Annotated in this window: 62 protein-coding genes (2 of these 62 running past the window's edge); 19 read left to right on the top strand and 43 right to left on the bottom strand. The window is 71.1% G+C overall.

Annotated elements, in window-relative coordinates:
* Window positions 1-1057: the 3' portion of a tRNA dihydrouridine synthase DusB gene (dusB, locus tag NR111_RS05125; protein ID WP_256820128.1), read on the top strand. Its footprint begins 122 nt before the window's first position; the window shows 1057 of its 1179 coding nt (coding positions 123-1179); the start codon falls outside the window, past its left edge; the stop codon is at window positions 1055-1057.
* Window positions 1058-1134: 77 nt separating this feature from the next.
* The gene (gene phoU, locus NR111_RS05120) at window positions 1135-1917 is read left to right on the top strand and encodes a phosphate signaling complex protein PhoU (RefSeq protein WP_256820127.1); all 783 of its coding nucleotides are present in this window, start codon (window positions 1135-1137) and stop codon (window positions 1915-1917) included.
* Between the two features lie 89 nt (window positions 1918-2006).
* Here the strand turns inward: phoU and pstB are convergent, their stop codons facing one another.
* From pstB to NR111_RS05090, 6 genes are all read right to left on the bottom strand, one after another.
* On the bottom strand, window positions 2007-2783 hold the full coding sequence (pstB, locus tag NR111_RS05115; protein WP_067712029.1) for a phosphate ABC transporter ATP-binding protein PstB: 777 nt from the start codon (window positions 2781-2783) through the stop codon (window positions 2007-2009).
* A gap of 16 nt (window positions 2784-2799) precedes the next feature.
* The gene (gene pstA, locus NR111_RS05110; protein WP_253003249.1) at window positions 2800-3714 is read right to left on the bottom strand and encodes a phosphate ABC transporter permease PstA; all 915 of its coding nucleotides are present in this window, start codon (window positions 3712-3714) and stop codon (window positions 2800-2802) included.
* Window positions 3714-4766, bottom strand: a complete 1053-nt coding sequence (gene pstC, locus NR111_RS05105) for a phosphate ABC transporter permease subunit PstC (protein ID WP_082923668.1) — start codon at window positions 4764-4766, stop codon at window positions 3714-3716. Before pstC ends, pstA begins: the two co-directional genes overlap by 1 nt.
* Before the next feature lie 77 nt (window positions 4767-4843).
* A complete protein-coding gene (pstS, locus tag NR111_RS05100; protein ID WP_096905966.1) occupies window positions 4844-5950 on the bottom strand; it encodes a phosphate ABC transporter substrate-binding protein PstS in 1107 nt (368 codons plus the stop codon).
* Window positions 5951-6204: 254 nt separating this feature from the next.
* The gene (mshD, locus tag NR111_RS05095) at window positions 6205-7191 is read right to left on the bottom strand and encodes a mycothiol synthase (RefSeq protein WP_256820126.1); all 987 of its coding nucleotides are present in this window, start codon (window positions 7189-7191) and stop codon (window positions 6205-6207) included.
* Complete coding sequence (locus NR111_RS05090; RefSeq protein WP_256820125.1) at window positions 7188-7877, bottom strand: response regulator transcription factor; 690 nt, start codon at window positions 7875-7877, stop codon at window positions 7188-7190. The genes mshD and NR111_RS05090 overlap by 4 nt, the downstream gene beginning before the upstream one ends.
* An 82-nt stretch (window positions 7878-7959) precedes the next feature.
* Here NR111_RS05090 and NR111_RS05085 point away from each other — a divergent pair, with 82 nt between their 5' ends.
* The 4 genes from NR111_RS05085 (at window position 7960) to NR111_RS05070 (ending at window position 10899) form a co-directional block, all read left to right on the top strand.
* Complete coding sequence (locus NR111_RS05085; RefSeq protein WP_256820124.1) at window positions 7960-8700, top strand: DUF2993 domain-containing protein; 741 nt, start codon at window positions 7960-7962, stop codon at window positions 8698-8700.
* A gap of 10 nt (window positions 8701-8710) precedes the next feature.
* Window positions 8711-9541 carry a sulfurtransferase gene (locus NR111_RS05080; protein ID WP_120284463.1) on the top strand — a complete coding sequence of 277 codons (831 nt, stop codon included), beginning with the start codon at window positions 8711-8713 and terminating at the stop codon, window positions 9539-9541.
* A 48-nt stretch (window positions 9542-9589) separates the two neighbouring features.
* Window positions 9590-10090, top strand: coding sequence for a hypothetical protein (locus tag NR111_RS05075; RefSeq protein WP_256820123.1), 501 nt, complete (start codon window positions 9590-9592; stop codon window positions 10088-10090).
* Window positions 10091-10209: 119 nt separating this feature from the next.
* Window positions 10210-10899 (top strand): FABP family protein, encoded by a 690-nt coding sequence (locus NR111_RS05070; RefSeq protein WP_374210689.1) that lies wholly within the window; start codon window positions 10210-10212, stop codon window positions 10897-10899.
* Window positions 10900-10927: 28 nt separating this feature from the next.
* On the opposite strand, the gene NR111_RS05065 is transcribed toward NR111_RS05070, so the two are convergent.
* Window positions 10928-11836, bottom strand: coding sequence for an aminodeoxychorismate lyase (locus NR111_RS05065; RefSeq protein ID WP_256820121.1), 909 nt, complete (start codon window positions 11834-11836; stop codon window positions 10928-10930).
* A gap of 39 nt (window positions 11837-11875) precedes the next feature.
* Here NR111_RS05065 and NR111_RS05060 point away from each other — a divergent pair, with 39 nt between their 5' ends.
* Window positions 11876-13039 carry a folate-binding protein gene (locus tag NR111_RS05060; RefSeq protein WP_256820120.1) on the top strand — a complete coding sequence of 388 codons (1164 nt, stop codon included), beginning with the start codon at window positions 11876-11878 and terminating at the stop codon, window positions 13037-13039.
* Between the two features lie 170 nt (window positions 13040-13209).
* A complete protein-coding gene (locus NR111_RS05055) occupies window positions 13210-13395 on the top strand; it encodes a DUF3073 domain-containing protein (protein ID WP_067712007.1) in 186 nt (61 codons plus the stop codon).
* A 146-nt stretch (window positions 13396-13541) separates the two neighbouring features.
* Here NR111_RS05055 and purM read toward each other — a convergent pair whose 3' ends face one another.
* From purM to NR111_RS05035, 4 genes are all read right to left on the bottom strand, one after another.
* Entirely contained in the window at window positions 13542-14624 is a 1083-nt protein-coding gene (gene purM, locus NR111_RS05050; RefSeq protein WP_067712004.1) for a phosphoribosylformylglycinamidine cyclo-ligase, read from the bottom strand.
* Between the two features lie 39 nt (window positions 14625-14663).
* Window positions 14664-16295 carry an amidophosphoribosyltransferase gene (purF, locus tag NR111_RS05045; RefSeq protein ID WP_067712001.1) on the bottom strand — a complete coding sequence of 544 codons (1632 nt, stop codon included), beginning with the start codon at window positions 16293-16295 and terminating at the stop codon, window positions 14664-14666.
* A gap of 201 nt (window positions 16296-16496) precedes the next feature.
* On the bottom strand, window positions 16497-16886 hold the full coding sequence (locus NR111_RS05040; RefSeq protein WP_067711998.1) for a sterol carrier family protein: 390 nt from the start codon (window positions 16884-16886) through the stop codon (window positions 16497-16499).
* On the bottom strand, window positions 16883-18475 hold the full coding sequence (locus tag NR111_RS05035; RefSeq protein WP_082923665.1) for an LssY C-terminal domain-containing protein: 1593 nt from the start codon (window positions 18473-18475) through the stop codon (window positions 16883-16885). Before NR111_RS05035 ends, NR111_RS05040 begins: the two co-directional genes overlap by 4 nt.
* A 54-nt stretch (window positions 18476-18529) precedes the next feature.
* Between NR111_RS05035 and NR111_RS05030 the strand changes: the two genes are divergently transcribed.
* Entirely contained in the window at window positions 18530-19675 is a 1146-nt protein-coding gene (locus NR111_RS05030; protein ID WP_253701713.1) for a hypothetical protein, read from the top strand.
* A 21-nt stretch (window positions 19676-19696) separates the two neighbouring features.
* On the opposite strand, the gene NR111_RS05025 is transcribed toward NR111_RS05030, so the two are convergent.
* The 3 genes from NR111_RS05025 to NR111_RS05015 form a co-directional block, all read right to left on the bottom strand.
* A complete protein-coding gene (locus tag NR111_RS05025) occupies window positions 19697-20365 on the bottom strand; it encodes a YoaK family protein (RefSeq protein ID WP_067711992.1) in 669 nt (222 codons plus the stop codon).
* Between the two features lie 40 nt (window positions 20366-20405).
* The gene (gene purL / locus NR111_RS05020; RefSeq protein ID WP_067711989.1) at window positions 20406-22706 is read right to left on the bottom strand and encodes a phosphoribosylformylglycinamidine synthase subunit PurL; all 2301 of its coding nucleotides are present in this window, start codon (window positions 22704-22706) and stop codon (window positions 20406-20408) included.
* Between the two features lie 82 nt (window positions 22707-22788).
* The gene (locus NR111_RS05015) at window positions 22789-24000 is read right to left on the bottom strand and encodes a trans-acting enoyl reductase family protein (protein ID WP_067711986.1); all 1212 of its coding nucleotides are present in this window, start codon (window positions 23998-24000) and stop codon (window positions 22789-22791) included.
* A 434-nt stretch (window positions 24001-24434) separates the two neighbouring features.
* Here NR111_RS05015 and NR111_RS05010 point away from each other — a divergent pair, with 434 nt between their 5' ends.
* The 3 genes from NR111_RS05010 to NR111_RS05000 all read left to right on the top strand — a co-directional run bounded on the left by NR111_RS05010 (window position 24435) and on the right by NR111_RS05000 (window position 25305).
* The gene (locus NR111_RS05010; protein ID WP_067711984.1) at window positions 24435-24623 is read left to right on the top strand and encodes a hypothetical protein; all 189 of its coding nucleotides are present in this window, start codon (window positions 24435-24437) and stop codon (window positions 24621-24623) included.
* Window positions 24624-24658: 35 nt separating this feature from the next.
* Window positions 24659-24850: a hypothetical protein gene (locus NR111_RS05005; RefSeq protein ID WP_067711981.1), complete on the top strand. Its 192-nt coding sequence runs from the start codon at window positions 24659-24661 to the stop codon at window positions 24848-24850.
* Between the two features lie 239 nt (window positions 24851-25089).
* Window positions 25090-25305, top strand: coding sequence for a hypothetical protein (locus NR111_RS05000; RefSeq protein ID WP_067711977.1), 216 nt, complete (start codon window positions 25090-25092; stop codon window positions 25303-25305).
* Between the two features lie 86 nt (window positions 25306-25391).
* Here the strand turns inward: NR111_RS05000 and purQ are convergent, their stop codons facing one another.
* The 4 genes from purQ to NR111_RS04980 form a co-directional block, all read right to left on the bottom strand.
* On the bottom strand, window positions 25392-26069 hold the full coding sequence (gene purQ, locus NR111_RS04995; RefSeq protein ID WP_067711974.1) for a phosphoribosylformylglycinamidine synthase subunit PurQ: 678 nt from the start codon (window positions 26067-26069) through the stop codon (window positions 25392-25394).
* Window positions 26066-26320, bottom strand: coding sequence for a phosphoribosylformylglycinamidine synthase subunit PurS (purS, locus tag NR111_RS04990; protein WP_067711971.1), 255 nt, complete (start codon window positions 26318-26320; stop codon window positions 26066-26068). Before purS ends, purQ begins: the two co-directional genes overlap by 4 nt.
* A 98-nt stretch (window positions 26321-26418) precedes the next feature.
* Window positions 26419-27123 carry a DUF2334 domain-containing protein gene (locus NR111_RS04985; protein WP_067711968.1) on the bottom strand — a complete coding sequence of 235 codons (705 nt, stop codon included), beginning with the start codon at window positions 27121-27123 and terminating at the stop codon, window positions 26419-26421.
* A gap of 119 nt (window positions 27124-27242) precedes the next feature.
* Entirely contained in the window at window positions 27243-27740 is a 498-nt protein-coding gene (locus NR111_RS04980) for a glutathione peroxidase (protein WP_067711967.1), read from the bottom strand.
* A gap of 63 nt (window positions 27741-27803) precedes the next feature.
* On the opposite strand from NR111_RS04980, the gene NR111_RS04975 reads away from it, so the two are divergent.
* Window positions 27804-28082 (top strand): helix-turn-helix transcriptional regulator, encoded by a 279-nt coding sequence (locus NR111_RS04975; RefSeq protein WP_067711965.1) that lies wholly within the window; start codon window positions 27804-27806, stop codon window positions 28080-28082.
* The gene (locus tag NR111_RS04970; RefSeq protein WP_067711963.1) at window positions 28079-28633 is read left to right on the top strand and encodes a hypothetical protein; all 555 of its coding nucleotides are present in this window, start codon (window positions 28079-28081) and stop codon (window positions 28631-28633) included. The genes NR111_RS04975 and NR111_RS04970 overlap by 4 nt, the downstream gene beginning before the upstream one ends.
* A 107-nt stretch (window positions 28634-28740) precedes the next feature.
* On the opposite strand, the gene NR111_RS04965 is transcribed toward NR111_RS04970, so the two are convergent.
* From NR111_RS04965 to NR111_RS04920, 10 genes are all read right to left on the bottom strand, one after another.
* Window positions 28741-31017: a S9 family peptidase gene (locus NR111_RS04965; protein WP_067711960.1), complete on the bottom strand. Its 2277-nt coding sequence runs from the start codon at window positions 31015-31017 to the stop codon at window positions 28741-28743.
* The gene (locus NR111_RS04960; RefSeq protein ID WP_067711957.1) at window positions 31014-31907 is read right to left on the bottom strand and encodes a phosphoribosylaminoimidazolesuccinocarboxamide synthase; all 894 of its coding nucleotides are present in this window, start codon (window positions 31905-31907) and stop codon (window positions 31014-31016) included. The genes NR111_RS04965 and NR111_RS04960 overlap by 4 nt, the downstream gene beginning before the upstream one ends.
* A gap of 70 nt (window positions 31908-31977) precedes the next feature.
* Window positions 31978-32841, bottom strand: coding sequence for an alpha/beta hydrolase (locus NR111_RS04955; RefSeq protein ID WP_067712153.1), 864 nt, complete (start codon window positions 32839-32841; stop codon window positions 31978-31980).
* Between the two features lie 54 nt (window positions 32842-32895).
* The gene (locus NR111_RS04950) at window positions 32896-33114 is read right to left on the bottom strand and encodes a hypothetical protein (protein ID WP_256820119.1); all 219 of its coding nucleotides are present in this window, start codon (window positions 33112-33114) and stop codon (window positions 32896-32898) included.
* 78 nt (window positions 33115-33192) lie between these two features.
* On the bottom strand, window positions 33193-34632 hold the full coding sequence (gene purB / locus NR111_RS04945) for an adenylosuccinate lyase (RefSeq protein WP_256820118.1): 1440 nt from the start codon (window positions 34630-34632) through the stop codon (window positions 33193-33195).
* Between the two features lie 22 nt (window positions 34633-34654).
* Window positions 34655-34798 carry a hypothetical protein gene (locus tag NR111_RS04940; RefSeq protein WP_156523484.1) on the bottom strand — a complete coding sequence of 48 codons (144 nt, stop codon included), beginning with the start codon at window positions 34796-34798 and terminating at the stop codon, window positions 34655-34657.
* 68 nt (window positions 34799-34866) lie between these two features.
* A complete protein-coding gene (locus NR111_RS04935; RefSeq protein WP_067711948.1) occupies window positions 34867-36042 on the bottom strand; it encodes an aminotransferase class I/II-fold pyridoxal phosphate-dependent enzyme in 1176 nt (391 codons plus the stop codon).
* 30 nt (window positions 36043-36072) lie between these two features.
* A complete protein-coding gene (locus NR111_RS04930; RefSeq protein WP_253701710.1) occupies window positions 36073-37779 on the bottom strand; it encodes a DASS family sodium-coupled anion symporter in 1707 nt (568 codons plus the stop codon).
* A gap of 89 nt (window positions 37780-37868) precedes the next feature.
* Entirely contained in the window at window positions 37869-39347 is a 1479-nt protein-coding gene (locus NR111_RS04925) for a family 43 glycosylhydrolase (protein ID WP_067711945.1), read from the bottom strand.
* A 120-nt stretch (window positions 39348-39467) separates the two neighbouring features.
* Entirely contained in the window at window positions 39468-41099 is a 1632-nt protein-coding gene (locus NR111_RS04920; RefSeq protein WP_067711942.1) for an AMP-binding protein, read from the bottom strand.
* Between the two features lie 163 nt (window positions 41100-41262).
* Here NR111_RS04920 and NR111_RS04915 point away from each other — a divergent pair, with 163 nt between their 5' ends.
* Both NR111_RS04915 and idi read left to right on the top strand, forming a co-directional pair.
* Window positions 41263-42414 carry an acyl-CoA dehydrogenase family protein gene (locus tag NR111_RS04915; RefSeq protein ID WP_256820117.1) on the top strand — a complete coding sequence of 384 codons (1152 nt, stop codon included), beginning with the start codon at window positions 41263-41265 and terminating at the stop codon, window positions 42412-42414.
* A gap of 83 nt (window positions 42415-42497) precedes the next feature.
* Window positions 42498-43082 (top strand): isopentenyl-diphosphate Delta-isomerase, encoded by a 585-nt coding sequence (gene idi / locus NR111_RS04910; RefSeq protein WP_067711936.1) that lies wholly within the window; start codon window positions 42498-42500, stop codon window positions 43080-43082.
* Between the two features lie 14 nt (window positions 43083-43096).
* Here idi and purD read toward each other — a convergent pair whose 3' ends face one another.
* Window positions 43097-44353 (bottom strand): phosphoribosylamine--glycine ligase, encoded by a 1257-nt coding sequence (gene purD, locus NR111_RS04905; RefSeq protein WP_067711933.1) that lies wholly within the window; start codon window positions 44351-44353, stop codon window positions 43097-43099.
* 58 nt (window positions 44354-44411) lie between these two features.
* Window positions 44412-45116 carry a TetR/AcrR family transcriptional regulator gene (locus tag NR111_RS04900; protein ID WP_067711930.1) on the bottom strand — a complete coding sequence of 235 codons (705 nt, stop codon included), beginning with the start codon at window positions 45114-45116 and terminating at the stop codon, window positions 44412-44414.
* A 126-nt stretch (window positions 45117-45242) separates the two neighbouring features.
* Here NR111_RS04900 and NR111_RS04895 point away from each other — a divergent pair, with 126 nt between their 5' ends.
* Entirely contained in the window at window positions 45243-45671 is a 429-nt protein-coding gene (locus NR111_RS04895) for an HIT family protein (RefSeq protein WP_067711927.1), read from the top strand.
* A gap of 34 nt (window positions 45672-45705) precedes the next feature.
* On the opposite strand, the gene NR111_RS04890 is transcribed toward NR111_RS04895, so the two are convergent.
* From NR111_RS04890 to NR111_RS04830, 13 genes are all read right to left on the bottom strand, one after another.
* Window positions 45706-46131: a nuclear transport factor 2 family protein gene (locus NR111_RS04890; protein ID WP_253701707.1), complete on the bottom strand. Its 426-nt coding sequence runs from the start codon at window positions 46129-46131 to the stop codon at window positions 45706-45708.
* Window positions 46115-46489 carry a nuclear transport factor 2 family protein gene (locus tag NR111_RS04885; protein ID WP_067711923.1) on the bottom strand — a complete coding sequence of 125 codons (375 nt, stop codon included), beginning with the start codon at window positions 46487-46489 and terminating at the stop codon, window positions 46115-46117. Before NR111_RS04885 ends, NR111_RS04890 begins: the two co-directional genes overlap by 17 nt.
* A gap of 1372 nt (window positions 46490-47861) precedes the next feature.
* Entirely contained in the window at window positions 47862-48251 is a 390-nt protein-coding gene (locus NR111_RS04880; protein ID WP_256820116.1) for an HNH endonuclease, read from the bottom strand.
* A gap of 488 nt (window positions 48252-48739) precedes the next feature.
* On the bottom strand, window positions 48740-48913 hold the full coding sequence (locus NR111_RS04875; RefSeq protein WP_256820115.1) for a hypothetical protein: 174 nt from the start codon (window positions 48911-48913) through the stop codon (window positions 48740-48742).
* Window positions 48910-49743: a phage major capsid protein gene (locus NR111_RS04870; RefSeq protein ID WP_256820114.1), complete on the bottom strand. Its 834-nt coding sequence runs from the start codon at window positions 49741-49743 to the stop codon at window positions 48910-48912. The genes NR111_RS04875 and NR111_RS04870 overlap by 4 nt, the downstream gene beginning before the upstream one ends.
* A 157-nt stretch (window positions 49744-49900) precedes the next feature.
* Window positions 49901-50506, bottom strand: a complete 606-nt coding sequence (locus tag NR111_RS04865; protein WP_256820113.1) for a hypothetical protein — start codon at window positions 50504-50506, stop codon at window positions 49901-49903.
* Window positions 50503-50979: a hypothetical protein gene (locus NR111_RS04860; RefSeq protein ID WP_256820112.1), complete on the bottom strand. Its 477-nt coding sequence runs from the start codon at window positions 50977-50979 to the stop codon at window positions 50503-50505. Before NR111_RS04860 ends, NR111_RS04865 begins: the two co-directional genes overlap by 4 nt.
* The gene (locus tag NR111_RS04855; RefSeq protein ID WP_256820111.1) at window positions 50976-51317 is read right to left on the bottom strand and encodes a hypothetical protein; all 342 of its coding nucleotides are present in this window, start codon (window positions 51315-51317) and stop codon (window positions 50976-50978) included. Before NR111_RS04855 ends, NR111_RS04860 begins: the two co-directional genes overlap by 4 nt.
* A complete protein-coding gene (locus NR111_RS04850) occupies window positions 51314-51595 on the bottom strand; it encodes a hypothetical protein (RefSeq protein WP_256820110.1) in 282 nt (93 codons plus the stop codon). Before NR111_RS04850 ends, NR111_RS04855 begins: the two co-directional genes overlap by 4 nt.
* A complete protein-coding gene (locus tag NR111_RS04845) occupies window positions 51592-51942 on the bottom strand; it encodes a WhiB family transcriptional regulator (protein ID WP_256820109.1) in 351 nt (116 codons plus the stop codon). The genes NR111_RS04850 and NR111_RS04845 overlap by 4 nt, the downstream gene beginning before the upstream one ends.
* Window positions 51939-52103, bottom strand: coding sequence for a hypothetical protein (locus tag NR111_RS04840; RefSeq protein WP_256820108.1), 165 nt, complete (start codon window positions 52101-52103; stop codon window positions 51939-51941). The genes NR111_RS04845 and NR111_RS04840 overlap by 4 nt, the downstream gene beginning before the upstream one ends.
* A 17-nt stretch (window positions 52104-52120) precedes the next feature.
* Window positions 52121-53704 carry an AAA family ATPase gene (locus NR111_RS04835; protein WP_256820107.1) on the bottom strand — a complete coding sequence of 528 codons (1584 nt, stop codon included), beginning with the start codon at window positions 53702-53704 and terminating at the stop codon, window positions 52121-52123.
* Between the two features lie 56 nt (window positions 53705-53760).
* Window positions 53761-53961, bottom strand: coding sequence for a helix-turn-helix domain-containing protein (locus NR111_RS04830; protein WP_256820106.1), 201 nt, complete (start codon window positions 53959-53961; stop codon window positions 53761-53763).
* A 108-nt stretch (window positions 53962-54069) separates the two neighbouring features.
* On the opposite strand from NR111_RS04830, the gene NR111_RS04825 reads away from it, so the two are divergent.
* Both NR111_RS04825 and xerC read left to right on the top strand, forming a co-directional pair.
* The gene (locus tag NR111_RS04825) at window positions 54070-54672 is read left to right on the top strand and encodes a helix-turn-helix domain-containing protein (protein WP_256820105.1); all 603 of its coding nucleotides are present in this window, start codon (window positions 54070-54072) and stop codon (window positions 54670-54672) included.
* Window positions 54665-54847 carry the 5' portion of a site-specific integrase gene (xerC, locus tag NR111_RS18680; RefSeq protein ID WP_256820104.1) on the top strand. Its footprint extends 1008 nt past the window's final position, so only the first 183 of its 1191 coding nucleotides appear in the window; it begins with the start codon at window positions 54665-54667; the stop codon falls past the right edge of the window. The genes NR111_RS04825 and xerC overlap by 8 nt, the downstream gene beginning before the upstream one ends.

Here is a 54847-nt window from a genome sequence, read left to right as displayed (position 1 = left end):
CGAGATCGAGCGTGAACAGCAGGGGTCGGTGTCCGGCCTGTACGTCTGCGAGATGGTCACCGCCCGCGCCCTGGTGGAACGCCAGCCCGGGACGCTGCACATGGCCACCTTCGCCCCGGACGAGTCGCCACGCAGCCTGCAGCTGTACACGGTCGACGCCGAATACACCTACGCGGCCGCCAAGATGATCGTCGACGAGGACCTGGCCGATCACATCGACATCAACTTCGGCTGCCCCGTCCCCAAGGTCACCCGGCGCGGCGGCGGGTCCGCCATCCCCTACAAGCGCCGGCTGTTCCGCTCGATCGTCGCCGCGGCGGTCCGCGCCACCGAGGGCACCGACATCCCGGTGACAGTGAAGATGCGCGTCGGCATCGACGACGCCCACCACACCCATCTCGACGCCGGCCGCATCGCCGTCGAGGAGGGCGCGCAGGCGGTCGCGCTCCACGCGCGGACGGCCGCCCAGCGGTACTCCGGCGAGGCCGACTGGTCGCAGATCTCCCGGCTCGTCGACCATGTCGGAGCGGTCTCGGATGTGCCGGTGCTGGGCAACGGCGACATCTTCTCCGCCGAGGACGCCGTGCGGATGCGCGATCAGACCGGCTGCGCGGGCGTGGTGATCGGCCGCGGTTGCCTGGGCCGTCCGTGGCTCTTCTCCGAACTGGCCGCACGGTTGGACGGACGCGAGGCGCCGACCCCGCCCGCGCTGGGCGAGGTCGCGCGCATCATGTACCGCCACGGCGAACTCCTCGCGCAGCACCACGGCGAGGACAAGGGGATGCGCGACATCCGCAAGCACGTCGCGTGGTACCTCCGGGGCTTCCCGGCCGGATCGGAGAAGCGGGTCGGTCTGTCCGCCGTCCGCACCCTGGACGACCTGGCCGAGCTGCTCGCGGATCTCCCCGCCGACGAGCCCTTCCCGGCCGACGGGTACGGCCCGCGGGGGCGTCAGGGCTCCCCCTCCAGGGTGCTGCTGCCCGAGGGTTGGCTCGATGACCCGGAGGACGACGCCACCGCGCTCGAGGGCGCGGACGCCGAGAACTCGGGCGGCTGAGCCCGTCGCGGCCGAATGTTCACCGGTCGTTCACCGCACCGGCGGTAACCGCCCTGACATGCGCGTATCCTGGCGATATGCGTCTTGTCTACTCCGAAGAACTCGCGGGCCTGGCCACGTCCATGGCCCGGATGTGCTCCCTCGCGACCGATGACATGGAGCTGGCGACCCACGCCCTGCTCCAGGTCGACCTCGTCGCCGCAGAGAAGGTCCTGGAGTCCGCGACGGAGATGTCCCGGCTGGCGACCGAGAACGAGGAGCGGGGCTTCGCACTGCTCGCCCTCCAGGCGCCCGTCGCGCGTGATCTGCGACAGGTGGTCACGTCGATCCAGCTCGTGCAGGACCTCGTCCGGATGGGCACGCTCGCCGGCCACGTCGCCAAGATCGTCCGCCGTCGCCACCCCGAGCCGGTTCTGCCCGAGCCCGTCAACGGCTACCTCGCCGAGATGGGCCGGGTGGCAGTCTCACTGGGGCGCTCCGCCACCGAGGTCCTCCTCAACCGGGATGCCGAGCAGGCGGCCACGCTGGCACGGCAGGATGACGCCGTCGACGACCTGCGGCGTCATCTGTTCACCCTGCTCACCGTCCGGGAGTGGAAGTGGGGTGTGGCCTGCGCGGTCGACGTCACCCTCCTGGGCCGGTACTACGAGCGCTTCGCCGACCACGCCGTGGAGGTCGCCCAGCGCGTGATCTTCCTGGCGACCGGCGAGTACGCCACCGTCCCCGAGGACGACCCCGAGCGCCCGTCCCCCTCCAGCGAGGAACTGGTGCGCCAGTTCAACGAGACGGACCGGACCTTCAAGGAGCGCATCGCCCGCCACGAGGCGGCCGGCGGGGAGGGCCCCTCCGGGGGCGCCTGACACCGGGGGCCGGACGCGAATCGACGACTGCCCCGGTACCGGCCTCGAGGCCGGTATCGGGGCAGTCGTCGATATGCCGCAGGGACGGGTCAGCCGAAACGGCCGGAGACGTAGTCCTCGGTCTGCTTGTTGTCCGGGTTGGAGAAGATCTTCTCCGTGGAGTTGACCTCGACCAGTTGACCCGGCATGCCGGTGGCCTCGAGGGAGAAGAACGCGGTCTGATCGGATACGCGTGCGGCCTGCTGCATGTTGTGGGTGACGATCACGATCGTGAACTCGTTCTTGAGCTCCGCGATGAGGTCCTCCACGGCCAGCGTCGAGATCGGGTCGAGCGCGGAACACGGCTCGTCCATCAACAGCACCTGCGGCTCGATGGCGATCGCGCGGGCGATGCACAGACGCTGCTGCTGGCCGCCGGAGAGTCCACCGCCGGGCTTGTCGAGGCGGTCCTTCACCTCGTTCCAGAGGTTCGCGCCGCGCAGTGACTTCTCCGCGACCTCGTCGAGGGTCTTCTTGTTCTTGACCCCCTGGAGTCTGAGTCCCGCGACCACGTTCTCCTTGATGGACATCGTGGGGAACGGATTGGGGCGCTGGAAGACCATCCCGATGGTCCGCCGGACGGCGACGGGGTCGATCTTCTTGTCGTAGATGTCCACCCCGTCGAGCTTGATGGAGCCCTTGACGTAGGCGCCCGCGATCTCCTCGTGCATACGGTTGAGGGAGCGCAACACGGTGGACTTGCCACAACCGGAAGGGCCGATGAAGGCGGTCACGGACCGCGGCGGGACGTGGAGGTCGACGTCCTTCACCGCGTGGAAGTCACCGTAGAAGATATCGACGTTCTCGAGGTCGAGTCGCTTTGCCATCTGAACCGATGTGTCCTTACTTGGTCTTCGGCGCGAGCGCCTTGGAAGCGAACGCCGCGAGAACGTTCGCGAGCGCGATGATGAGGATGAGCGTGAGAGCCGCGCCCCAGATGCGGTACTGACCGGCGTCGTTGGGGTTGGACAGCTGGTTGTAGATCAGCAGTGGCAGCGAGGCCATGTTGCCCTGGAAGAGGTCGTAGTTGTAGCTCGCGGTGTACCCCACCAGGATGAGCACGGGCGCGGTCTCCCCCATCACCCGGGCGAGAGCCAGGAAGATGCCCGAGATCATCCCAGACAGTGCGGTGGGGATGACCACGCTGGTGATGGTCTTCCACTTGGGCACCCCCAACGCGTACGAGGCTTCGCGCAACTCATCCGGGACGAGCTTGAGCATCTCCTCGGTGGAGCGGACGATCAGCGGGATCATGAGCAGGACCAACGCGAGTCCCACAGCGAAGGCGCTCAACTCGAACTGCAGCATCGTGATCCAGATGCCGAAGATGAAGATCGCCGCGACCACCGAGGGGACGCCGGCGAGGACGTCGACCATGAGGGTGGTGGGTCGCGCCAGCTTGGAGTCGGGATACTCCACGAGCATGATGCCGGCGGCGATACCCAGTGGGATCGAGATGACGGCCGCGATGAGCGCCTGGACGAGGCTGCCGTAGATGGCGTGACCGACGCCGCCGGCGAGCGACGACGGCGACACGAGGAAGAGCGAGTTCGTCCACCAGGTCGGGTTGATGATCGCCTCGGCCCCCGCGGAGACCACCTTGTAGAGCAGCGCGATCAACGGGATCACCGCGACGATGAACGACAGGGTGAACACCGCCGTCGCCACGGAGTTCTTCGCCTTCCGCCCACCGGAGACGGGGAGGAAGGTCTCGGACGGCTTGGCCGGTCGTGCGAGGTCGGGGGTTACCTGGGACATCAGCCGTTGACCTTTCCACCGGACACCGAGCGCGCGATGAGATTGACGATGAACGTGAGGAGGAAGAGCACGAGGCCGGCGGCGATGTAGGCCCCGGTCGACATCGGGTTGTTGAACTCCGCGGACCCGGAAGCGATCTTCGACGCGAACGTGAAGCCCCCGTCGAACAGGGAGAGGCCGCTGGCCGAGCTCGAGGCACGGAGGATGATGAGCACCGCCACCGTCTCGCCGAGCGCTCTGCCGAGGGCGAGCATCGACCCGGCGATCATGCCCGATTTGGCGTAGGGGAAGCACGTCATCCGGATCTTCTCCCACTTCGTCGCGCCGAGTGCCAGAGCGGCCTCCTGGTGCAACGACGGGGTCTGACGGATCGTCTCGCGGGACATCGAGGTGATGATCGGGAGGATCATGATCGCGAGCACGATGCCCGCGGTGAAGATGGTCCCGCCTCCGGCGATCGAGACGTTCCCGTCGGCGAAGAGGAAGAACCACCCCAGGTTCTCGTTGAGCCAGGTGGCGAAGGGGGTGATCCACGGGCCGAGGACGATGAGTCCCCACATCCCGTACACGATCGACGGGACGGCCGCCAGCAGGTCGATCATCGCCGACAGCGCCCGGGAGATCCGGGGTGGCGCGTACTGGACGAGGAACGTCGCGATCCCGATCGCGACGGGCACCGCGAGCAGCAGTGCGAAGACCGAGCTCAGGACCGTGACCTTCAACAGGTCGAGGATGCCGAACCTCAGGTTGTCGGGATCGGTCGTGTTCCACTCGGAACTGGTGAAGAAGTTGACCTGGTCCTGGAGGATGGAGGGCACCGCCTGGAGGACCAGCACGATGCCGATCAGCGCGATGAGCCCGACGATGATCGCGCCCGCCGCGACCGTGACCGACCGGAAGACGGAGTCGATATTCCGGGACGACCCGTTGGTGAGCAGGCCCCGTGGGCCGTCTCCCCGGCCCCCGGCCCCCGGGTGGTCGTCCTCCGACCATTCACCGCGGCGGCCGGCGGTCTTGTCGACGTCTCGTTCGACGGAGTCGTGCACAGTCATGGGACCTTCAGTCTTCCGGGGGTCTGTATGAGGTCGGTCGCCGTCCCCGTCCGCGGACGGGGACGGCGACCGGGCTTTCACTTGATCGCGTCGATCGCGTCAGTCAGCTTGCCACGGAAGGCGTCGGGAACCGGAATGTAACCCTCGCCCTCGAGCTCACCCTGCACGGACTCGGAGACGGCGACGTTCAGGAAGGCCTTGACCGCAGCAGCGGTCTCGGCGTCGGGGTACTCGGAGCAGACGATCTCGTAGGTCGGCATGAGGATCGGGTAGGCCCCCGCGGCCTCCGGGACGTAGAAGGACGAGGTGTCGATCACCAGGTCGTTGGTCCCCTCGTTCTGCAGCTTGGCGGAGTCGATGGTCGTGCCCGCGGTCTCGGCGTTGAGCTCCACGCCCTCGGCGTCCGCCGGCGTGATGACCTTGGCCATCGACAGGCCCTGGTTCTTGGCGTAGGACCACTCGGTGTAGGTGATGGTCCCCGGGGTCTGGCCGATCGCGGCCGAGACGCCCTCGTTGCCCTTGGCGCCCTCGCCGACGCCGCCGTTGAACGTCTTGCCGGCCTCCTGGGTCCACGCGCCGTCGGACGCGGCCACGAGGTACTTCTGGAAGTTGTCGGTCGTACCCGACTCGTCGGAGCGGAAGATCACGGTGATGTCCTGCTCGGGGAGCTCCACTCCCTCGTTCTCCGCGGCGATGGCCGGGTCGTTCCAGGTGGTGATCTCGCCGTTGAAGATCTGGGCGATGGTGGAGCCCGACAGGCTGAGCTCGACCCCGTCGAGGTTGTAGGCCACCGCGATCGGACCGAAGACCGCCGGAAGGTTCCACGCGGGGCTCTCACAGCGCTGCTCGGCCTGGGGGTACTCGTCCTCCTTCAGCGCCGAGTCGGAACCGCCGAAGTCGGTCTGTCCACCGATGAACTCCTTCACGCCGGCGCCGGAGCCGTTGGAGTTGTAGTCGATGGTCTGTCCCTCACAACTCGTGGCGTAGGAGTTGGCGAAGATCGTCATGGCGTTGTTCTGCGCCGAGGATCCCGAGGCATTGAGGTTGGGCTTCCCCTCGCACTCGACGCCCGCGACGTTCTGGGCGGTGTCGTTGGTCCCCGCGTTGTCGTCGGAGCAGGCGGCCAGTCCGGCCGTCGTCAGGGCGGCCAGCCCGAGCAGGGCACCGGTGCGCTTGAGGTCCACAGAATCTCCTTGGTTCATCCGGTGGAGACCTCCACCGGGTCACGTTGTCGGCGACTGGGTCGCAGGGCCGGACCGGGACGCGCCGATCCGACGTGGAGAGAACCTAGGGTGCGGACGTGAACAACGCCGAGGACGTAGGTGAACCCGAGATGAACTCCCTGGTCATGGGCTGTTCACCCGGACAGCCGTCCCTCCCCCCCGCGGTACCCCACCTGGGGTGATCCTGAGATCTCGTCTCCGGACCGCCGCGGAATTCAGCGTGAGGCGTACGTCACGTCTCGGTGCTCGACGGCGAAACCGAGCCTCTCGTAGGTGCGGATGGCCGGGAGGTTGTCGCCCTCCACGTAGAGGACGACCGATTCCGCCCCGGCCCGGCCCTCGAGGTGCTCGACCCCGACGGCGGTGAGCAGACCGCCCAGGCCCCTGCCCTGGCCAGACGGGTCCACGGCGACCACGTAGACCTCGCCCTCGACCGGCTGCCCGGGCTCGGCGACGGTCTTCGTCCAGTGGAACCCGGCCAGCCGCGGCGTCTCGCCCGCGACATCCACGGCGAGGAAGACCGCGCCGGGATCCACCCAGTCGACGCCGAGCCGGTCGTCGAGCTGCTCTCGCGTCCAGCCCCCCTGTTCCGGATGCCACGAGAACGCGGCGTTGTTCACGCGGAGGAACTCCTCCCGGGTGTCCATCCCCGGCCACCGCGACCCGCCCTCCGACGCGGCCTCGGCGAGGGTTCCGGTCTCGATCCCCCCGGGCGGGTGCGGATCCGGAAGCGCGGGCCCGCCGGCGGCGCGCCGGCGCATCTTCAGCAGTTCGCGTGTCCGCGCCAGCCCGAGGCCCTCTGCCAGGGCCCGCGCGGCCGGCAGGTCACCGTGCGCCCACATCGCGGCGCCGGGCTCGGCATCGAGGACCGCGCGGACGAGGGCGCTCCCGTGCCCCCGGCGCCGGTGCGAGGGGTCCACGACCAGTTCCGCCGAGGCCTCGTCCCCGGCGCCGACGAGCTGGGCGTAGCCGACGATCGCGGGGTCAGCGGAACCCCCGCCCGTGGCGGCACCGGCCGAGTCGGCGTCGGGCGAGTCTGCGGCGGTCGCGAGGAAGTGACGAACCCCGTCGGCCGACCCGCGGAGGGACCGGAGGGGCTGCTCACCGAGGGGTGCGACCCCGTCGACCGATCCCGCCTGCCGTGCCATCGCCTCGATGCGGTCGGCGGCACCGGCGTCCGGTGCGCGTTCGGTGACTGTCATGCGTCGCCTCCGTCCTCCCTGCGATCCGACGGCCGGACCGCTTTGTACCCGACGTTACGGACGGTGCCGATCAGCGACTCGTGATCGGGACCGAGCTTGGCGCGCAGTCGCCGGACGTGGACGTCGACGGTCCGGGTTCCACCGAAGAAGTCGTAACCCCACACCTCCTGGAGCAGCTGCGCGCGGGAGAAGACCCGGCCGGGATGCTGGCACAGGTGCTTGAGGAGCTCGAACTCCTTGTAGGTCAGATCCAGGGGGCGCCCCTTGACGCGGGCGACGTAGGTCTCCTCGTCGATGACCAGCTCGCCGACCGTGAGGAGGCCACCGTCCGCCTCGCCCTGGGACGAGTGCCGCGCGGTGGCGAGGCGGAACCGGGCGTCCACCTCCGCCGGCCCGGTGGTCGGCAGGAGGATGTCGTCGAGGCCCCAGTCCCCGCTGACGGCGATCAGTCCCCCCTCGGAGACGACGGCGATGACGGCGAGGTCCCCGCCACCGGACAGCAGCCTGCACAGTGCCCGCGACGCCGCGAGATCACTCCGCGCGTCGACCAGGGCGAGTGCCGCACCGGAGAGATCCCCCAGCGAGGACGCCAGCGGCGGGAGTACACGCACCGAGTGCGGGAGGAGAGGCAGCGCGGGGATGACCGCCTCCGGGTCTGCTTCAGCGGCGAGGAGCACTACGTCCATGTCGCTTCCTCTCCGTCCGGGGGCCGAGACGATACTAGCGACCCGCACCCCCGCAACGGGGATTGGAGTACACCTGAATGCCATGAGACTCCCCCGCCCCGTCGTCATCGCGGCTGTCGCCGTGGCCGTCGTGGCCGGCAGCGCCTTCACCGTGGAGACGGTGTCCGCCTCACGGATCGAGGCCGACCTGTCCGGTCGGATCGACCCGGGGAACACTGGTGCCGGGCCCCCCTCGGTGACGATCGGCGGCGCGCCGGGGTCGCGGTGGTCCGGCCCGGACACCCTCGTCTCGGCGACGATCCGGGTCGAAGGGGTCGACCGGCCCGGGCTCGGGCCGGTCGCGGTGGAGGCCGTGGCCACCGACGTCTCCGTGCCGGAGGACCCGACCGGTCCGCTGACCGCCGGGGAGGTGACGGTCTCGGTACAGATCACCGGGGCCTCGCTCGGCCCGGCCCTGGGGATGCGGGACGTGCTGGTCGGCGCGGCCGACGACCCGAGCCTCGCCGGGGGTACCGAGACCCGGGCCCGGGTCACCGGGACACTCGAGGGATCCGACGTCCGCGTCTCGGCGTTCGTCGACCTCGTCGTCGACGACCTCGGCGCACGGCTCGTCCCCGTGGCACCCGCGACCGGGCCGGCGGGGTTCCCCGCCGGCGACGGCGAGCTGGCCCTGCGCCGCACGGCACTGACGTTGGAACCGGACGTCCTCCCGCTGGGCGTGGCGGTCGAGACCCTCAGCATCACGGGCGGCACCATCACCGCCGCCGGTGAGGGCGGGCCCGGCACCGCGCCGCTCGACGGCCTCGCACGGACGGACCTCTAGACTCGGGCCCATGAGTCGCGACGACGTTCTGGTCAGCACCCGCTGGGCCTCCTCGCGCCTGGCCGACGACTCGGTGGTCTTCCTCGAGGTCGACGAGGACGTGACGGCCTACCACTCCGACGGACACATCCCCGGTGCTGTCGCGCTGAACTGGCGAACCGAACTCCAGCAGGAGTACACGCGCGATCTCGTCGACCGTGAGCGGTTCGGCGAACTCCTGTCCGGTCGGGGCATCACCCGCGAGCACACCGTGGTGGTCTACGGCGGTAACCACAACTGGTTCGCCGCCTATGCCTATTGGTACCTCCGGCTGTACGGGCACCCCGACGTCCGTCTCCTCGACGGGGGCCGTATGCGCTGGGAACGGGACGGCCTGCCACTGGAGACCGAGCTGCCGCAGCGCCCGGCGACCGAGTACGTCGCCGAGCCCCAGGACCTGTCGATCCGGGCGTTCCGCGAGGACGTGCTCTCGGGCCTCGGCAGTGACGCGCTCGTCGACGTGCGATCGGTCGACGAGTTCACCGGCCGACTCGCCGCACCGGCCGGCCTGCCCCAGGAGGGCGGCCGACAGCGCGGGCACATCCCCGGCGCGGTGAGCATTCCGTGGAACCGAGCCGTCACCCGCGACGGTACGTTCCGGCCCGACGCCGAGCTCCGTGAGATCTACGCCGATCTTCTCGGCACCCCCGGGCAGCGCGTCGTCACGTACTGCCGGATCGGCGAGCGGTCCAGCCACACCTGGTTCGTCCTCCACGAGCTCCTCGATCAACCGAACGTCGTCAACTACGACGGCAGCTGGGTGGAGTACGGCTCCCTGATCGGGGTCCCCGTCGAGCGGTGAGCCGCGTGTTCACCCCGGCGGCCGGCGGGACTGGCTAATCTCGATCCCATGTCTCTCCTGTCGCGTGCGCTCGGTATGGCCGGGCGAGCCTCCGTCGTCGCCGTCGGCGCCGCGGTCGCCTCCACCGTCCTCGTGGGAATCGATCAACGCCGTGGGGCGACCCCGGCCGTGCCCGATCACCCCGGCCCCTACTCCCCCGAGGAGCGGGAGGCAGCCGTTCGGATGTACCTCACCGCGCTCACGGTCCCGGCCGCGGCGTTCCGTGTGCCGTTCGCGAAGGACTGTGTCCGTCGCGAGAACGGCCTGAAGACCGGGTTCGGGGCGGACCAGCTCCGGTGGGACCTCCACCTGCACCTGCAGTACTCGGTGATCCGCGAGGTCCGCGACATCGTCATCACCGTCGACCCCCCGGGGCGCGAGGGCGTCGTGCACGCGGACTTCACCCTGGCGACCGTCGTGGGCGCCACCGCGCGGGTCAGCGAGGACTTCGTCTTGCCCTCCGAGGACTGCCTCATCCACTCGATCGAGGCCCGCGTCTCACTCGGCTGAGAGGCTCGGGGTTAGGATTGGGCCATGGTGCTCTTCTTCGAGATCCTCCTGGTCCTCTGCACGCTGGCCATCCTGTGGGCCACCTGCTACATCGTGTACCGCACGGTCACCGACGAGTCGTGACGGAACGCGACCAGCCGAACACCGGTGACCCCGCGCCGCCCACCCCCTCAGGGGGAGGCGGCCGGTCGGTCGTGCCCGGATCCGGAAACGCGGCCGTCGACGCCGCGGCGGAGCGGTCGGAGGAGACCGCGCGCCGCAACATCGCCCCGTTCTCCGAACTCCCGGTCCCCGAGGACACCGCCAACCTGCGCTTCGGCCCCGATCTGCACCCGGGTCTGCTGGCCCTGCTGCCCCTCGTGGGCGTCTGGGAGGGTGAGGGCGAGGCCGACACCGAGGACCGCGGCCAGCACCGGTTCGGCCAACAACTCATCGTCGCCCACGACGGCGAGAACTATCTGACCTGGACCTCCCGCGCCTGGACCTTCGACGCCGGTGGCGCCGTGGACGATGCGGCCTACCGGGAGACGGGATTCTGGCGGATCTCCGCGGATGACCAGCTCGAGTTCCTCGTGGCCCACGCGTCCGGCGTGATCGAGATGTACTACGGCGCACCGATCAGCCAGTCGGCCTGGGAGATGACCACCGACGTGGTCCTCGCGTCCCCCACCGGGCCCAAGCGTGGCGGCGCCAAGCGCATCTACGGGATCGTCGAGGGCGGCGACCTGGGCTGGGTCGAGGAGCGCGTCCACCCGGAGCGGGGCCTGGTGCCCCACATGTCCGCGCGACTGCGTCGGATAGCCGGCTAGCGGTTCCCCGCCCGGGTGGCGGGGCCCGTCACCCGCGGCCGACCGCGCGGTCGACCATGCCGACGACATCGATCCCGGGGTCCCCGGTCGACAGCGTCACATCGTCGACCCTGCGGACCCGCGCACACAGGGTCACCGAGGACAACAGCCACACCGCGTCCGCGGCCAACAGGTCGGTCAGCAGCAGCCGCTCCCGCCGCACGCGCACACCCTCGGCCCCGGCGATCTCCGCCATGGCCGCCAGGGTGGTGCCCTCGAGGATCCCCACCTCCGCCGGAGGGCTCACCAGCTCACCGCCGCGGGCGATCACCACGGTGGAACGGGGGCCCTCCAGCACCTCACCGTCGGAGGACAGGTAGACCACGTCGTCGAACCCGGCCGCGGCGGCGTGCCGCAGCGCCGCCATGTTGGCCGCATACGACAGCGTTTTGGATCCGAGCAGCAGCCACGGGGCGGACGCGGCGACGTCCGACGCATACCCCCGACCGAGGGCCGTCACCGCGATTCCCTCGGCCCGCGCCCGCAGGGCCACCCCGCTCACGGGCGCGACGGTGATGTAGGCCGTCTCCCGCCCGCCGCGCTCGGGCCCGCGGGACAGCACCAACCGCAGCATCGCCTCCGAGTCCGGCCCCCACCGGCGCGCGGCCAGGTCGATGCCCGCCAGCCACTGCTCCGGGGACGGCCCGGTCAGCCCCAGCGAGGCCGCTGATCTGGCGAGTCTCGCCAGGTGACGTTCCGGCTTGGCGGGGCGGCCACCGACGACGAGGAGTGTCTCGAAGCAACCGTCGCCACGGACGGCAGCCAGGTCGTCGGCCAACAACAGTGGCTGATCGGACGGGTGGACCCGGGGACGCGGCCCCTCCGGACCGCCCGCGACGAGGACGACCACCCGTGCGTCGTCAGTCCGATCGGTACCCGTTTCCACTGCTGTGCCCATGCCGCCCAACACTACGGCGGGGTACGTAGACTCGCGATCGTGACCGACCCAGTTGTGCCCGAGCGGACCGACAGCGGCTACCGCAGCCCGATCCTGACCCGCCCCGGAGCAGTGAACCAGGCCGACACCTCCCCCGACGTCGGGGTGCCGTACCACTACGGCGACCCGTTCGGGGAGCAGCGCGCGGCCGACTCCGCGCCGGTGGTCGTCGACCGCTCCCACCGGGACGTCCTGACCATCGGTGGCGGCGAGCGGCTGACCTGGCTGGAGGGCTTCGTCTCCCAGCACGTGTCCGAGATCCCGGACGGTGGCGGCGCCGAGACTCTGGTGCTGGACGCGAACGGGCGGGTGGAACACCACGCGGTCCTCGCCGACGTCGGCGGCACGCTCGTCGTGGACACCGAACCCGGCCGGGGAGCGGACCTGCTGCAGTTCCTCACCAAGATGGTCTTCTGGGCCGACGCGAGCCCGGAGACCGCGGACCTCGCCGTCCTCACCCTCACCGGCGCCGCCCTCCCCGCCTCCCTCGAGGCCCCGGACGGCACCGAGGTGACCCTGCCGGTCGGGGACTACGCCGGCATCCCGCTGCCGGGCGGCGGTGTGGCCCGGCGGATGCCCTGGCCCCTGACCGGGTCGATCGACCTGCTGGTCCCGCGCTCCGGACTGGGCGCGTGGTTCGACGCGGCGGTCGCCGCGGGAGCGCGTCCGGCGGGGTCGTGGGCGTTCGAGGCCCTGCGGGCGGCGGGGACGACCCCGCCGCGCGGCCGTCTCGGGGTGGACACCGACGAGAAGACCATCCCCCACGAGCTCCCCACCTGGATCGGCGATGTGGCGCAGCGCGGCGCCGTGCACCTGGACAAGGGGTGCTACCGCGGCCAGGAGACCGTGTCCAGGGTCCACAACCTCGGACGGTCGCCCCGGGTCCTGGTCCGACTCCAGCTGGATGGATCCGCCAGCGACGAACTGCCCGTGCCGGGCGCCGAGGTCCGCGCCGCCGGCCGCCCCGTCGGACGCGTCGGGACCGTGGTCCAGCACCACGAGGACGGACCGGTGGCCCTCGCCCTGCTCAAGCGGTCCGTGGCCGTCGACGCCGCCCTCGAGATCGACGGGGTCGTCGCCGCCGTCGACCCGGACAGCGCCCCGGAGGACACCGGGACCCAGGCCGGACGAGAGGCCATCCGCCGACTCCGCGGCCAGGCCTGACACCCCCGCGGGGGTCGGATCACCCCCGCGGGTCACTGCCGGAGACGACTCCCTCGACACCCGGGCGGACATTCCGCGCCGGGCACGCTATCCTGTGGACAGGCAGATACTCACACTTGCAATGGGCACCCCCGAGGTGGCCCAGCACCGTTTCCGAGGGGGTCAGGTCAATGGGCCGAGGCCGCGCGAAGGCGAAGCAGACCAAGGTCGCTCGCGAACTCAAGTACAACACTCCGCAGACGGACCTAGAACGTCTCCAGCAGGAGTTGTCGGGTGGAGGGTCGCCGACGCGGCTCAGCACCGATGAGGACGATGACCCCTACGGGTCATGGTCCGACGGCGACACCAGGTACTGATCATCCCCCGTTCCCGGTAGACCCACGTGGGCCGGGCATCCCCGAGGATGCCCGGCTCACGCGTGTCACACTGGCCGGGACACCTCACGACGACACAGCGACCCGGCCGGAACTGCCCCGGCCGGGTCGCTGTCGTCTGCGAGCGGTCAGAACCGGGCGTGTGAACCCTCGAGTGTCACGCGGGGGGCGTCGGCGTCCTCGCCGGCCTTCTCCACGCGCCCGATCACCCAGTTCTCGACGTGGCGTGCGGTGAGGACGGCCTGGGCCCGGTCCACGTCCTCCTCGGGCAGGACGGCGACCATCCCGACCCCCATGTTGAACGTGCGCTCCATCTCGGCCTGCTCGACGCGGCCGTGGTGGGCGATGGTGCCGAAGACGGCGGGAACGGGCCAGCGCCCCCGGTCGAGGCGCGCGACCAGGCCGCGGGGCATCACCCGGGCGAGGTTCTCGGCGAGCCCGCCGCCGGTGACGTGGCTGAAGACCCGGACGTCGGTCTCCGCGATGAGGCTCAGGCAGTCGAGCGCATAGATACGCGTCGGCTCGAGCAGCTCCTCACCCAGCGTCCGTCCGAACTCCTCGACGTGCCCCTCGAGCGGGAGTCGGGCGAGCTCGAGGAGGACGTGCCGGGCCAACGAGTACCCGTTGGAGTGCAGCCCCGAGGAGGCCATGCCGATGATCACGTCGCCGGGGCGGACCTTCTCGGCCTGGAGGATCTCGTCGGCCTCGACGATCCCCACACCGGTGGCGGAGATGTCGTACTCCCCCGGGGCCATGAGCCCGGGGTGCTCGGCCGTCTCCCCGCCCAGCAGCGCGCACCCGGCCCGGACGCAGCCCTCCGCGATCCCCTCGACGATGTCCGCGACGTGCTCGGGGACGACCTTGCCGATGGCGATGTAGTCCTGCAGGAACAGCGGCTCGGCACCGCACACCACGAGGTCGTCGACGACCATGGCGACGAGATCGATACCGACCGTGTTGTGGACGTCCATCGCCTGCGCGACGGCGATCTTGGTCCCGACGCCGTCCGTGGACGACGCGAGGAGCGGTTGCCGGTAGGTGTTCTTCAGCGAGAACAGGCCGGCGAATCCACCGAGGCCTCCCATCACCTCCGGCCGGGTCGCCCGCTTGGCATGGGGGGCGAACAGCTCCACCGCGCGCTCGCCGGCGTCGATGTCGACGCCCGCGGCGGCATACGAGGCGCCGGTCGGGGGGTGTGAGTTGTCGGTCATGTGGTCTCTCCTCGTCGGCGCCCCTGGTCGGGCGCCCGTTCAGGGTCGGCGGACGGGGTCCGCGATGTCACTGCGGACCGGGAAGCGATCGGCCTCGAGGCCGTCGACCTCGGCTGCCAGCGCGCGCACGGCCGCGCTCATGGGCGAGTCGTCGGGAAGCTCGATGGGATAGTGCCCGTCGAAGCACGCTGCGCACAGTTCGTCGCCGCGTTGGCCGCTGGCCTCGATCATCCCCTCGACGGAGACGTATCCGAGGCTGTCCGCGCCGATGGCGCGGCGCACCCCCTCGAGCATCCCGTCCGAGGCGTCGACGCCGTTGGCGATGAGTTCGGCGGGGCTCGCGAAGTCGATCCCGTAGAAGCACGGCCAGCGCACCGGCGGCGAGGCGATCCGGACGTGCACCTCACGGGCTCCGGCCTCGTACAACATGCGGACCAGGGCGCGCTGGGTGTTGCCCCGAACGATCGAGTCGTCCACCACCACGAGCCGCTGCCCGCGGATCACCTCACGCAGCGGGTTGAGCTTGAGTCGGATCCCCAGTTGCCTGATGGTCTGGCTGGGTTGGATGAACGTACGGCCCACGTAGGCGTTCTTCGTCAGCCCCTGCGCGAACGGGATCCCGGACTCCTGCGCGTAACCGACGGCGGCCGGGGTGCCGGACTCGGGGACCGGGATCACCAGGTCACCCTCGGCGGGATGCTCGCGGGCCAGGCGGCGCCCGATCTCGACCCTCGCGGAGTTGACCAGGCGCTGGTTGATCACCGAGTCGGGACGGGCGAGGTAGACGTACTCGAACACGCACGTCTTGGGGGTCGGGGGCGAGAGCTTGCGGGACCGCACGCCGTCGGCGTCGATCGCGATGAGTTCGCCGGGCTCGATGTCGCGGACGAACGAGGCGCCGACGATGTCCAGGGCCGACGTCTCGGACGAGACGACCCAGCCACGCTCGAGGCGGCCGAGCGCCAGCGGGCGGACACCGTGCGGGTCGCGGGCCGCGTAGAGCGTGTTCTCGTCGGAGAAGGTGAGACAGTAGGCGCCGCGGAGCCGGGGCAGCAGACGGGCCGCGGCCTCCTCGAGTCCCCCGTCGCGCGCTTCGTGGGCCAGCAGGGTCGAGACGATGTCGGAGTCCGAGTGGGTGCTCTCCTCCGAGTACCCGCCGATCCCCAGGGCCGTCGCGTGCCGTTTGAGTTCCTGCGTGTTGACGAGGTTGCCGTTGTGGCCGAGGACGACGGAACCGCCGTCGATGATCGGCCTGAACATCGGCTGGGCGTTGTCCCAGCTCGCCGCGCCGGTGGTGGAGTAGCGGCAGTGGCCGATCGCCACGTGACCGTGCATCGACTCGAGGGTCTGCTCGTCGAAGACCTGACTGACCAGGCCGAGATCCTTGTAGACCAGGACCTGCTCACCGTCCGCCACGGCGATCCCGGCGGCCTCCTGGCCACGGTGCTGGAGTGCGTACAGGCCGTAGTAGGTGAGCTTGGCGACGTCCTCGCCGGGGGCCCACACGCCGAAGACGCCGCATTCCTCGACCGGGCCGATGCGCTCGGCGTCGACGGGCAGGCCTGCGGGGCCGGGGGCGGACGGATCGGGCAGCCCGAGCCCGACGGCGGAGCTGCCACCGGGACGGCGGAGTGACCCGGACGGTGCCGGTCGTGACGACGTACTCTCCACCTGCTGGTGCTCCCTCGCGACTTTCGGGGCGGTCCGCCCGGACGGACCCCGGCGGTGCGCCTGCAAGTCTACGGTCACCGACCCCCGCGGCCCCAAAGTCCGGCGCGCAGCCCCCCTCCGCCGGGCGTCCGCGCCCGCCCCGTCACGAGGCACCCGACCGAGCCCCACCCCCCGGCTGAGCCCCGCACCCGGTCGGGCCCCTCACCCCGGCCGGACGACCGGCAGCCCCGCGGCGACCGCCGCCGCCCGGGTCCCCGAGGCGCGCACCCGGCCCTCGGAGATCGCCGAGTCCCAGTCGAGCCGGCCCGTCGCCAACTCCAGCCAGGTGCGGGGGTCCGTCTCGACGACGTTCGGGGGGCTGCCGCGGGTGTGCCGGGGCCCCTCCACGCACTGCGCCGCGGCGAACGGCGGCACCCGGACCTCGACCGACCGTCCCGGCAGCTCCGCCGCGAGGATCTCCACGGTGCCGCGGACCGCCGCCGCCAACGCGGACCGACCAGGTCTGGCGGCCGCCTCGTCGTCGTCGTCGAGCCACGGTGTCACCGCCTCGACGGCCGCGCGCACCGCCGCGGCGTCGGGGACGCGGCTCACGTCGGATCCCCCGCCGCCACGAGGACCGGGTCCGCGGCGACCGGCAGTCCCCGCGCGCCGGTGCGCACGCCCCGACGGCGGTCGCGACGGTCCTGGGCGGTGCGCCGACTCCACGTCCGCGCGGCCAGGCTCGTGAGCAACAACATGATGAGGACGTTGACCGCCAGGACGGGGTACCCGCCGAGGAAGGTGTCCTGCTCGGCATCGGTGGACACGCGCCCGTACTCGGTGGAGACGGTGCTCACCACGGTCAGTGTCAGCAACCACACGCGCGGCCGGGCGTACCCCAGGTAGGTGAGCAGTGCCAGAACCCCCATCGCGCCGTAGGTCGCGCCGATGAACAGCGCGAGCGCCACGACCGCGGGCACCACCTCGGACTGCTCGAGCCCCGCGAACTCCTCCAGGTCCGTCCCGCCCAGCAGGTCGCGCAACGCCAGCACGGTCAACACGAGGACGCTGACGGCGACGAGTGCGCACCCCGCGGTGAGCGCCGCCGGCCGCGGCAGGTGGCCGGGGTCGGGCGCGACGTCGTCGGCCGGGCGGTCCGGATCCCCCGAGGCGACGCCGCCCTCGGCGACCGGGTCGTCGAACCCGCGGGCCGCGCGCACCACGCCCGGCGGCAGGTCGGCCACCGACGCCTCGGGCACCGGCACGCTGCGCAGGTCCAGCACGGGCAGGTCCCCGTCGGTGCGGATGGCGTCACCGCCACCGTTGCGGGAGTGGTAGCCGGTCGAGAAGTTCTCCAGCACCCGGACCCCCACACCGGGGACGTGGTACCGGATGGAGTCGACGATGTAGTCGCGCTCGACGTCGATGTCCGCGTCGATCTTGTGGGTCACCTGGAGGGTGAACAGCGACAGGCCCACCGCGCGGTCGTAGGTGCCGGCGCCGAGCCACTGCACGCGGTGCCCGCCGGGCAGCAGCCACCCGTCCGGGCACCGCCAGAAGCGCACGTGGTGGCGCTGCGCGGCGTTGCCCTCGACCTCCTGCTGATACGCCAGGCACTGCCGGCGACCGAAGAGCCGCAACGGACTGACCGGCGCCGACGGGTAGGACCGACGCAGGACCGAGGACATGATGATCCCCCACGAGGAGCGGACCGTGATGTCGTCGGCCAGCACCCAGCCGCAGGCGGTCATCGCCTCGTGGATCTGGCGGGCCGTGCCGTCGACGGCGAGGTTGACCGGATCCCCCAGCAGACCGTCGGAGGTGCGGGTGCGGGCGATGAAGTACCCGGGCACGTACACCGACGTGACGAGCGTCTGCAGGCGCGGCAGCACCAGGTAGGCGACCAGCGCCCAGAACGGGATCAGCAGGAACAGATGCCACCAGGTGTGGTGCCAGACGTCGCTCAGCAACCGCCAGCCCAGCCAGCCCGCCGACAGGGTGGCGACCGAGAAGAACACGGTGTCCACCGCGAGGCCCGGCAGGGGTGGCCGCACCGTGTCGTCGCGGACCTTGGTCGGCGGGCTGACGTAGACGGGCGGTTCGGTCGGGCGGCCGGGCTCGACGGGGACTCCCGTCACGGCCGGAGCCGCCGGGTCGGCGCCGCCGCCCGCGACGGGCGTCGTGCGCTCGCTGGTGGACATGGATCGACGATAGCCGCCGGTCCGTCCCGTGCGGAGCCCGATCACTGCGAGAATATGCGCGTGCCCACGCCCGACCCCACCCCCGCGAGCAGTCTGACCGCCCACGAGGACCACCTGCGCGCCCTGGGGTTGCCGCTCGTGATCGCCCCGGCCACGCGGCGCCGCGAGGTGCTCCCCCGCTCCGCCGGCGTCGGTGCCGGGCTCGCGGTGGCCGCCACCGGGATCGCCGCCGTGGACCGGTCGAACGACTACATGATCGCGCTGCTCGAGCGGGCCGGGCCGGGGGCGGAGCCGGATCTGCTCGACGCCCCGGAGCCGATCTTCGAACTGCTCCTACTCGCGGTCGCGCTCTGGGTCGCCGCCCCACTCGTGGGATGGCTGGTGTCGACGGCGGCCCGTCGCGCGCGCCCGGTGGCCGGCTCGGCGATCGGTCTCGGGGCACTGATCGCCCTCGTCGTCGTCCCCCACGTCGTGTTCGACCCCCACGACGGCCCCTCGTACCGCACCACCGTCCTGCTCGCGGTGGGCGTCCTGGTGGGCACCTACACGGGGCTGGGCTCGCTGGTGCGCTGGTCGGCGCGGCGCGTGCGGCGGGAACTGGCAACCATGGGGCCGATGGTGGCGAGGGTGCTGCCGATCCTCATGCTGGCGGTGCTGTTCCTGTTCTTCAGCGTGGAGATCTGGCAGGTCATGGTGGAACTGTCCTGGCCGCGGACGTTCGCCGTGTTGGGCGTCATGGTGGTGCTCACCGTGCTGCTGGTGGGCATCTCCACCCGCGACGACATCATCCAGGACCTGGGCGGGCGCGCGCCGGACCACCCGCTGCGTCCGGGCGAGCGGGTGAACCTGGTGCTGGTGCCCGTGCTGGCGACCCTGATCCAGGCGGCGTTGTTCGCCACGCTCGTGTTCCTGTTCTTCGTGACCCTCGGGTGGATCGCCGTCCCCGAGATCACCGAGACCCGGTGGACGCTGCGTCCTCCCGACGAGCCGGGCGGGCTGCTGTTCGGACTCCCGGTCAGCGTCACCCTCGTGCGCGTGTCGCTGATGCTGGCGACGTTCTCCGCGCTCAACCTGGCCGCCGCGGCGGCCTCCGACGCAGCGCACAAGGAACGGTTCGTACGTCCGATGCTCGACGAGGTGGTCCGTGGCCTCGCCGCGCGGGAGGCCTACCTGGGGGCACGACGACGAGGGCTGCCGTAGGCCCGGGGCCCTGACGGGCCGTCAGGGGGTGCGGTAGTCCCGGGCGCGCAGCAGGACGGTCACGACCGCCGCGCCGATCACGACCGCCGCGGCCAGCGCGAGCGCGGTGGCGCCCATGGCCACGTGCAGCAGTGCGCCGGCGACACCACCGAGGACGAGCGCGGACCACAGGGCCACCTGCTGGCGGTACGGGGCCCACGATCCCCCGGCCAGCGCGTCGACCAGGCGGTGGGCCGACTTCACCACCGCGCCCGTCATGTACGTCACGCCGAGCGAGACCTCGCCACCGGAGTGGAAGACGGAGTTCATGGCCCCCATCGATGCCGCCGCTGCCGCGACCGACACCGGCGCCCCGAGCACCGTGGCCGTGGTGACCCAGTGCAGGACGAGCGAGAGCAGGAGTAGGAACGCCACGAGGGACAGGACCGCCGGTCGGTCGTCGAGGTTGCGGCGTCGGGTCACCACCGCGCCCCCGACCGCCCCCAGGAAGAACGAGACCAGCACGACGGCGGCGATGGCGGCACCTGCGAGGTCACCGCCAGAGAGGTCGACGACCATGCGGGTGGAGTTCCCGCTCATGAAGGACACGAAGTAGCCGCCCACCACGAGGAAGCCGACGGCGTCGACGAACCCCGCGGTGGCGGCGAGCACCACCGCGAGGACCCGCTCACGCCCGCGCAGGTCGCGCATCCGCCCGCCTGTCCCCGGTCCGGCCGTCCTCCCCGACGACTCAGACGGGGTCGACGCCGAACAGAGCCGGCAGCGTCCCCTCGTGGGCGGCGCGCAACTCGTCGGTGGTGAGGGTGAACTGGCCCTGCACCTCGAACGTGCCCGAGTCGGGGTCGGTCACGCCGACCCGCGCGTGCGGGATGTGCTGCGCGGTGAGCATCTGCTGGAAGCGGATCTCCTCGCCCCGCGGCACGGAGACGATCACGCGTCCGGAGGACTCGGAGAACAGCCACACGAACGGGTCGGCGCCCTCGGGCAGCACGACGCGGATGCCGCACTCGCCCGCCAGCGCCGACTCCACGAGAGCCTGCGCGAGGCCGCCCTCGGACAGGTCGTGGGCGCCGGTGATGAGGCCGTCCTTGGAGCTGGTCGCCATGATGCGGGCCAGGGTGGCCTCCCACGCCAGGTCCACCGTCGGGGGCAGGCCGCCGAGGTGGTCGTGGGCGACCTGGGCCCAGATGGACCCGTCGAGCTCGTCCCGGGTCTCGCCGAGGAGGTAGATGCTCTCGCCGGGGGTGTCACCGAACGCGGTGGGCGTGCGGCGGGCGACGTCGTCGATCACCCCGAGCACGCCCACGACGGGCGTCGGCAGAATCGGCGTGGAGCCGGTCTGGTTGTAGAACGAGACGTTGCCGCCGGTGACGGGGATGCCGAGCTCGGCGCACCCGTCGGCCAGGCCGTGGACGGCCTCGCGGAACTGCCACATCACGCCCGGGTCCTCGGGGGAGCCGAAGTTCAGGCAGTTGGTCACCGCGACCGGGGTGGCGCCGGTGACGGCGACGTTGCGGAAGGCCTCCGCCAGGGCCAGTCGGGCGCCGGTGTACGGGTCGAGCTTGGTGTAGCGACCGGAGGCGTCGGTCGACAGCGCGATGCCGCGACCGGTCTCCTCGTCGATGCGCAGGACACCGCCGTCGGCGGCTTCCGCGAGGATCGTGTTGCCGCGGACGTACCGGTCGTACTGCTCGGTGATGAACTTGCGCGAGCACAGCGCCGGGCTGGAGATCATGTCCAGAAGGGTCTGACGCAGCTCGTCACCGGTGGCCGGGCGGGCCAGGTTCGCGGTGGTGTCGGCCTGCAGAGCGTCCTGGTCGGCGGGGCGCTCGACGGGGCGCTCGTAGACCGGTCCCTCGTCGGCCAGTGACTCCGGCGGGGCGTCCACGACGGTCTCGCCGCGGAACTCGATGGTGAGCCGGTCGCCGTCGGTGACCTCGCCGATGTCGGCGGCCAGCACGTCCCAGCGGCGGCACACCTCCATGAAGGCCTCGACGTTCTCCGGCGTCACCACGGCGCACATGCGCTCCTGCGACTCACTCGAGAGGATCTCCGCGGCGGTCATGCCCTCCGCACGCAGCGGGACGTTGTCGAGCACGATGTGCATGCCGCCGTCGCCGGCCGCCGCCAGCTCGGAGGTGGCGCACGCCAGGCCGGCTCCGCCGAGGTCCTGGATGCCCACGACCAGTTCCTCGCGGTACAGGTCGAGGCAGCACTCGATGAGGACCTTCTCCATGAACGGGTCGCCCACCTGGACGGCCGGGAGCTTGCGGGGTTTGACCGGCGCGCCGTGCTCATCCACGTCGAAGGTCTCGGAGGCGAGCACCGACACGCCACCGATCCCGTCGAGGCCGGTGCGGGCACCGAACAGGATGATCCGGTTGCCAGTGCCGGAGGCGAACGCCAGGTGCAGGTCCTCGACGCGCATGACGCCCGCGCCGAGGGCGTTGACCAGAGGGTTGGCGGCGTAGGACTCGTCGAACACGGTCTCGCCACCGATGTTGGGCAGGCCCAGGCAGTTGCCGTAGCCGCCGACGCCCGCCACGACGCCGGGGAGCACGCGGTGCGTGTCGTCGGCGTCGGCGGGGCCGAAGCGAAGCTGGTCCATCACGGCCACCGGCCGCGCACCCATCGCCATGATGTCGCGGATGATCCCGCCGACACCGGTCGCGGCGCCCTGGTAGGGCTCGATGTACGAGGGGTGGTTGTGCGACTCCACCTTGAACGTCACGGCCCAGCCGCCGCCGATGTCCACGACGCCGGCGTTCTCACCGATGCCGGCGAGCATGGACGAGCGCATCTCGTCGGTGGTGGTCTCCCCGAAGTACTTCAGGTGCACCTTGGACGACTTGTAGGAGCAGTGCTCCGACCACATGACGGAGTACATGGCCAGCTCGGCGTCCGTGGGGCGACGCCCCAGGATCTCCCGGATGCGGGCGTACTCGTCCTCCTTGAGTCCGAGTTCCGCCCACGGCTGGGCCAGCTCGGGGGTGTCGGAGGCGTGCGAGATGGAGTCCACGTGAGAGGTCACGGGGCCGAGTCTAGTCGGCCCCCTCCGGGTGGCGAATCGACGCCTTCGGCCCCACCTCGTGCGGGGCCGCCCGGGGCCCGCCCTACGTCGACAGGACCTCGAACGTCAGGCCGCCGCGCTGGACCCGGTCCAGCAGGGCGTCACCCATGGCCTGGGCCGTGGTGAGCTGACCCGAGAGCGCGGGCAGGTCGTCGAACGCCAGACTCAGACCCGACTCGGCGAGCATCATCGACGTCTCGGTGTACCCGGGGTCGCCCCCCGAGACCCGGGTGACGATCCGACGGCCGCCGGCGAGCGCGACGAACGTGACGTCGAACGAGGACCGGGCCCGGCGGGACTCGCTCGGCCCGGCCCCGCGGTCGATCCGCTTGAGGATCTGCGACCGGATGGGGCCGACCTGCGAGCCGAGCGCGAGCGCGCCGACACCGACCATGCCGGCCGTGGCGGTGACGGGCGAGCCGACCGAGGCGTAGTGCGAGTAGGTGAAGTCCGGCCCGTAGCTCTCAAGGGCTGCGGCCGACCGCAGGACGATCTGCGGGTCGATGGTCGGCAGCGGCACGAGCCACCGGCCCAGCACGCTGTCCCGGTGCGGCTTGCCCTGGACCGACTTGATCCGCCGACCGGAGACCCTGCCCTCCTTCTGTCGCCGGAGCTTGGCGGTCTTCGCCGCGTCCCGCAGGCGCGCGAACTGGCCGATGGCCGAGTGGAAGGTTCCGCCGGAGAACTGGGCGTCCGCGTGGACGGCCCCGTACACCACCGCGGGCACGCCCTCGGGCACCTGCTTCATGGTGTAGAACACGCCCAGGTCGTGGGGGATCGAGTCGAAACCGCAGGCGTGGACGATCCGTGCGCCGGAAGCCACGGCCACGTCGTGATACTCGAGGTACATGCGGTCGACGAACTCGGGCTCCCCGGTCAGGTCCACGTAGTCGGTTCCGGCCTCGGCGCAGGCGGCCACCAGGGGCTCGCCGTACTCGAGGTACGGGCCGACGGTGGTGATGATGACGCGAGCGGACCGTGCCATCTCCGCCAGCGATCGCGCGTCGTCGGTGTCCGCGACGACGACCCCGGGCGCGGGGACGTCGGGCATCTCGGTGGCCAGTCGGGCGACGATCGCGTCCAGCTTGGTCCGGTTCCGGCCCGCGACCGCCCAGGAACCACCCTCGGGCATGTGCCGCAACAGGTACTCGGCCACCAGTCCCCCGGTGAACCCGGTGGCACCGTAGAGCACGATGTCGAACGGCCGGTCGGCCTTGTCGGGCGCGGAGACGGGCTGGCTGTTGGTATCGCTCATCCCACGGTTCTACCGCATCCGTGGCGGTCGACGACGGCGCGACGACATCGGAACCGTTGCGACCGCGGATCGCGGAGCATGACCTGGCAGCGGCGAACTGGACCGCCCGTCAACACCGTGGCCGATCCGAGGACAGCGGGCCCGCCGGTTCTCGCGCGCGGCGCCGCGGCCGGGTCTGCGCTGAGGCGGCCTGCCTCGCCACCACCGCACATCAACGCGCTGCCCATGAAGTTGTCGTTCGCACCCTCACGTTCAGGGGGCACCTGATGTTCGCCTGGCTTATATCACAGCTTGGTTGCTCTTAACGCGCCTCGCGCCACGCGGTGAGATACTTTTCACCGACCCGGTTTCGCCGGGCGAGCGACGGCCCCTCGGCCGCCGCGGCCGCACTCCAGACGGGGAGCAGCACGAACCACTCAACCAAGGAGTCCCACATGGACCTCACCGGCTCGATCTTCGACGCCACCAGTCCCCTGAGCACGCAGGTCACGGGCAGCGTCCTCGGCCTCACGGGCTCGTCCTTCATCGATACCGTCGCCTTTGCCCTGACAGCCGCGCCCGGGTATCTGCTCGGCGTCCTCGCCGGAATCGGCGCCGACCTGGGCAGCACCACCGGCGCCTGACCGAATCCGCCACCCACCAACCAAGGAGACACCCCATGGACCTCACCGGTTCCATCTATGACGCCACAGCGCCTCTCAGTACGACGCTGGGAGGAAGCCTCGCCGGAGGCCCCACCGGGTCGTCGGCGATCGACACGATCCTCGGCACCCTCGTCTCGCTCCCCTCACTCTTCGGGAGCCTGGCCGCCATGGCGGGCGCCGACATCGGCAGCACCTGGGGGCCATAGCGCCGTCGGCCGGAACGGCCGCCCCACCGACTCCCCTGAGCGGCAGCGACGCGCCGCCCGATCGCCGGGCGGCGCGCCTCTTCGTCATCACCAACAACACCAAGTGACGTGCGACACATCTCCTGTGAAAGTAAGTGAATTCCTAAGTACCTGTGCAAAATGAGCCGGTGCGCGACCACCCGGGTCGCGACACTGCGGCTCAGCCTCGTGAGGCCGGGCCCTGACCCCAAGGAGACCCCGTGGACCTCACCGGTTCCATCGCTGAAATCACCGGCCCCCTGAGTGCCGACCTCACGGGAAGCGCCGACCCCGTCGGCTCGTCCGTCATCGACACCCTGTCGGCCGCACTGGTAATCGGCCCGACCCTGCTTCTGAACTTCATCGGCGATCTCGGCTTCGATCTCGGCAGCACCGGAAGCCTCTTCGGCGACGGTGGCGTGAACCTCCCGCTCTGACGTTCACGGAAACAAGAAGGGCCCGCCGGGATCACTCCCGGCGGGCCCTTTCTATGGCCGCTCTGCGGGGCCTCGAGGTGTGTCGATTAGACCTTCACGACCGCGTCCAGCGCGGATAGGAACAGGCCCAGCCCGTCGTCGGACGGCCCGGTCAGCGGGTCGATCGCGTGCTCGGGGTGCGGCATGAGACCCACCACGCGACCGTCGGCGGAGCTGATGCCGGCGATGTTGTTGGTGGAGCCGTTGGGGGCGTCACCGGCGTAGCGGAAGACCACGCGCCCCTCGGCCTCGAGCTGCTCGATGGTCTCGGGCGTGGCCATGTAGCGGCCCTCGCCGGACTTGAGCGGGATGAGGATCTCGGCATTCTGCTCGAACCGGGAGGTCCAGGCCGTGCCGTTGTTCTCCACCCGCAGCCACTCGTCGCGGCAGATGAAGTGCATGTCTCGGTTGCGTCCCATGGCGCCGGGCAGGAGCCCGGCCTCGCACAGGATCTGGAAACCGTTGCAGATCCCCAGCACGGGCATGCCGCCCTTAGCGGCCGAGATGACCTCACCCATGACGGGGGCCATCGAGGCGATGGCACCGCACCGCAGGTAGTCGCCGTAGGAGAAGCCGCCGGGGACCACCACGGCGTCGACGCCCTTGAGGTCGGCGTCGTCGTGCCACAGGGAGACGGCCTCGGCCCCGGCCCGGGTGACGGCACGGGACGCGTCGATGTCGTCGAGCGTGCCGGGGAAGGTGATGACGCCGATCCGTGCGGTCACGAGGCCGCCTCCGCGGTGTCCACGCGGACGACCTTCCAGTCCTCGATCACGGTGTTTGCCAGGAGGGACGACGCGATCTCCTCGAGCTCGGCCTCCGTCACGCCGTCGGCGACCTCGAGTTCGAACCGCTTGCCCTGCCGGACGTCGGTGACTCCGCCGTGGCCCAGACGGCCGAGGGCTCGGTGGATGGCCTGACCCTGCGGATCGAGGATCTCGGCCTTGGGCATGACTTCGACGACGACTCGGGCCACGGTGGGAACTCCTCGATCGGACGGCTACGCGGGACGATCCCGGACCGGCCGGGACTCACTGGTCGATCCTACCCGCCGCTGGTCGCCGGACCGAAAGCTCACGCGGCACCCACGAGGGCGACCGGAGACCACTCGTAGCGGGCGGGCCGCGCACCGTACTCTCCGACGACCGCATCGACCGCGTCGAGCAGCGCCGACCGGGGTGCCCGGCGCGAGAGTTGCCCGGCCGCGACGTTGAGCCGGACCGTCCCGCCGGCCTCGGCGGTGCGCCCGGCCGCGGCGACGAGGGCCCGGCACCACCAGGCGTCGGCGACGAACCCCTCGCCGATCGAGAGCGCCCGACCCCGCTCGATGGTGCCGCGCGGGAGGTCGTGGATCCCTGTCAGCGCGGCACAGACGTGGAAGCCCGCCCCGGGGAGTGCCCTGAGGCATCCCGGGGAGGCGTTCCAGCGCGGCGGGGCGAACACGCGGGTCCGCAGGCCCATCTCCGCCATGAGCCGGTCGGCGGCGGTGAGACGCACGGCGGCCTCGGCGGGTCCGATCGAGGCGAACTCGGGCCTGCGGGGCCTGGTCGCCGCGTCGTCGTAACCGCCCAGCACGATGGCGTCGCCCCGCCGCCGGCGATGCCGCAGCCACTCCTGGGTGCCGTCGTCGTCGGCGAGTCGGTACTCGCGCCCCCGCCGCGGGGCGACGAGCAGCGAGACCGGCACGGATCGACGTTCGAGGTCGCCGACCAGGTCGACGGCGTGGTCGAGGGTGGTGTCGCGGAGTCCCGAGACCGAGACGATGAGGTGCGGGGTCATGGGGGGATCGTGTCAGGGAGTGATGACGCGGTGACGACGGCGAGGTGTACTCCAGATTGCCGAGCCCGACACAGTGCCGGCGCGACACAGTGCCGAGACCGATATCCCCGCCGGCGCGGTCAGATCGGAAGAGTCTCCTCGAGCGCGTCCACCAGTTCGGGGGCTCCGGGCTCGACCTTGGGACGGAACCGTCCGACGACCTCTCCCTCGGGCGAGAGCAGGAACTTCTCGAAGTTCCACTGCACGTCCCCCGCCTCACCGTCGGAGTCGGCCACCTTGGTGAGCTCGACGTAGAGCGGGTGTCGGTCGGGCCCGTTGACGTCGACCTTGGCCGCGAGCGGGAAGGTGATCCCGTACTTGCCGGAGGTGAACTCCTTGATGGTGTCCTCGTCACCCGGCTCCTGGCCCATGAACTGGTTGCAGGGGAACCCGATCACGAAGAGGCCGCGGTCGCGGTAGTCGTCCGCCAGCTCCTGCAGCCCCTCGTACTGCGGGGTGAGCCCGCACTCGCTGGCGACGTTGACCACGAGGACCGCGTGGCCCGCGTAGTCGCCCATGCTGGCCTGCTCGCCGTCGATGGTGGTGAACGAGATGTCGTGGATGCTTCCGCTACTCATGTGATCCAGCCTACCCACAACGGACCATTGACAAATCGTTGGGTTTTCCCAACACTTAGATGCATGAGTCCAGTCCGACGGGGAGAAAAGCTCCCCATCCACAACCGGATCGCCGTGCTGCGGGCCGAGCGCCGCCTGAGCCGTGCGGCGCTCGCCGAGCAGATCGAGGTCAACCCCCAGACCGTCGGGGCGCTCGAGAGAGGCGACCACTACCCGAGCCTGGATCTGGCCTTCCGGATCTGCGCGGTCTTCGACCTGCCGGTCGAGGCCGTGTTCTCCCGCGAGGAGTTCCAACCGATGTCCGCCGAGATCTACCGCCCCACCCGAGAGGACCGATCATGACCTCCAACCGCGTCGACACCCTCACCCGATCCGAGCAGCGATTCGAGAAGATGCAGACCCGGACGGAGGGCAGACTCCCGTCGTGGCGCACCCCGGCACGTCGCCGACTGCTCGTCCGCCTGAACTGGGCGAGCCTGGCGATCATGGCCGCGATCGCGGTGGCGGGTTACTTCTGGTTCCCGATCATCCTGGCCTGGCTCCCCATGACCGTGGTGATCTGCGTGGTCTGGACGATGCTGCGCATCACCATCGACTCCAAGGACACCGCCCCCGCCCGATACCTGGACGAGTTCGAGCTGGCGACGCTCCTTCAGGCCCGCTCTCAGTCGCTCTCGCTGGTCACTGGCGGACTGTTCGTGATCTCGATGGTGCTGATCTTCGGTTCGAGCTTCGAGATCGGCGACGGACACCGGCTCGCCTATGTGATGGGAGGCCTCGGCATCCTCACGTTCCTGGCCGGGGCGGTCATTCCCGCAGCCGCGATGACCCGCACCATGCCCCCCGAGAGCGCGGACGACTTCGGGCCCGCCGCCGCCGACCACACCGCCTGATCCCCAGGAGATCCGCTACTCCGATTCCGGATCCGCTATCCCGATGGGACTAGCAGATCCCGAATTGGAGTAGCGGATCCTCGGGGTGGGGTGGGCGCCGGGCGGGTCTAGCCTGCGCCCGCCGTGCGGAGGGTCCACGCGTACTCGAACGCGGTCTGACGCCACCGCTCGTAGCGCCCGGACACTCCCCCGTGACCCGCGCTCATCTCACAGCGCAGCAGCACCGGCCGATCCGCCGAGTTGGCCGACGGGGACACCGCCCGCAGCCTGGCCACCCACTTGGCGGGCTCCACGTACAGCACCCGGGTGTCGTTGAGCGAGGTCACCGCGAGGATGGCCGGATAGTCCTTGGCCTCGATGTTCTCGTACGGGGCGTACGAGGCCATGTAGTCGTAGACCTCCTCGGAGTGCAGCGGATCGCCCCACTCGTCCCACTCGATCACCGTCAGCGGCAGCTCCGGCATGAGGATCGAGGTGAGCGGGTCGACGAACGGCACCACGGCCTGGATGCCCGCGAACAACTCGGGGGCCAGATTCGCGACCGCCCCCATCAGCAGACCGCCCGCGCTTCCGCCCTCGGCGACCAACCGGTCCGGGGCGGTGAGCCCGGAGTCGACCAGGTGTCGCGCACAGTCGACGAAGTCGGTGAAGGTGTTGCGCTTCGTGTGCGTCTTGCCGTTCTCGTACCAGAGCCGGCCCATCTCACCGCCGCCCCGCACGTGCGCCACGGCGAAGGCCATCCCCCGGTCGAGCAGCGAGAGCCTCGCCACCGAGAACGCGGGATCGATGCTGGTCTCGTACGAGCCGTAGCCGTACAGCAGCGTCGGCACCTGCTCGCCGGCATCGACGCGGGCGGCGGTGCCGGTGGACATCACCAGCGAGATCGGCACCCGGGTGCCGTCCGCTGCCGTCGCCCAGTCGCGTCGCTGGACGTAGCCGCTCGGGTCGTACCCGCCGAGCACCTCCTGCTCACGCAGCAGCGTCCGCTCCCCCGAGGCGAGGTCGAGCGAGTAGACCCGGCCCGGCGTGACGAACGAACCGAAGCCGAACCGCAGGACCGGCGAGTCCCACTCCGGGTTGGACCCCGGACCGGAGGTGTACAGCTCCTCGTCGAACTCGACGGGCTCGAACCGCCCGTACGCCTCGACTCCCGCCGTGGACCCCTGCTCGAGCGGCATCAGCGCGAACCGCGGCAGCGCCGCTTCGCGGTACCCCAGCACCAGCACGCGCGCGAAGGCGTCCACGCCCTCCACCCGGACGTCGTCACGGTGGGCCACCAGCGTGCGCAGATCCCGCAGCTCGCCCTCGATCGGACCGACAGGCGCCTCGACCACCTCGTAGTTCGGGGCGCCGTCGTTGTGGGTGATGATGAACCGGTCCTCGCCACCGACGACCGCGTGCTCGACGTCGTACTCGACGCCCTCCTGCCGCGGCCGGACGCACCAGAACTCGCCAGCGGGATCGTTCGAGTCCAGGCACCACACCTCGGTGGTGATCTTGGACCCCGCCGCTATCTGCAGGAACTTCTCGCTGCGTGTCTCGCCGACCCCGATCCAGTAGGACTCGTCGGGCTCGTGGAAGACCTTGTCGTCGTCGTCCCTCGTCGTGCCCAGCCGGTGACGCCACACCGTGTCCGGTCGCCAGGCGTCATCGACGGTGACGTAGAAGACGTACCGGCCATCGCGGGACCAGGTCACGCCGGCGGCGATCCCGGAGATCTCCTCGTCCGGGGCCGTGTAGTCCGGGTCGAGCGAGCGGAAGCGCAGCGTGTACCGCTCGTCGCCCTCCGTATCCGTGGCCCACGCCAGTGCGCGGCCGTCGTGGCTGACCGAGAACGCGCCCAGCGCGAAGTAGTCGTGACCCTCCGCCTCGGCGTTTCCGTCGAGGAGCAACTGCTCACCCGGCAACTCCACGTCCGGGGAGACCTCGGGCGGAACCCAGCCCGCAGGGTCCGACGGGTCGTCGACGAACTGCTGCGGGACCGGGACCCGACAGTGCCTGGCGTACGAGCGGCCCTCCTCGGTGCGCGAGAAGTACCACCAGCCGCTGGCGCGCACCGGAACCGACATGTCGGTCTCCTTGACGCGGGAGCGGATCTCCTCGTAGACCTCGTCCTCCAGGGGCTTGAGGTCGGCGGTCATCGCATCGGTGTAGGCGTTCTCCGCCTCGAGGTAGGCGCGGGTCGCCGGAGCGTCCTTGTCGCGCAACCACTCGTAGTCGTCGACGAAGACGCGGCCGTGGTGCTCGCGACGGTGGGGCCGGCGCTCGGCCTGCGGCGGCGTGGGCGTCTGCCCCGTGGTGGTGGCTGTGGTGGCGGTCGCGGCGGCGGCGGTGTCGGTGGCTGCGGTGTCGGTGTCGGTGTCGGTCGTCTCGGTGGAGCTCACGCTGCGTCGCCCCCGATCCAGTCGGCGAACGAGCGGCCCGAGATGCGCTCGTAGGCCTCGATGTAGCGCGCCCGGGTCGCGTCCACGACCTCCTGCGGCAGAGCCGGTGGCGGGGTGTCGGCATCGGAGTTCCAGCCCGCCTCCGGGCCCGTCAACCAGTTCCGCACGTACTGCTTGTCGAAGCTCGGTTGCACACGGCCCGGCGAATACTCGTCAGCGGGCCAGTAGCGCGATGAGTCCGGGGTGAGCACCTCGTCGGCCAGGATCAGCTCCCCGTCGACCAGGCCGAACTCGAACTTGGTGTCGGCCAGCAGCACTCCGCGCTCGGCCGCCATCTCCGCGGCCCGCGCGTAGACGTCCAGCGTCGCCGTACGCAGCTGCTCGGCCAGCTCGGCCCCGACGATCCCGGTGAGCTGATCGAACGAGATGTTCTCGTCGTGATCCCCCACCGCCGCCTTGGTGGCCGGGGTGAAGATCGGCTCGGGCAGTCGGCTGGCCTCGACCAGGCCCCCGGGCAGCTCGATGCCACACACGGTCCCCGACTCCCGGTACTCGGTCATCCCCGACCCGGTCAGGTAACCGCGGGCCACACACTCGGCCGGGACCATGTCGAGTCGACGGACCACCATCGCGCGGCCGAGCACCTCGAGCGGGATGCGCTCGTCGTCCAGCGTCCCGGCCAGGTGGTTGGGCACGTCGAGGGCGTCGAAGAAGTAGGCGCTCATCGCGGTGAGCACGCGGCCCTTGTCCGGGATGGGCGTGCCGAGAACGTGGTCGTAGGCGGAGATTCGGTCGGTGGCCACCAGGAGGAGCGTCTCACCGTCGATCTCGTACAGCTCGCGGACCTTTCCGGAGACGAGATGGCGGTAGGAGGAGAGATCGGGTCGCATGACGGCCAGCGTAGCCGGAGGCCCACGTCCCGAGTCGGGGCCGTCGGCCCCCACCCGTGGTTGGTCGGACTCAGCCCAGTCGGGCCTCGAGCCACTCCCCCAACGCCGCGTACGCGTCCTCGGCGCACAGGTCGTTGAACAGCTCGTGGAGGCCGCCCTCGAACTCCCGGTAGGTGATCTCCGGGCGCGGGTCGTGGTCCGAACCGGCGATCTGCGCGAAGCGCCGCGCGCCCGACGGGTAGGTGATGGTGTCGGCCGAGCCGTTGAGGATCAGCGTCGGCAACCGCAGTGCCGGCGACCGCTCGATGAACTTGAGGCCGCCGGCGAGCATCGTCCCCGCCGTCACCGCGGGCACGCCCTTGTGGTGGACCAGCGGATCCGAGGTGTAGTCCTCGACGTACTCGGGCACTCGGGAGATGTCGTGCGGGTCGAGCTTCTCCACCGGCAGGAACGGCAGGAGACGAGCGATCACGGGCGCCGCCACGCGCAGCGGTGCCGGTGTCCCCTCGCCCACGACGAGCCCGGGCGAGGAGAGGATGAGGCCCTTGAGGTCCCACGGCCGCCGGAGCGCGGACTCCCCCGCGATCAACCCGCCCATCGAATGCCCCATCAGCAACCGGGGCAGGGACTCGGCCCCGCCGCCCTCGGCGGACCGGCTCCACTCCACCACCGCGTCACGCACCGCGAGGTTGTCGCGGATGTGCGTCTCCATCGACACCTTGGCGCGGGGCCCGGGAGCTGTGCCGTGGCCACGCAGATCGTAGGAGGCCACGCTGATCCCCCGGTCCGTGAGAAACCGGATGGTCCGCCCGTACCGGCCGGAGTGCTCGGCGAAGCCGTGCACGAGCAGCAGCAACGCCCGGGGCTGGTCAGCGTGGTGCAGGGTCACCTGCAGGCCGGAGGTGCCGGGGACGGGAACGGGGGTCTGGCGCATGAGCACGAGAGTAGCGCCGGTAGCCCCACCGGCGACGTCGATTGACCGGCCGCCTCAGATCCCGAGCTGGTCCAGGATGAGGCTGCCGGCACCGAGCGGCATCAGAGAGAACGCGATCGGAACGTAGAACTGCTGCATGAACGCCCCCGGGTCGATCCCGACGGCCGAACTGGCCGTGGCGAGCCCGGCCTGGATCATTCCGAACACGTCGTACAGTGCGCCCCCGATGGAGCCGTCGGGCCTGGTGACCATGAGGTGGTCCTTCCTTGTCACTCGGCGACGGGAGGGCCCCGCCGCCGTCGGTGTACAGGACTTATCGGGCGGGGGGCCCGGCGGGTTACGGACCGGGTGTCAGAGGATCGAACCCGGTGCGTAGCCGGCCGCCTCCGGGTGGCGGGCCACGAGCGCCTCGACGCGGGCGGCGACCGCGTCGACCTGGTCGCCGGCAGCGCCGACGAACGCGGCACGATCCGCGAGCGCCTCCTCGAGCGCGGCGCGATCCAACGGCAGTCGGTCGTCGGCGGCGAGCCGGTCGATGAGGTCGGGTTCGCGGCCCTCCTCGCGCATGGCCAGCGCCACCGCCACCGCGTTCTCCTTGATCGCCTCGTGCGCGACCTCGCGGCCGACCCCGGCGCGCACCGCGGCCATGAGGACCTTGGTGGTGGCGAGGAACGGCAGGTAGCGCTGGAGCTCCTTGTCGATCACGGCCGGGTAGGCGCCGAACTCGTCGAGCACGGTGAGGAACGTCTCGAACATTCCGTCCAGGGCGAAGAACGCATCCGGCAGCGCGACACGACGCACCACGGAGCAGAAGACGTCGCCCTCGTTCCACTGCGCGCCCGCGAGTTCGGCGGCCATGGAGCCGTAACCGCGGAGAACGACCTGCAGACCGTTCACGCGCTCGCAGGAGCGGGTGTTCATCTTGTGCGGCATCGCGGACGAGCCGACCTGGCCGGGCTGGAAGCCCTCGGTGACCAGCTCGTGCCCGGCCATGAGCCGGATGGTCTGGGCCAACGAGGACGGGCCGGCGCCGAGCTGCACGAGCGCCGAGACGACCTCGTGGTCCAGCGACCGCGGGTAGACCTGGCCCACCGAGTCGAAGGTGCGGGCGAAACCGAGATGCTCGGCGATCCGCCCCTCGAGCTCGGTCATCTTGGCGGCGTCACCACCGAGGAGGTCGAGCATGTCCTGCGCCGTGCCCATCGGGCCCTTGATGCCGCGCAGGGGGTACCGCTCGAGCAACGACTCCACGCGCTCCAACGCCACCAGCAGTTCGTCGGCCGCGGAGGCGAAACGCTTGCCCAGCGTGGTGGCCTGCGCGGCGACGTTGTGGCTGCGCCCGGCCATCACGGTGTCGCGGTGGGCGACGGCGTGCTCGGCCAGACGCCGGACCGCGGCGACGCCCCGGTCGCGGACGAGCTCGAGTGACCGCACCACCTGGAGCTGCTCGACGTTCTCGGTGAGGTCTCGGCTCGTCATGCCCTTGTGGATGTGCTCGTGGCCGGCGAGGTCGTTGAACTCCTCGATCCGGGCCTTGACGTCGTGCCGGGTGACGCGCTCGCGCTCGGCGATCGAGCCGAGGTCGACGCGGTCGATCACCGCCTCGTAGGCCTCGATCACCCCGTCGGGGACGTCGATGCCCAGGTCGCGTTGTGCGCGCAGCACCGCGATCCACAGCTGCCGCTCGAGCACGATCTTGTGCTCGGCGGACCACAGCGTGGCCAGGTCGGCGCTCGCGTAGCGCGAGGCGAGGACGTTGGAGATGCGGGACTTGCTGCTCTGGGCGGTCACGCCCCCCAGTATCGCAGCCCGGTCAGGAGATCATCGAGCCGCCGGTGGACCCGGCCAGGATCTCCCGGGCGTTGAGGTAGACCTGCTCCACCGTGAGCGGAGCCTGCGCCAGCAGCCACGGCCGGGTGAAGTAGACGAGGGCGGTGATGATCTCGGCGGAACCCATGCGCCGACGGTAGCGTTCCCCGGCCGCCGGCGGGGGCCGTACATCACAGCCGCCCACGGGGCCGGTACCTACGGGGTGAGCACTGCCTCCAGCCGGTCCATGGCCTCGGCGATCTCCTCGGTGCCGCCGGCGAAGCTCAGCCGGACGGTGTGGCCACCGTCGACGGTGTCGAAGTCGACGCCCGGCGTCAACGCGACCCCGGTGCGTTCCAGCACCTCCGCGCACCATGCCACCGAGTCGTCGGTCCAGCGTGAGACGTCGAAGTACGCGTAGAAGGCGCCGTCGGGTGGCGCGATCTCCCCCACGCCCAGCTCGCCCAGTCGGCGCAGGACCAGGTCGCGGTTGCGGGCGTACCGATCGACGTGGCCGTCCAGCTCCGCGGCGGCGGCCTCGGTGAACGCGGCGACGGCGGCGAACTGGGCGTCGGCGGGCGGACAGATGGTGAGGTTGCCGATCAGGCGGTCCACGGGATCACGCAGGTACTCCGGCAACAGCATCCAGCCGATCCGCCAGCCGGTCATGGAGAAGTATTTGGACACCGAGCCCATCACCACGGCCTCGCGGCTGGTCTGCCACGCGCTCGCACACCGGCGGCCGTAGGTGACGCCGTGGTAGATCTCATCGCTGATGAGCAGCGTGCCGTGGGCCTCGCACCAGCGCGCGAGGGCCTCGAGTTCGCCTGCGTCGATGATCGTGCCGGTGGGGTTCGCCGGGCTCGCCACGATGAGGCCGGCGGGCGCGTGCCCCAGTTCCGCCGTCACCGCCTCGAGCTGCGCGACCGTGGGTTGGTACCGGGTCTCGTGGCCGCAGGCGATCTCGTGGACCCGGCAGCCCAGGGCCTGGAGGGTGTTGCGGTAGGCGGGGTAGCCGGGGCGTGCCATCACGACGGTGTCGCCGGGGTCGAACGCGGCGAGGAACAGCACGGTGAAGCCGCCGGAGGACCCGGTGGTGACGACGACGTCGTCGGCCGTCACGTCCACCCCGTCCCGCCGCCGGTGGTACCCCGCGATCGCCTCGCGGAGCGGCCGGATACCCAGCGCCTCGGTGTATCCGAGGATCTCGGTGTCCAGGGCGTGGCGGGCGGCGGCGAGCACCGGGCCGGGGGCCGGGGTCGAGGGCTGCCCCGCGCACAGCGAGATGACGTCGCCGTGGGTCTCCTGCCGGCGGGCGGCGGCGGCGAGGACGCTCATGACGTGGAAGGGCTCGACGGCCGAGCGGCGGGAGGGTTCGCGTGCGACGGGCATGCCCCCGACGCTAGCGGGCCGGTCAGACGATCAGCCGGTCAGCCCGAACACCCACACCAACAGCGTCATGGTGACCGCGGTGATGGCGATCAGCCCGATCAGGTTGAGCCAGATCCCGCCGCGGATCATCTGCCCGATGGTCACGTATCCCGAGCCGTAGGCGATCGCGTTGGGCGGGGTCGCCACCGGGAGCATGAAGGCGCAGGTGGCGGCGAGCGCGACCGGGACGGCCAGGAACATCGGGTCCAGGTCCAGACCGAGGGCGACGCCACCGGCCACCGGCAGGAACGTGGCGGCGGTGGCGGTGTTGCTCGTCAGCTCGGTGAGGAACAGGACCCCGGCGGCCGCGACGAGCACCAGCGCGACGGTCGGCAGCGCGTCGAGCGCCGACGCCTGCTCGCCGATCCACCCGGTGAGCCCGGAACCGGAGAACTGCGCGGACAGTGCCAGTCCGCCGCCGAAGAGCAGCAGCACGCCCCACGGCAGGCCCAGCGCGGCGTCCCAGGTGAGCAGCCGCACCCCGCGCTCGGTGCCGGCCGGCAGCAGGAACAACAGCAGTCCGGCAGTGAGCGCGATCCCGGCGTCCGAGATCGGCGGGTCCTCCCACACCAGCGGCACGGCCACCCAGGCCACGGCCGCCGCGACGAACACCGCCAGGACGCGCCGTTCGCCCGACGAGGTCGGGCCGAGCCTGCGCAGTTCGTCGTCGAACAGTGCCCGACCGCCGGGGATCCGCTCGATCTCGGGACGGAACAGCACCTTGGTGAGGAGGAACCACGTGATCACGAGCATGACCACCGCCAGCGGGAGTCCGACCAGCATCCAGCGTCCGAAGCCCAGGACGATGTCGTGCTCGCCCTCCAGGTAGCCGGCGAGAAGGGTGTTGGGCGGGGTGCCGATGATGGTCGCCAGCGACCCGACCGACGCCGCGTAGGCGATGCCCAGCATCAGCGCGGTGCCGAAGTTCGACCGGATCACGGCCTGCTTCACCTGTTCGGAACGCGGATCGGACGAGGAGTCCATCCGGGGGATCGCGTCCTCGTCGTCGTTCCCACCGGCGCCGCCGTTCCCACCGGCACGGTCCTTCCCACCGGCACCGCCCTTCCCACCGAGCTCGGAGGCGAGCATCAGCACCGACACCCCGATCGGGAGCATCATCACCGCCGTGGCCGTGTTGGACACCCACATGCTCAGGAAGGCGGTGGCGATCATGAACCCGGCGACCACCCGGGTCGACCGGGTACCCATCGCGCGCACGGTGAGCAGGGCGATCCGCCGGTGCAGGTTCCAGCGCTGCATGGCGATCGCGATGAGGAAGCCGCCCATGAACAGGAAGATGATGTTGTTGCCGTACTCGGCGCCCACGTCGTTGACCGAGACGTCCTCACCCAGGACGGGGAAGACGATGAGCGGCACCAACGCGGTGGCCGGGATGGGGATGCACTCGGTCATCCACCAGATGCCCAGGAGCACGGCGACCGCCGCGGTGAGGCGCGCGTTGTGTTCGAGATCGCCCGGCATGACCAGGTACACGAGCACGGCCGCCGCCAGCCCGGCGACGGTGCCGATCACGCTGCGGACGAACTCGCCCCGCGGCACCGCGGGGTCGAGCTCGCCGGGTGACTTCTGGTCGATCTCCATCCCGCGGTCGGGGTCCGGCTCCAGCCCCCTCAGGTGTGGTGCCATCACGATCCTGCGGTCGACTGTGCCGCCCGCGTCCGTGCCCCCGCCGGTCATGGCCCGCTCCCTCCGCCGGTCACCCCGACGCCTCCCAGCGGGGTGCTCTGGCGATCACGGTAACCCCGGGACGGCGGCCTCACATCCGATCAGGAGCCGGACGATCCGATCGGGGCGGATCCGAGTGCGCCCGATCCGAGTGACAAGGTTCCGTCCGGGGCGACCTCGAGGCCGAACACCGCCAGTTCCTGCGCCGCGCCGCCATCCGCGGCACTGATCGAGATCACCAGTTCGTGGCGGCCCGGGGCGAGCGGCGCGGCCGGCCGGAGCGTCAGCGGGCGGTCCACCGACGCCCCGGCGCCCACGCTCACCGGGACGGCCGGCAGCTCCCCGGTGCCGGTCACGATCGGCAGTGCGAGCCGTCGCTTGTCCGGGCCGGTGATGGTGGCCCGGACCTCGCCGGAATAGGCGGTGCCGGTGGAGGCGACCCGTACCGAGAGGTCGATCACCTCGTCGTCGTCGTCGGCGGCGGTGCCGTCGTCGCCCGGTCGCAGCGACGCCTCCCCCACCGCGGTGAGGCGGACGGGGAGCGCGACCACCGGATCGGCGGGCCGCGCCTCCGACGGCGTGCCGTCCCCGACGACCGGCCAGCCGCCCACCCAGTCCAGACGGTCGAGCATGAGGTAGCGCCGCTGCACGCCGCTGGGCAGCACCGCGTTGCCGCGGGGCGCGGCGTGGTAGAGCATCCAGTCCCCGCCGGCGTCGTCGGTGGCCACGTCCACGTGCCCCGGGCCCACCCAGTCGTCGTCGCCGCGCAGGATGACGTCACCGGGAAGGGGCTCGCCCGGCGCCTGCACCAACGGGCGCCCGGTCCTGTCCCCGTACGGCCCGAAAAGTCCGTCGGCGCGGCCGCCCAGCACGCGGTACTGCGAGGCCTCCCCGTCGCAGCACAGCCCGGCGCTGGTGAACAGGTGCGTGCGCCCCTCACGGGTGACCACGGCCGGGGCCTCCACGCCGGTGCCGGCGACGAGCACGGGGTCGCCGTCCAGCGCCGTGCCGGTGGCGTTCATCGGCACCGCGTGGATGCCCTCGAAGTTCCCCATGAGCATGACCGGGCCGGCGTCGGTGACCACCACCTCGGGGTCCATGGGGTCCAGGTCCTGATACGGCTCCGGGGCGCCGTGGCAGACGATCGGCGCCGGATCGTGCGTCCACGGGCCGTCGACGCTCGGCGCGGTGGCCCGGCCGATACAGGGCGCGGCGCCCCCGGTCGTGTAGTACATGACGGCGCCCGTCGCGGTGAGGTGGACGTCGGGCGCCCACAGGAACGAACCGGGCGGGGCCCACGCGGGCCGGGCGGCGAACGCGTCGCCCACGTACTCCCACTCCACCAGGTCGAAGGACCGGAAGTGCGGGATGAGGCGGGACCCGGCGCCGTCGCCCCAGTCGTCCGAGGTCGCGTGGACGTGGAACGCCCCGTCGGCGCCCCGCTGCACGGAGGGGTCGGGGGCGACCGAGGAGATCACCGGGTTGGCCGCCGCCGTCGCCGCGGTGGTCGCCGAGGCGAGAGGGACGACGACGACGAGCGCCGCGGACACGAGAGCACGGGCAGCCGCCGCCGGTTTCATGTGCTGAGGGTAGACCCGTCACGGGGTGTGTGAACCGCGTTCACCGCGTTCGGTCGGGGCGGATGCGGTGCCGGTGGTGGCGACGCGCGGCGCGGGCCGCCTCAGGCCTGCCCGGCGCGCTCAGGCCTGTCCGGCGCGCTCCTTGCGCAGCAGGAACCGCTGGATCTTGCCCGACGGGGTCTTGGGCAGCTCGCGGACGAAGTGGATCTTGCGCGGGAAGGCGTGGGCCGCGAACTCCGTCTTGACCCACTTCTGCAGCTCGGCCTCGGCCTCCGGGCCACCCTCCACGCCGTCGCGCAGGACCACGTACGCCTCGAGGACCTCCCCGGCCAGGTCGTCGGGGACGCCGATGACCGCCGACTCGAGCACGTCCGGGTGCTTGGCCAGGACGGACTCCACGTCGAACGGGCCGATGCGGTACCCGGACATGATGATCACGTCGTCGTCGCGGCTCGAGAAGTAGAAGTGGCCGTCCGCGTCGAGCTTGGCGGCGTCGCCGGTGTAGTACCAGCGCCCGTCCGCGCTGAAGCGCTCGGCGGTCTTCTCCGGGGCCTGGTGGTACCCGGTGAACCACATGAGGGGGCTGGCGGGGACATCGATCGCCACGCGGCCCAGCTCGCCCACGGGGGCGGGCTCGTCGGAGTCCGCGGCGAGCACGGTGCACGACCAGCCCGGCAGCGGCACGCCCATGGAGCCCGGGCGCACGTCCTCCCGCAGCGAGTCGTGCCACGGGTTGATGATGAACATCCCGTGCTCGGTCTGCCCGTACTGGTCGCGCACCTCGACGCCGAACTGCTCGGTCGACCACTCGATCACCTCGGGGGTGAGCGGCTCACCGGCGGCGGAGGCCCGTCGGAGTCTGACGTCGGCCGGTGCGATGTCCCGCTTGGCCCGCATGGTGCGGTACACGGTCGGCGCGGCCGCGAAGTTGGTGACGTGGAAGTACTGAAGGACCGCGAACGCCAGCTCCGGGCTGTAGCGGGCGTGCAGCAGCAGGCTCCGACGGCCGACCGCCAGCGGGCCGAGGATGCCGTAGTAGAGGCCGTACGCCCAGCCCGGGTCGGCACCGTTCCAGAACACGTCGTCGGCCCGCACGTCCAGGCCCGTCTCGATGTACTGGTGGAACGCGGCCAGGGCGCGCACCGGCACGACGACGCCCTTCGGGGTGCCGGTGGTGCCGGAGGTGAACAGCATGACCAGGCCGGCGTCCGGGCCGGTGACCGCCGCGGCGAGGCCGGGCTGCTGGGCGGCGGTGATCGTGGCCAGGTCGAGGTCGCCGTCGCGGGCCTCGGGGCAGTCCGCCAGGCCGGCGACGACCACCGGGACCGCGACGCTCTCGAGCTTCCCGCGCTGGTCCGCGTCGGAGACGACCACCTTGGCGTCGCCACCGGTGAGACGCATCTCGATGGCCGGCCACGCGAAGGCGGTGAACAGCGGCATGTGGACGGCACCGAGTCGCCAGATCCCCATGAGGGTGAACACCAGGTCCGCGGACTTGGACATCAGCGTGGCCACCCGGTCGCCCTCGCCCACGCCGAGCTCGGCCAGCGCCGCGGCGACCTTCTCGCTCTCGGTCCGCAGCTCACCGTAGGTGATGTCCCGCCCGGACAGGTCGGCGTCGATGACGGTGAAGGCGACCGCCTCGGGGGCGTGGCGGTCGCACAGGAACTCCGCGGCGCTCGCACCGGGGACGTCGTAGATCGCCAGCAACTGCTCCGGCGACAGGGGCGTGGACGCGGTGGTCTCGGTCATACCGCCAGATTGTGTCGCACGTGACCCACGACGCACCAGCAGCACCCACCAACGGGCACCCCCACTATCGGGGCTGGGCGGCCCGCGTGGTGGCGGTGCACTCTAATGGGAGTCGACCGACCCCGGGGACCGCACGGTCCCCCACCCGCACCCGGAGGACCCCATGGCCGTGGACCGCCTGCTCCCCAGCGACGAGGCGTACGAACTGCTCGAGATGACGCGTTCCGTCGCGGACAAACTCCTCGAGCCGATCGCCGCCGAGCACGAGCGGAACCACACCTACCCCGAGGGCCTGTTCGTCCAGCTCGGCGAGGTCGGGCTGCTGGGCCTGCCCTACCCGGAGGAGTTCGGCGGCGGCGACCAGCCCTACGAGGTGTACCTGCAGGTCCTGGAGGAGCTCGGCGCCCGCTGGGCGGCCGTCGCCGTGGCGACCAGCGTGCACGGCCTGTCCTGCTTCCCGCTCGCCACCGTCGGGACCGACGCGCAGAAGGCCGAGTGGCTGCCGGGAATGCTCGCCGGCGAGCAGATCGGCGCCTACTCGCTGTCCGAGCCGCAGGCCGGGTCGGACGCCGCCGCCCTGCGGTGCCGCGCGGAGCGGGAGGGCGACGGCCCGGGTTCCGTGTTCGTCGTCAACGGCACCAAGTCGTGGATCACCCACGGCGGGATCGCGGACGTCTACAACACCTTCGTCCGCACCGGCGAGGGCTCCCGTGGGATCTCGTGCCTGCTCATCCCGCGCGAGACCCAGGGCCTGCACTTCGGCAAGCCCGAGGACAAGATGGGCCTCAACGGAGTCCCCACCACCACCGCCTCGTACGAGGGCGCCCGGGTCGACGCGGACCGCCTGCTCGGCGCGGAGGGCGACGGCCTGCGCATCGCGTTCTCGGCCCTGGACTCCGGCCGCCTCGGCATCGCCGCGGTGGCCACCGGCATCGCCCAGCGCGCACTCGACGACGCGGTCGCCTACGCCCGCGAGCGGGAGGCGTTCGGCAAGACGATCATCGGCCACCAGGGGCTGGGGTTCCTCCTCGCCGACATGGCCGCCGCGGTGGCGTCGGCCCGCGCCGCCTACCTCGACGCCGCCCGCCGCAAGGACGCCGGCCGCCCCTACTCGCGGGAGGCCTCGATCGCCAAGCTCACCGCCACCGACGCCGCCATGAAGGTGACGACCGACGCGGTGCAGGTCCTGGGCGGTGTGGGCTACACCCGCGAGTTCCCTGTCGAGCGGTACATGCGCGAGGCCAAGATCACCCAGATCTTCGAGGGCACCAACCAGATCCAGCGGCTGGTGATCGCCCGCAGCCTCGCGGGCTGACCGACTGCCGGCGGTGCCCGGAGCGGCGGCTCTCCCGCTGCGTGCGGCGGCCGGGCCCGCCGGAATTGCCTAGGCTGGGCGGCATGTCCTCCCCTTCCGAGTCCCCCGCCACCGCCGGGTCCCGCGCCACCGGGTCGCCGTCCGTGCCCACCGAGCTCGTTGTCCTCCTCGACGACGACGCCAACCCGATCGGTACCGCCGACAAGGCCACGGTCCACACCACGGATACGCCGCTGCACCTGGCGTTCTCGTGCCATGTCGTCGACGACGAGGGGCGCGTGCTCCTCACCCGGCGAGCTCTGGACAAGCGGACCTGGCCCGGCATCTGGACGAACTCGTTCTGCGGCCACCCCGGTCCGGGCGAGGATCCGGTCGAGGCGATAGTCCGGCGGGCCGAGCAGGAGCTCGGAACCCGGGTGGACTCGATCGAACCCGCGGTACCGGACTTCCGCTACCGGGCCGTCGACGACTCGGGGATCGTCGAGAACGAGATCTGCCCGGTGTTCACCGCCCGCATCCGCGCCGAGGTGAACCCGCGGGCCGACGAGGTGTGCGCGCACCACTGGGCCCGTCCGACGGATGTCCGCACCTCGGTCGACGCCACCCCGTTCGCCTTCAGCCCGTGGCTGGTCGCGCAGGTGCCCCGGATGGAGCTCTACTCGCGCTGATCGCGTGGGGCGCGTCAGCCGGGGAGGCTGATGCGCCCCTCCTCTGCGGCCTGGCCGATGTCCCGGCGGAAGTGCCCGCCGCCGAGCTCGATGCCGTCGAGGACCCGGTAGGCCTCGGCCCGGGCGGCTGTCAGGTCCGCCCCCGTGCCCACGACCGACAGGACCCGGCCCCCGGCGGAGACGAGTCGGCCCTCCGCGTCGCGGGCCGTGCCGGCGTGGAGCACGCCCGGTTGTTCGGCGCCTTCGATGAGGTCACCGCGCCGCGGCGTCGCCGGGTAGTGCTCGGCGGCCAGGACCACGGTCACGGCGGCGCCGTCCCGCCACACCAGCGGCGGCAGTTCGGCGAGTCGGCCGGTCGCCACGGCATGCAGTGCCTCGCCCAGCGGCGACTCGAGCAGCGCCAGTACGGCCTGTGTCTCCGGGTCGCCGAAGCGGCAGTTGAACTCCACGACCTCGGGCCCGGACGAGGTGATCGCCAGCCCCGCGTACAGCAGGCCGGAGAAGCCGCAGCCACGGGCGACCATCTCGCGGGCCACCGGCTCGCACACCTCGGTGACGATCCGGTCGACCATCCCCTGCGGCAACCACGGCAGCGGCGTGTAGGCGCCCATCCCGCCGGTGTTGGGACCGCGATCGCCCTCGCCGACCCGCTTGTGGTCCTGGGCGGGCAGCAACGGCACGACGGTCTCGCCGTCGACCAGGCAGAACAGGGAGACCTCCGGACCGTCGAGGAACGACTCCAACAGCACCGGGTGCCCGTCGTCGAGACAGGCGAGAGCATGCGCACGGGCCGCGTTGCGATCGGGTGTCACGACGACCCCCTTGCCGGCGGCCAACCCGTCGTCCTTGACCACCCAGGTCGGACCGAAGCGGTCGAGTGCGTCGTCGAGGTCGGCGGGCGAGTCCACGATCTCGGCGCGCGCGGTCTTCACACCCGCAGCCGCCATGACGTCCTTGGCGAACGCCTTGGATCCCTCGATGCGGGCGGCCTCGGCGGACGGGCCGAACACCGGGATCCCGGCCTCGCGCAGGGCGTCGGCGACGCCCGCGACCAGGGGCACCTCGGGACCGATGACGACCAGTCCGGCGTCGAGCTTGCGGGCCAGGGCCGTCACGGCTGCCGGATCGGTCACCGCGAGTTCGTGGCACTGCGCCTGCACCATGCCGGGGTTGCCCGGCGCGGCGTGCAACTCCGTCACCGCGGGATCCGCGGCGAGGGCGACGAGGAGGGCGTGCTCACGGGCACCGGAACCGATCACGAGAATGCGCACGACGACCACAGTAGCCCGGCCGCCGCGCCGGGTTGGCCCGGCCCGGAACGAACGGGCTCTAGACCCCTGCGTCGGCGGTGATGTCGGCGGCGGGGAACGCCGCGTCGCGGGACCGCAGACCCTCGTCGGTGAGCAGGTCCGTCATACACAGATCAATGGTCCGTGCGGTCGACCGTGCGGCGTCCGGGGTCCGCATCGGGCGGATCCCGAACATCGCCTGGGCGCTGAGTCCGTCGATCGCCGCCCACAGCGGCAGCTCGTCGTTCATGACGACGCCGGGCCGGAACGCCCCCGCCTCGATCCCGCGCTCGACGATCGCCTGCAACTCCACGTTGATGGCATCGGCGTGCGCGGCGACGGTCTCCGACGGGCCCAGGTTCTCCATCATCGTCCGGGCCCACGCCGGCTCGTCGATCGCGAACTCCACCACGGCGAGGGCCGCCTCGCGCAACTGGAGGTAGGCGGCGAGGACCGGATCGGACTCCGCACCGCCGACGGCCGAGGCCGCCACGCGCCCGACCAACTCGACGAACCCGCGGGCCGCGACCTCCTCGACGAGCTGCTGCCGATTGGCGAAATGGCGGTACGCCGCGGTGGCGGACACCCCGATGTGCGGGGCGATCTCCCGGAGGATGATCGCCTTCTCCCCTGAGACCCTCGCGCGCGCGGTGGCCTCCTGGATGATGGCGTTGCGCAGATCGCCGTGGTGGTAGGCCTTCTTCTTCACCGCACCCTCTGCCGTCGCAATACCTGCCTCGACCATGTCGATGCTCCTTCGCGTATGTAGAGAGAACGGGGGCCACCCGGCGGGTGGCGGATACATCCATTAGACCACTTTTCGCCAGTCTGCCACCTGAGGTCATCGCCCCCGATACGTAGGCTGGGGTCCATGTCGACCGTTTTCAGCAAGATCATCGCCGGTGAACTGCCCGGCCGGTTCGTCTGGAAGGACCCCGAGGTGGTCGCCTTCCTCACCATCGCGCCGGTCGCGCCCGGACACACCCTGGTCGTCCCGCGCGCGGAGGTCGATCGGTGGACGGATCTGGAGCCCGCGCTGCTGACCCGGCTCAACGAGGTCGCACAGGCCGTCGGCAAGGCGGTCGTGGGAGGCCTCGGCGCGGCGCGCGCCGGGTATCTCATCGCCGGCTTCGAGGTGCCACACACCCACATCCACATCTTCCCCGCCGACGACATGTCCGGGTTCGACCTGTCACTGGCGGACCCCGACGCGCCCGCCGAGGAATCCGACGCGGCGGCGGAGACCATCCGGCGGTCGCTGCGCGAACTGGGCTACGGGGAGTTCGTCCCGGAGGCCTGACCCGGACCCCGACTCGTCCTCCCGCCCCTCCGGTTCAGTGGCCGAGAGCCCGCCAGACGTTCTGCATGTCCTGGTAGTCGGTCCAGTCCGCGACGAGCCCGTCGCGGAGGGTGAAGAACGACCCGACCTCGACCCGTAGCCGCTTCCCCCCCACCGTGAGGTGGGTGGTGCGGTTGAGCGCCGCGGTATCGTCGGAGCCGAGCACATGGTGGATCTCGATGACGACGTCGGTCGCGATCTCGGCGTTGAACTCCAGGAGCTGCCGGAGTCCCTCGTGGCCACTGACGGTTTGGATGCCCTCCAGCGTCAGGGTGATATCCGGAGCGCAGTACGACCTGGCGGCCTCGAAGTCGCCCGAGAGCGCCGCCTCGACCAACGCCCTCGCCACGTCGCCGGGGCCCCCGTCGCGCGGCCGTCGTCCACCCATGCCGCTCCCCGGCCCGTCATCCGATGACGTCATCGATCGTTTCCATGCTCTTGTAATCCGCCCATCGCGTGACCACCCCGTCCTCGACTTCCACGAAGGAACAGCCCCGGATCTCGATCCCGCCACTGGGCAACGTGTACCGCTCGATCCGGCGCAGCGCGACGACCCCCTCGGATTCCAGGATCTCCCCCTCCACCGCGATGGTGAGGAAGCCGGCCAGCCGGGAGAGGTCGGACACGATGTCGCGGACACCGTCGTGCCCGACATAGCGCCTGACCTGGCCCGTCGTATAGACGATCGACGGGGAGGACAGGGCCACGGTCCTCTCGGCGTCACCGGACGCGAGGGCGGCCATCCAGGCCGTGGCGATCTCTCGTGCGGACTGTCTCATCTCAGCGTCATCTCGGCTGCGTCTTTCTGGCGACGGGCGTGTCGAGAACATTCTACTCACCAGTAGACGGAAGCTAACAATGATTACTGAACTGCGGTTCCCCGCGCGGCTCGGCACCTCGCGACAACTGGGACGGCCTCATCCTTGGCCTGTCCTCAGCTTCCGGCTCGACCGCCGACGCCACGCGAGAGCTGGAGACGAGACTTGAACTCGCAACCGCCCGGTGTACTGTGGGCAGGTTCGGCCCTACCGCGAGTGCTCGGGATTCCGGCTAGTGCAGGTCTACGCGATTCGGAGTGTTCACGATTCCGGCTAGTGTTCGTCAGTCTCATCTGATTTGGGTGGGTAAAAGGTGGGCGACCCACCCGAAACGACAACGGCCCCGGGGTGCTCAATCCCGGGGCCGTCGCCGCACTCATGCACGCTCACCGCGCACCGTCCAGTGTAGCGGTCGCACAGCCCGACGAGGACACGTCCGCACAGCCGCTCAGCCGGTCCCAGACAGTCCACTTCGAGGTGCGTCGACCGCTCAGCCGGTGGGGGTCTGGAACCAATGTGTACCGAATGTGTACCGGGCCGCTTTTGGCGATATGTACCAATGTGTACCCGATGTGTACTCGGCCCTGACCTGCGGTTTCCGAAGTGTACCGGCATGTGTACTCGGCCCCCGCCTCGATGTGTACCAGTGTTCTCCCCCGTCTACTAGGACGGGGGAACACATCAGGCCGACCCCCGGTATGAAATGAGAAGGTCAAGACCACGGCCCACCGGCTGAGCAGACCTCACCCTCAGGCGGCGGCGGTCACCCTCACCGGGCACGGTCACCCTCTGGCGGCGGGGACCTCGGATCGGGGGCTGCCGCCCCCACCGCTACGCGGCGGGGTTGCCCTCAAACACCCGTGCCCGATGTGGGTGGGTGGCGGCGGCGAGCACGACACCCGGCCGCGACGACCACCCCACCCCACGGGGCCACCCTCTCCCCCGGCCTCGACCCTCAGCCGTGACCCTGTGTCGATTCCGGGGGCTTCCGAGCGCCCGAAACCCTCCTGGACGGGCGTCCGTTCCCACCGTTCCCTCATCGTTCCCCGCCGTGACCAGCATCGTTCCCGGCCGTTCCCTCATCGTTCCCGCCGCGGGGAGGGTCCCGATACGGCCCCCTGGGACCCCTGAGACCCCCTCGTTGACATGTCACCATCGACTTCCCCAGTCCGTACTCGGCAAAGCGGACAGAGCGGGTCGGCTGTACAACGCCCCCGGGGGATGAGGTGGTGCCCCAGGGGTCACAGCACCGGCCAGCGTCCACGCTGACGGCCTCCCGCCCGCGCCGTGGGTCCGAGGGTGGGCGCGAGGTCGTCAGGCCGTCAGGGCCGCGTCAGTACAGCTCGCGCAGCCGCCGGGACTCGCTCATGTCGACCTCGGTGGACCTCGGGGCGCGCGGGGCGCGTCCACCCTCGGCCGCGGTCTTCTTGGCGTGGCACCGTCGGCAGATCGCGCCGAGGTTGCTCGGGTCGTCGGTGCCACCCTCGGCCACACACACGATGTGATCGACGTGGTCGACACCGTCCTGCCCGCAGAGGTAGCACCGGTAGTCATCGCGCTCGAGGATCTCGGCGCGCAACCTGCGCCACGGTGCGCCGGCCGTGGCCTTACCTCGGCGCGATCCCTGCCAGTTCTTGCGCGGCGTGCAGGTCTCGCAGTACTTGGCCGGGGGATGCACGAGGTTGGTCTCGCAGCCGGGGCAACGTCGTGGGGCTCTGGGCATGGGGTCCTCCTGGTCGTGGTGGTGGTGCCCGCCGGCGAGGTGGCCGTGGGGCAGGGTCGATGTGGGTGCGGATGGGCACGGCCGCGGGGTCGTTGTGGGTAGTCCACAAGGTGAGCCCTGCGCGGCGGGGGTGGTCGTCGTGGCGAGGGTGTCGACGTCATGGTCGCAGCCAGCACCGACGGCGTGATCCCGCGATGTGGTCGGGGGGATTGCGCATCGTGGGTGTTGGTGACCTCGTACAACACGCGGCCTCGGTGGTCCCGGCCGCGGGGTGGACGCCGATCCGCTGCCCCACCTGGTGCGCGGCGCGGGCACGGGCCCGCCGAGGTCGAGGGGATAGACCACCGCCCGCCTGCCCTCGGTGTGAGGACAGACGGGCGGCGTGTGCGGGCCAGAAGTTACCCGCCCCGCGGTGTCCGGGTATGCGGCCCGGGCGCGGTACCCGGCCAGCATACCGGCGCGAGGTGCGCTGGTCGGGGGTCATGTGGTCAGCCGCGATAGACGCGGCCGTGGCCGAGGCGCTCCAGCATCTCGGCGGTGGCGCGGGGGATCCCGGCCAGCACGACCCCGGCCTCGACGGTGCGGCCGTCCCACACGAGGTGGTCGGGGTGCTCGCCGATGGTGATGTCGGCCAGGTCCTCGCGCTCGGCTGTGGTGGTCACGCCGACACCACGATCTTGGACACCGCGCCGGGGTTGGGGAACCCGAACGCCGCGCGCATGATGAGCCGCAGAGCCGTCGAGTCGGTGTCGAACAGGAACTGGTCCGAGGTCTCGACGGTGGCGTCCTCGCGGATCACGGTCTTGACCTGGGACTTGTCGACACCGTAGATCGTGCCCTCGGTGGCGTACGGGCTGATGTGGATCCGCGCACCCTCGATCATCCGGCGCGACGGCTGGGTGGGATCGACGCTGAGCAGGCCCTCGTTCGAGCCGGTGGACTTGCGCAGCTTGGCCAGGCGGACCACGTCGGCCTTGGCCATGATCCAGTCGGTGACGCTGCCGTGATCCTCGATGGCGGCGGCGGCATCGGTGAACGCGTCCAGCGAGGAGAGCGCGCCGGATACGGGGATCGTGTTCACCCCGGTCACGCTGGCGAGAGTTTCCGCGGGGCCGTTGGTCACGGGGGCCGAGAGCCACGCCTGATCGAGCTTGCGGGCGGCGTCACGCAGCAGGCCCTCACCGATCGCGTCGGTCGCGGCCGGCGAGGAGTCGTCCCTCAACTCATTTGTGATGGTCGACAGCACGGCGAGCTTGGCCGGCTCGACGGTCAGCTCGGTGGCGGTGCCGTTGCTGATCGGGATCTTGCCGCCCTCGGGGACCCACTCGGCGCTCGGGTCGGCGGTGATGATCGGGAACCGCGCCTTGTTGCTCGTGATGTGAACAACGTCCGCGGCCTCGGCGGCGACGGCCGCCCGCTCCAGCGGACGGATCACCAGCTCGAGAACCTGCTCCGGGGTGAGGATTGCCTTGTATTCGACCGAACCGGCCATGATGCGCCTCCTGGGCGTGGGTGCGTACGGGGGTTGAGCCCGGCGCATCCCGCGGCCGTGGGGCTGGTCGGCATCCCGCCGACGAGGAGAGGCGACACCCTCCCGCATCCCGCAGGGTGGGTGTCGCCTCTCATGTTACGTCACAGTGACGGTTCGTCTACCGGGTGCCGGATCCTTCCCGACGGATCAGGGCCTCACCCCACGACGGCTTCCCGCCGCCGACGCCCTCGACGTTGGACCGGGAGTGACCCCAGTCGGGATGACCACCTCGGGCCGGGCGGCGGGCACCCTTGGCCAGACCGGGGCGGCTGTCAGCCAACGCGGCGGTGAGGGCGAGCACCTCGGTCTCGTCGACCTCGCCGTCCTCGGTGAGTACATCGGCCAGGGCGATGCCGCCGACCTCGAACAGATCCGCCGCCTGTTCCAGCACACCACCCGCGATCCGCTCCACCTCGGCCCGCTGGAGCTTCTCCACCTTGGCGGCCAGGGTCTCCCGCGCGGCCTCGGCCTCCTTGAGCTTGGCGCGGGTGTTCTCATCCCGGCGGGCCTGCCGGTCACCCTTGTCGGCGGGGTCCTCGTCGGCGTCGGCGTCGGGGTCGTCCTCGTCGCCGGACCCCCGGTCGCCGTTGTCGCCGCCCGTGCCGTCCGCTGCCCCGGCGGGCTTGCCGCCGTTGTCGCCGGGCGGGGTGCCACCGGATCCACCGCCGTCGGGGCCGTCGAGGAATCGGAGTGCGGCGAGCAGGTGTGCGCGTGAGACGTTCATGGTGCAGTGGTCCCTTCGTCGGGGGTCGTGGGTTCGGGGTCGGTCGGCGCGGGCTCGACGGGGTCGGGCTCGGGTGCCGGGGGCGGCGGGGGCGGGGTGTAGATCGGCGCGGTGGGTGCAGGTGCAGGTGCACCGGTCTCGTCCACGCGCAGGGTCGGCCACCGTCGGCACCGGATGCCGGGGCGGCGGGTGACGATGGTGGGCAGACCGGGCGGCGTCTCGGTCGGGCTGTACCCGTACACCGCCCGCAGCAGGGCAAGTTCCACGGGCGTGGCCGTGCGCAAGGTGCGCTTCTCGGTCACGTCGTCGATCTCGGTCTCCTGCTCGGCCCGGTCGAGGTCGCCGGGCAGGGGTGCGCGCGGCGTGAGCCACCCTCGTGGATCGTCGAGCGGATAGAACTCGGGCAGGGTAGCCGGGTCCACGACGGGCACGTCGTCCTCGGTGAACGGTTGGGTGGGGTCGGCGGTGATCATGCGCCGTCACCGCCCTCGGTCCCGTCGGTGCGGCCCTCGACCTCGGCCAGGACGGCGGCGTGGGCGGCGTCTCGCCTACCGATCGCGTCCTCGGTCATGGCCTCGATGTAGCCGGTCATCGTCTCGGGGTCCCGGCCGCAGGCACCGGCGATACCGGCCAGCGCCCACAGGGCCAGGGTCCGGCACACCGCCACCGGATTCTCGGCACCGCGGAGCAGATCGTCGGCCCGGTGGTAGTCGGCGGCGTGGATCGCGCCGAGCAGGGCGGCGGCGTCGACCGCGGCGTCGGCGGTCAGCAGGACGTCGTTCGGGGTGGGGTTCGGGGTCTGGTCGGTCATCGTTCGGTCTCGCTCTCGGTGGTGGTGGCGGGGTAGGTGACGGCGTCGACGTACCTCACGGACCGGCCGACGAGGCGCTGTTCGACGAGCTGTTCGTCGAGCAGGTACTCGAGGACGACGGCGAGGTCCTCGGTGACGTTGCGGCCGTCCTCGTCGATGGCGTGGACGAGCCCGCCGCAACGGCGGCGCAGCTCCGTCGAGGTCAAGCCGAGCGGGTAGTGGCCGAGGGCCTCGCGGACGGCCTGACGGGCTCGGGGGTGGGGGCGGTAGGTGGTCATGGGGTGGTGCTCCGATCTTTCGAGGTTGCGGCGCTGCGGTACTTCCCGGCGTAGATCCCGGTCACGCGCGGGGATGTGGTCTCGGCGAACTCGTCACACGCGGCCCGGACCGGGCACGTCCGGCAGATCTTCGCGGCGCTGGCGACTCGCACGTTGAGCTCGGCGCGGGTCTCGTGCGCCGGGCTCGGGTCGAACTCGTCCCACCGCCCGTGACACGAGGCACGGTGGACCCACCGCACCTGTGGCGCGTCGGTGATGACCGCCATGCGCGGCCAGGGGACCTTGCGGGCCTTGTGCGGGGCCGGCCAGTTCTCGGCCGACGCGCGGTGGTCGCGGGCGGGGCTCATTGGCCGTCACCGCCGCCTGCGGCCGGGAGGTCGGTGGCCTGCCGCAGCGCGGACCGGAACCCGGCCAACATCTCGGCGGTCTCGTCGTAGGACATGCGGGCACGGTCCGCGATAGCGCGGGTGTCCGGGTCCTCGGGGTGGGTGCGGTCGGGGCGGTGCATGGTGGTGGGTCTCCGTTTCAGGTCGCGGGGAAGGGATTGGGAGGCGTCTCGGCGGCGCTGCCGGGCGTGCCGAACTGGGGGTCATCGAACTTGTCGGAGAGCGGATCCTCGGCCTCGACGTACCGGCGGGCATGGCGCAGCGTGGAGCTCTTACCGCTCTCGGACACCTGCTTGTCGAGGTAGCCCTCGAACATCAGCAGCTCGACCGCGCGCAACGCAGCGCCCCGATTACCGCCGACGCCGGTGGCAATCTTGTTCTGGGATAGCCACTCGTCGCCGCGCTTCTCGGCGTAGGCGCTGGCCTTGGCCATGAGCACGGTCGGCCGGAAGGGCTTCGGGGCGGCGCCCTCGGCGATCCCTGCCGGGGGCTGGAACGTCACGCTGGTGTGGCCGGGGGTGGTCTTGGCGTCGACGACGACCTCGGCGATGGGTTGGGTCCGGTCGCTCGCGCGGAACTCCCCCGCCTTCTCACGGATCCGGCCGGGGCGGTCTTTGCCCACACGGATCGAGACGCGGCCGATGAGACCGATCCCGCACGGCTCGATGATCTCGATGGTGAACGCCGCCCCGGTGAGGCCGTTCATCTTGGCCTGGGAACCGATGGCGAACCGGCCGCGGCCGTCGTTGGACTTTGTCACGTGGTCGACCATCGCCACGGCCGCGCCGGTCCGGTCGGCGATGCGGTGCGGGACCTCGGACACCCACCGCGTGACCTCGTCGGCGTCGACCGACTTAGCGCCGAACTGCACGAGGGCATCGGTCACGCCGTCGAGCACGACGAGGTCGGCAGGGTCGGCGAGCAGGCGGTCATACGCCGCCCGTTCGGCGGGGGCCAGCGGGTTCGCCTCGGGGCGGACGTACACGAACCGCTCAGGGTCGCGCAGCACCGACGGCTCGGCACCGAACGCGACGAGACGGGCCATTACCGACCGGGGGTCGGACTCATAATCGACATAGACGGCGCGTCCGCCCGCGTCGAGCACCTGGACCACCGCAGCCTGAGCGACGCCCGACTTGAAACTCTCGCTCTCGCCGTGGATCGAGTGCGTCAGCCCCGGATAGAGCATCATCACGCCGTCGGTGCGGGCGAGCATGGTGGGCTTGACCTCGGGCAGGGTGCCGTCGAGGACAGGGCCGAGGTCGACGGGATCCCACGAGGGCGCGGACGGGGTCGTCTCGGCGCTCGCCGGGGCATCGACGAACAGTCGCCCGCCGGGGGACTCGACGACCATGCCCGCGAGGTGATCGCCGACGGGGTCCGGGTACTTGGCCGGGTCGTAGCCGTAGGCGAACGGCTGGACACCCGAGCTCTCGCGGATGTGACGCATGGCCTTTCGGACCGCGTCCCGGTCACGCTCGGCGGTCAGGAGTGGGTAGACCAGCCGACACCCGGCGGTGAGTGCGGCGAACGACGTTTGTTCGACCTCGGCGAGACCGCCCTCGACGCTCAGGACGGGTACGCCCTCGAGGCGCAGGTTGTCGACGCCCGCGTGGTCCTCGTTGAGCAACACCCACGGCATGTCGGCGGGGTCGATGTAGTCGAGGCCGTACGGCTCGCGCAGTACGTCAGGGAGCGGGGCTAAGGCGGTGGCGGGGGCCATGCGTGGGCCTCCTTCGGGGGGCACGGTGAGCGTGTGGGGTCGTAGCGGTGTGCCTTTCAGGCAGTGGGGGCCAGGCCGAGCGCGGTGCGCAGGTCGGCGGTGGGCACGACGTACCGGCTGCCGACCTTGAGCACGCGGACCGGGAACGTCCCGGCGCGGGCGGCGGCGTAGGCCGTCGACTTGCCGATTCCGAGGGCGCGGGCGGCGGTGATCAGGTCGCAGGAGACGCCGAGGCGGTCGATCTCGTCGGGGGTCATTGGAGACCTCGTTTCTCGTGTGGGGCAACTTTGGGCGTAAGTTGCCGCTAGAGAGAACAGTAGACCAAGTTTCTAGCCAGCGCCACTCATTCCGGGTAAGTTGTCGCTATGCGGAACACAGAAGATGACGGCCGGGACACCCGAGGTAGCGCAGAGGCGCGGGAGTGGGCGGCCCGTCAGGTGGCCCTCGTGGGCGAGAACGTCGCCCGTCTACGGCACTCCCTCGGCCTCTCAGCTGTCCAGCTCGCCACCCGCACCGCCGAGCACGGTTACCCGATCACCCGGGGCACGATTGCCAAGCTCGAGGGCGGGCACCGGGGCGGGAAGCTGGACATGGCCGAGGTGCAGGTGCTCGCCGCCGCGCTCGAGGTCCCTCCCGTCGAGCTGCTGTTCGCCGGCCTACCCGACGAGTCCACCGAGGTCCTGCCCGAGGTGTGGGTGCCGGCGTGGGAGGCGATGCGCTGGTTCACCGGGGAGGCTCGCGGGGCGAACAACCCCGTCCCGACGCGGACTGACCTCATCGAGGCGGTACGGCAGAGGGTCGACCTGCGGTACCTCGTCGACGAGATTTCGATGCAGGTGCTCGCCGCGGGGCTCACCCCTCACGGCCCGCTCGATAAGGCCGAGCTTGAGCGCCAACTCGGCCGGGCGCGGGAACGGCTCGCAGCCGCCGAGCTGAAGGTGGCCGAGCTACGGGCCGGCCGTGCCTAGGCATCCCCTGCCACTGGGGACCTGGGGCAGGATCACCCGCGCCGAACTCGGGCCCGACCGGTGGCGCGCACGGGCCAAGTACCGGGACCACGACGGCGTTACCCGCGTGGTGGAGCGCACCGGCAAGACCGGCGCAGCGGCCGAGCGGGCACTCGTGACCTACCTCCGCGACCGT

The organism is Dietzia sp. Die43, assembly GCF_024519835.1.
Lineage (GTDB): Bacteria > Actinomycetota > Actinomycetes > Mycobacteriales > Mycobacteriaceae > Dietzia > Dietzia kunjamensis.
This window is presented reverse-complemented; position numbering and strand designations above follow the sequence as displayed.

Excerpts from the sequence above, each read along its gene's own strand:
- NR111_RS04935 (WP_067711948.1), bottom strand. The coding sequence starts at position 36,042 with ATGCCCGTCGCACGCGAACCCTCCCGCCGCTCGGCCGTCGAGCCCTTC.
- pstC (WP_082923668.1), bottom strand. The coding sequence starts at position 4,766 with ATGACTGTGCACGACTCCGTCGAACGAGACGTCGACAAGACCGCCGGC.
- NR111_RS05015 (WP_067711986.1), bottom strand. The coding sequence starts at position 24,000 with ATGAGCGATACCAACAGCCAGCCCGTCTCCGCGCCCGACAAGGCCGAC.
- NR111_RS04885 (WP_067711923.1), bottom strand. The coding sequence starts at position 46,489 with ATGAGACAGTCCGCACGAGAGATCGCCACGGCCTGGATGGCCGCCCTC.
- NR111_RS04860 (WP_256820112.1), bottom strand. The coding sequence starts at position 50,979 with ATGATCACCGCCGACCCCACCCAACCGTTCACCGAGGACGACGTGCCC.
- purM (WP_067712004.1), bottom strand. The coding sequence starts at position 14,624 with ATGACCGACAACTCACACCCCCCGACCGGCGCCTCGTATGCCGCCGCG.
- NR111_RS04960 (WP_067711957.1), bottom strand. The coding sequence starts at position 31,907 with ATGCGACCCGATCTCTCCTCCTACCGCCATCTCGTCTCCGGAAAGGTC.
- NR111_RS04865 (WP_256820113.1), bottom strand. The coding sequence starts at position 50,506 with ATGAACGTCTCACGCGCACACCTGCTCGCCGCACTCCGATTCCTCGAC.
- NR111_RS05080 (WP_120284463.1), top strand. The coding sequence starts at position 8,711 with ATGAGTCGCGACGACGTTCTGGTCAGCACCCGCTGGGCCTCCTCGCGC.
- NR111_RS05055 (WP_067712007.1), top strand. The coding sequence starts at position 13,210 with ATGGGCCGAGGCCGCGCGAAGGCGAAGCAGACCAAGGTCGCTCGCGAA.
- NR111_RS04925 (WP_067711945.1), bottom strand. The coding sequence starts at position 39,347 with ATGAAACCGGCGGCGGCTGCCCGTGCTCTCGTGTCCGCGGCGCTCGTC.
- NR111_RS04985 (WP_067711968.1), bottom strand. The coding sequence starts at position 27,123 with ATGACCCCGCACCTCATCGTCTCGGTCTCGGGACTCCGCGACACCACC.
- NR111_RS04900 (WP_067711930.1), bottom strand. The coding sequence starts at position 45,116 with ATGGTCGAGGCAGGTATTGCGACGGCAGAGGGTGCGGTGAAGAAGAAG.
- NR111_RS04825 (WP_256820105.1), top strand. The coding sequence starts at position 54,070 with ATGCGGAACACAGAAGATGACGGCCGGGACACCCGAGGTAGCGCAGAG.
- idi (WP_067711936.1), top strand. The coding sequence starts at position 42,498 with ATGTCCTCCCCTTCCGAGTCCCCCGCCACCGCCGGGTCCCGCGCCACC.
- NR111_RS05085 (WP_256820124.1), top strand. The coding sequence starts at position 7,960 with ATGAGACTCCCCCGCCCCGTCGTCATCGCGGCTGTCGCCGTGGCCGTC.
- mshD (WP_256820126.1), bottom strand. The coding sequence starts at position 7,191 with ATGACAGTCACCGAACGCGCACCGGACGCCGGTGCCGCCGACCGCATC.
- NR111_RS05010 (WP_067711984.1), top strand. The coding sequence starts at position 24,435 with ATGGACCTCACCGGCTCGATCTTCGACGCCACCAGTCCCCTGAGCACG.
- NR111_RS05035 (WP_082923665.1), bottom strand. The coding sequence starts at position 18,475 with ATGTCCACCAGCGAGCGCACGACGCCCGTCGCGGGCGGCGGCGCCGAC.
- NR111_RS04870 (WP_256820114.1), bottom strand. The coding sequence starts at position 49,743 with ATGGCCGGTTCGGTCGAATACAAGGCAATCCTCACCCCGGAGCAGGTT.
- NR111_RS04980 (WP_067711967.1), bottom strand. The coding sequence starts at position 27,740 with ATGAGTAGCGGAAGCATCCACGACATCTCGTTCACCACCATCGACGGC.
- NR111_RS04880 (WP_256820116.1), bottom strand. The coding sequence starts at position 48,251 with ATGCCCAGAGCCCCACGACGTTGCCCCGGCTGCGAGACCAACCTCGTG.
- NR111_RS04840 (WP_256820108.1), bottom strand. The coding sequence starts at position 52,103 with ATGCACCGCCCCGACCGCACCCACCCCGAGGACCCGGACACCCGCGCT.
- pstB (WP_067712029.1), bottom strand. The coding sequence starts at position 2,783 with ATGGCAAAGCGACTCGACCTCGAGAACGTCGATATCTTCTACGGTGAC.
- NR111_RS05075 (WP_256820123.1), top strand. The coding sequence starts at position 9,590 with ATGTCTCTCCTGTCGCGTGCGCTCGGTATGGCCGGGCGAGCCTCCGTC.
- NR111_RS04975 (WP_067711965.1), top strand. The coding sequence starts at position 27,804 with ATGAGTCCAGTCCGACGGGGAGAAAAGCTCCCCATCCACAACCGGATC.
- NR111_RS04845 (WP_256820109.1), bottom strand. The coding sequence starts at position 51,942 with ATGAGCCCCGCCCGCGACCACCGCGCGTCGGCCGAGAACTGGCCGGCC.
- NR111_RS05025 (WP_067711992.1), bottom strand. The coding sequence starts at position 20,365 with ATGCGCGACCTGCGCGGGCGTGAGCGGGTCCTCGCGGTGGTGCTCGCC.
- NR111_RS04835 (WP_256820107.1), bottom strand. The coding sequence starts at position 53,704 with ATGGCCCCCGCCACCGCCTTAGCCCCGCTCCCTGACGTACTGCGCGAG.
- NR111_RS04830 (WP_256820106.1), bottom strand. The coding sequence starts at position 53,961 with ATGACCCCCGACGAGATCGACCGCCTCGGCGTCTCCTGCGACCTGATC.
- NR111_RS05030 (WP_253701713.1), top strand. The coding sequence starts at position 18,530 with ATGCGCGTGCCCACGCCCGACCCCACCCCCGCGAGCAGTCTGACCGCC.
- NR111_RS04930 (WP_253701710.1), bottom strand. The coding sequence starts at position 37,779 with ATGACCGGCGGGGGCACGGACGCGGGCGGCACAGTCGACCGCAGGATC.
- NR111_RS05090 (WP_256820125.1), bottom strand. The coding sequence starts at position 7,877 with ATGGACGTAGTGCTCCTCGCCGCTGAAGCAGACCCGGAGGCGGTCATC.
- NR111_RS04970 (WP_067711963.1), top strand. The coding sequence starts at position 28,079 with ATGACCTCCAACCGCGTCGACACCCTCACCCGATCCGAGCAGCGATTC.
- NR111_RS04955 (WP_067712153.1), bottom strand. The coding sequence starts at position 32,841 with ATGCGCCAGACCCCCGTTCCCGTCCCCGGCACCTCCGGCCTGCAGGTG.
- NR111_RS05005 (WP_067711981.1), top strand. The coding sequence starts at position 24,659 with ATGGACCTCACCGGTTCCATCTATGACGCCACAGCGCCTCTCAGTACG.
- NR111_RS04915 (WP_256820117.1), top strand. The coding sequence starts at position 41,263 with ATGGCCGTGGACCGCCTGCTCCCCAGCGACGAGGCGTACGAACTGCTC.
- NR111_RS04890 (WP_253701707.1), bottom strand. The coding sequence starts at position 46,131 with ATGACGTCATCGGATGACGGGCCGGGGAGCGGCATGGGTGGACGACGG.
- NR111_RS04850 (WP_256820110.1), bottom strand. The coding sequence starts at position 51,595 with ATGACCACCTACCGCCCCCACCCCCGAGCCCGTCAGGCCGTCCGCGAG.
- NR111_RS04895 (WP_067711927.1), top strand. The coding sequence starts at position 45,243 with ATGTCGACCGTTTTCAGCAAGATCATCGCCGGTGAACTGCCCGGCCGG.
- NR111_RS04940 (WP_156523484.1), bottom strand. The coding sequence starts at position 34,798 with ATGGGTTCCGCCGAGATCATCACCGCCCTCGTCTACTTCACCCGGCCG.
- phoU (WP_256820127.1), top strand. The coding sequence starts at position 1,135 with ATGCGTCTTGTCTACTCCGAAGAACTCGCGGGCCTGGCCACGTCCATG.
- NR111_RS04920 (WP_067711942.1), bottom strand. The coding sequence starts at position 41,099 with ATGACCGAGACCACCGCGTCCACGCCCCTGTCGCCGGAGCAGTTGCTG.
- pstA (WP_253003249.1), bottom strand. The coding sequence starts at position 3,714 with ATGTCCCAGGTAACCCCCGACCTCGCACGACCGGCCAAGCCGTCCGAG.
- NR111_RS04855 (WP_256820111.1), bottom strand. The coding sequence starts at position 51,317 with ATGACCGACCAGACCCCGAACCCCACCCCGAACGACGTCCTGCTGACC.
- NR111_RS05065 (WP_256820121.1), bottom strand. The coding sequence starts at position 11,836 with ATGGGCACAGCAGTGGAAACGGGTACCGATCGGACTGACGACGCACGG.